Origin of the sequence: Pseudomonas sp. NPDC089554 (assembly GCF_050280645.1) — a bacterium.
Lineage (GTDB): Bacteria > Pseudomonadota > Gammaproteobacteria > Pseudomonadales > Pseudomonadaceae > Aquipseudomonas.
Genome location: NZ_JBNNVR010000007.1, coordinates 53,403 through 99,669 on the forward strand (window position 1 = coordinate 53,403; position 46,267 = coordinate 99,669).

The 46,267-nt window shown below is 64.3% G+C and carries 38 protein-coding genes, 3 pseudogenes and 1 riboswitch (1 of these 42 running past the window's edge); of the genes and pseudogenes, 25 read left to right on the forward strand and 16 right to left on the reverse strand.

Translation table 11 applies throughout. The annotated features are described in order from the left end of the window. Both ACQKPE_RS03980 and ACQKPE_RS03985 read right to left on the reverse strand, forming a co-directional pair. Positions 1 to 33: the 5' end (the start) of a methyl-accepting chemotaxis protein gene (locus tag ACQKPE_RS03980; RefSeq protein WP_427663506.1), read on the reverse strand. Its footprint begins 810 nt before the window's first position; only the first 33 of its 843 coding nucleotides appear in the window; its start codon is at positions 31 to 33; the stop codon falls past the left edge of the window. 15 nt (positions 34 to 48) lie between these two features. Continuing rightward, positions 49 to 1,359, reverse strand: a pseudogene (locus tag ACQKPE_RS03985) (HAMP domain-containing protein); the annotation flags it as partial. An 89-nt stretch (positions 1,360 to 1,448) separates the two neighbouring features. Between ACQKPE_RS03985 and ACQKPE_RS03990 the strand changes: the two are divergent. Continuing rightward, entirely contained in the window at positions 1,449 to 2,264 is an 816-nt protein-coding gene (locus ACQKPE_RS03990; RefSeq protein ID WP_427663468.1) for a M48 family metallopeptidase, read from the forward strand. A gap of 37 nt (positions 2,265 to 2,301) precedes the next feature. On the opposite strand, the gene ACQKPE_RS03995 is transcribed toward ACQKPE_RS03990, so the two are convergent. From ACQKPE_RS03995 to ACQKPE_RS04005, 3 genes are all read right to left on the reverse strand, one after another. Then, positions 2,302 to 2,889, reverse strand: a complete 588-nt coding sequence (locus tag ACQKPE_RS03995) for a TMEM165/GDT1 family protein (RefSeq protein ID WP_427663469.1) — start codon at positions 2,887 to 2,889, stop codon at positions 2,302 to 2,304. Between the two features lie 87 nt (positions 2,890 to 2,976). After that, positions 2,977 to 3,098: riboswitch (yybP-ykoY riboswitch) on the reverse strand. A gap of 41 nt (positions 3,099 to 3,139) precedes the next feature. Beyond that, positions 3,140 to 4,138, reverse strand: a complete 999-nt coding sequence (locus ACQKPE_RS04000; RefSeq protein WP_427663470.1) for a methyltransferase — start codon at positions 4,136 to 4,138, stop codon at positions 3,140 to 3,142. A gap of 51 nt (positions 4,139 to 4,189) precedes the next feature. After that, positions 4,190 to 5,149, reverse strand: coding sequence for a 2-hydroxyacid dehydrogenase (locus ACQKPE_RS04005; protein WP_427663471.1), 960 nt, complete (start codon positions 5,147 to 5,149; stop codon positions 4,190 to 4,192). 190 nt (positions 5,150 to 5,339) lie between these two features. On the opposite strand from ACQKPE_RS04005, the gene ACQKPE_RS04010 reads away from it, so the two are divergent. From ACQKPE_RS04010 to ACQKPE_RS04055, 10 genes are all read left to right on the forward strand, one after another. Further along, the gene (locus ACQKPE_RS04010; protein WP_427663472.1) at positions 5,340 to 7,022 is read left to right on the forward strand and encodes a fatty acid--CoA ligase; all 1,683 of its coding nucleotides are present in this window, start codon (positions 5,340 to 5,342) and stop codon (positions 7,020 to 7,022) included. A 323-nt stretch (positions 7,023 to 7,345) separates the two neighbouring features. Continuing rightward, positions 7,346 to 9,283, forward strand: coding sequence for a DUF1302 domain-containing protein (locus ACQKPE_RS04015; RefSeq protein ID WP_427663473.1), 1,938 nt, complete (start codon positions 7,346 to 7,348; stop codon positions 9,281 to 9,283). 24 nt (positions 9,284 to 9,307) lie between these two features. After that, positions 9,308 to 10,672, forward strand: a complete 1,365-nt coding sequence (locus ACQKPE_RS04020) for a DUF1329 domain-containing protein (protein ID WP_427663474.1) — start codon at positions 9,308 to 9,310, stop codon at positions 10,670 to 10,672. A gap of 234 nt (positions 10,673 to 10,906) precedes the next feature. Beyond that, entirely contained in the window at positions 10,907 to 13,624 is a 2,718-nt protein-coding gene (locus ACQKPE_RS04025; protein ID WP_427663475.1) for a LuxR C-terminal-related transcriptional regulator, read from the forward strand. Positions 13,625 to 13,779: 155 nt separating this feature from the next. Then, positions 13,780 to 15,387 carry a response regulator gene (locus ACQKPE_RS04030; protein ID WP_427663476.1) on the forward strand — a complete coding sequence of 536 codons (1,608 nt, stop codon included), beginning with the start codon at positions 13,780 to 13,782 and terminating at the stop codon, positions 15,385 to 15,387. Further along, entirely contained in the window at positions 15,384 to 16,076 is a 693-nt protein-coding gene (locus tag ACQKPE_RS04035) for a sensor histidine kinase (RefSeq protein WP_427663477.1), read from the forward strand. Before ACQKPE_RS04030 ends, ACQKPE_RS04035 begins: the two co-directional genes overlap by 4 nt. A 191-nt stretch (positions 16,077 to 16,267) precedes the next feature. Then, on the forward strand, positions 16,268 to 16,522 hold the full coding sequence (locus ACQKPE_RS04040; RefSeq protein ID WP_427663478.1) for an AbrB/MazE/SpoVT family DNA-binding domain-containing protein: 255 nt from the start codon (positions 16,268 to 16,270) through the stop codon (positions 16,520 to 16,522). Further along, positions 16,519 to 16,872 carry a type II toxin-antitoxin system ChpB family toxin gene (locus ACQKPE_RS04045; protein ID WP_427663479.1) on the forward strand — a complete coding sequence of 118 codons (354 nt, stop codon included), beginning with the start codon at positions 16,519 to 16,521 and terminating at the stop codon, positions 16,870 to 16,872. The genes ACQKPE_RS04040 and ACQKPE_RS04045 overlap by 4 nt, the downstream gene beginning before the upstream one ends. A gap of 20 nt (positions 16,873 to 16,892) precedes the next feature. Then, positions 16,893 to 17,537 (forward strand): MBL fold metallo-hydrolase, encoded by a 645-nt coding sequence (locus ACQKPE_RS04050; RefSeq protein ID WP_427663480.1) that lies wholly within the window; start codon positions 16,893 to 16,895, stop codon positions 17,535 to 17,537. A gap of 93 nt (positions 17,538 to 17,630) precedes the next feature. Continuing rightward, positions 17,631 to 18,353, forward strand: coding sequence for an OmpA family protein (locus tag ACQKPE_RS04055; RefSeq protein ID WP_427663481.1), 723 nt, complete (start codon positions 17,631 to 17,633; stop codon positions 18,351 to 18,353). Between the two features lie 47 nt (positions 18,354 to 18,400). Here ACQKPE_RS04055 and pta read toward each other — a convergent pair whose 3' ends face one another. Both pta and ACQKPE_RS04065 read right to left on the reverse strand, forming a co-directional pair. Then, entirely contained in the window at positions 18,401 to 20,491 is a 2,091-nt protein-coding gene (pta, locus tag ACQKPE_RS04060; protein ID WP_427663482.1) for a phosphate acetyltransferase, read from the reverse strand. Positions 20,492 to 20,522: 31 nt separating this feature from the next. Next, positions 20,523 to 20,825, reverse strand: coding sequence for a DUF3565 domain-containing protein (locus ACQKPE_RS04065; protein WP_427663483.1), 303 nt, complete (start codon positions 20,823 to 20,825; stop codon positions 20,523 to 20,525). Between ACQKPE_RS04065 and ACQKPE_RS04070 the strand changes: the two genes are divergently transcribed. From ACQKPE_RS04070 to ACQKPE_RS04080, 3 genes are all read left to right on the forward strand, one after another. Next, positions 20,824 to 21,309 (forward strand): FKBP-type peptidyl-prolyl cis-trans isomerase, encoded by a 486-nt coding sequence (locus ACQKPE_RS04070; RefSeq protein WP_427663484.1) that lies wholly within the window; start codon positions 20,824 to 20,826, stop codon positions 21,307 to 21,309. The two genes, ACQKPE_RS04065 and ACQKPE_RS04070, sit on opposite strands and share 2 nt — an antisense overlap. Before the next feature lie 141 nt (positions 21,310 to 21,450). After that, the gene (locus ACQKPE_RS04075; protein ID WP_427663485.1) at positions 21,451 to 21,933 is read left to right on the forward strand and encodes a glutathione peroxidase; all 483 of its coding nucleotides are present in this window, start codon (positions 21,451 to 21,453) and stop codon (positions 21,931 to 21,933) included. Positions 21,934 to 22,057: 124 nt separating this feature from the next. Next, complete coding sequence (locus ACQKPE_RS04080) at positions 22,058 to 23,161, forward strand: NADH:flavin oxidoreductase (RefSeq protein ID WP_427663486.1); 1,104 nt, start codon at positions 22,058 to 22,060, stop codon at positions 23,159 to 23,161. On the opposite strand, the gene ACQKPE_RS04085 is transcribed toward ACQKPE_RS04080, so the two are convergent. Further along, positions 23,130 to 24,344: a glycosyltransferase family 4 protein gene (locus tag ACQKPE_RS04085; protein WP_427663487.1), complete on the reverse strand. Its 1,215-nt coding sequence runs from the start codon at positions 24,342 to 24,344 to the stop codon at positions 23,130 to 23,132. The two genes, ACQKPE_RS04080 and ACQKPE_RS04085, sit on opposite strands and share 32 nt — an antisense overlap. Before the next feature lie 256 nt (positions 24,345 to 24,600). On the opposite strand from ACQKPE_RS04085, the pseudogene ACQKPE_RS04090 reads away from it, so the two are divergent. Both ACQKPE_RS04090 and ACQKPE_RS04095 read left to right on the forward strand, forming a co-directional pair. Then, positions 24,601 to 25,281: pseudogene (locus tag ACQKPE_RS04090) on the forward strand (PAS domain-containing protein); the annotation flags it as partial. A gap of 129 nt (positions 25,282 to 25,410) precedes the next feature. After that, a pseudogene (locus ACQKPE_RS04095) lies at positions 25,411 to 25,827 on the forward strand (methyl-accepting chemotaxis protein); the annotation flags it as partial. Positions 25,828 to 25,884: 57 nt separating this feature from the next. On the opposite strand, the gene ACQKPE_RS04100 reads toward ACQKPE_RS04095, so the two are convergent. Continuing rightward, positions 25,885 to 26,271, reverse strand: coding sequence for a hypothetical protein (locus tag ACQKPE_RS04100; protein WP_427663488.1), 387 nt, complete (start codon positions 26,269 to 26,271; stop codon positions 25,885 to 25,887). An 89-nt stretch (positions 26,272 to 26,360) separates the two neighbouring features. Then, a complete protein-coding gene (cysZ, locus tag ACQKPE_RS04105; protein ID WP_427663489.1) occupies positions 26,361 to 27,089 on the reverse strand; it encodes a sulfate transporter CysZ in 729 nt (242 codons plus the stop codon). 360 nt (positions 27,090 to 27,449) lie between these two features. Here cysZ and trxB point away from each other — a divergent pair, with 360 nt between their 5' ends. Then, complete coding sequence (trxB, locus tag ACQKPE_RS04110) at positions 27,450 to 28,412, forward strand: thioredoxin-disulfide reductase (protein ID WP_427663490.1); 963 nt, start codon at positions 27,450 to 27,452, stop codon at positions 28,410 to 28,412. Between the two features lie 49 nt (positions 28,413 to 28,461). On the opposite strand, the gene ACQKPE_RS04115 is transcribed toward trxB, so the two are convergent. Beyond that, positions 28,462 to 29,421: an AraC family transcriptional regulator gene (locus ACQKPE_RS04115; RefSeq protein WP_427663491.1), complete on the reverse strand. Its 960-nt coding sequence runs from the start codon at positions 29,419 to 29,421 to the stop codon at positions 28,462 to 28,464. 73 nt (positions 29,422 to 29,494) lie between these two features. Between ACQKPE_RS04115 and ACQKPE_RS04120 the strand changes: the two genes are divergently transcribed. Continuing rightward, positions 29,495 to 30,520, forward strand: coding sequence for an SDR family oxidoreductase (locus ACQKPE_RS04120; RefSeq protein ID WP_427663492.1), 1,026 nt, complete (start codon positions 29,495 to 29,497; stop codon positions 30,518 to 30,520). A gap of 233 nt (positions 30,521 to 30,753) precedes the next feature. Here the strand turns inward: ACQKPE_RS04120 and ACQKPE_RS04125 are convergent, their stop codons facing one another. Both ACQKPE_RS04125 and nadC read right to left on the reverse strand, forming a co-directional pair. Then, positions 30,754 to 31,170 carry a hypothetical protein gene (locus ACQKPE_RS04125; RefSeq protein ID WP_427663493.1) on the reverse strand — a complete coding sequence of 139 codons (417 nt, stop codon included), beginning with the start codon at positions 31,168 to 31,170 and terminating at the stop codon, positions 30,754 to 30,756. Positions 31,171 to 31,456: 286 nt separating this feature from the next. Beyond that, positions 31,457 to 32,305, reverse strand: coding sequence for a carboxylating nicotinate-nucleotide diphosphorylase (nadC, locus tag ACQKPE_RS04130; RefSeq protein WP_427663494.1), 849 nt, complete (start codon positions 32,303 to 32,305; stop codon positions 31,457 to 31,459). A 245-nt stretch (positions 32,306 to 32,550) separates the two neighbouring features. On the opposite strand from nadC, the gene ACQKPE_RS04135 reads away from it, so the two are divergent. From ACQKPE_RS04135 to ACQKPE_RS04150, 4 genes are all read left to right on the forward strand, one after another. Then, a complete protein-coding gene (locus ACQKPE_RS04135) occupies positions 32,551 to 34,722 on the forward strand; it encodes a DUF1631 domain-containing protein (RefSeq protein ID WP_427663495.1) in 2,172 nt (723 codons plus the stop codon). Positions 34,723 to 34,810: 88 nt separating this feature from the next. After that, the gene (ampD, locus tag ACQKPE_RS04140) at positions 34,811 to 35,374 is read left to right on the forward strand and encodes a 1,6-anhydro-N-acetylmuramyl-L-alanine amidase AmpD (RefSeq protein ID WP_427663496.1); all 564 of its coding nucleotides are present in this window, start codon (positions 34,811 to 34,813) and stop codon (positions 35,372 to 35,374) included. Then, entirely contained in the window at positions 35,371 to 36,204 is an 834-nt protein-coding gene (ampE, locus tag ACQKPE_RS04145) for a regulatory signaling modulator protein AmpE (RefSeq protein WP_427663497.1), read from the forward strand. The genes ampD and ampE overlap by 4 nt, the downstream gene beginning before the upstream one ends. Before the next feature lie 1,425 nt (positions 36,205 to 37,629). After that, on the forward strand, positions 37,630 to 38,334 hold the full coding sequence (locus ACQKPE_RS04150) for a methyl-accepting chemotaxis protein (protein WP_427663507.1): 705 nt from the start codon (positions 37,630 to 37,632) through the stop codon (positions 38,332 to 38,334). A 10-nt stretch (positions 38,335 to 38,344) separates the two neighbouring features. Here the strand turns inward: ACQKPE_RS04150 and ACQKPE_RS04155 are convergent, their stop codons facing one another. Together ACQKPE_RS04155 and cra are read right to left on the reverse strand one after the other, a co-directional pair. Beyond that, positions 38,345 to 39,121, reverse strand: coding sequence for a TatD family hydrolase (locus ACQKPE_RS04155; RefSeq protein WP_427663498.1), 777 nt, complete (start codon positions 39,119 to 39,121; stop codon positions 38,345 to 38,347). 2 nt (positions 39,122 to 39,123) lie between these two features. Further along, on the reverse strand, positions 39,124 to 40,116 hold the full coding sequence (cra, locus tag ACQKPE_RS04160; protein WP_427663499.1) for a catabolite repressor/activator: 993 nt from the start codon (positions 40,114 to 40,116) through the stop codon (positions 39,124 to 39,126). Positions 40,117 to 40,402: 286 nt separating this feature from the next. Between cra and ptsP the strand changes: the two genes are divergently transcribed. Genes ptsP through ACQKPE_RS04175 form a run of 3 tightly spaced genes read left to right on the forward strand, consistent with a single transcriptional unit; the run spans position 40,403 to position 45,931 of the window. Beyond that, the gene (gene ptsP / locus ACQKPE_RS04165; RefSeq protein ID WP_427663500.1) at positions 40,403 to 43,255 is read left to right on the forward strand and encodes a phosphoenolpyruvate--protein phosphotransferase; all 2,853 of its coding nucleotides are present in this window, start codon (positions 40,403 to 40,405) and stop codon (positions 43,253 to 43,255) included. Between the two features lies 1 nt (position 43,256). Continuing rightward, complete coding sequence (pfkB, locus tag ACQKPE_RS04170) at positions 43,257 to 44,207, forward strand: 1-phosphofructokinase (protein ID WP_427663501.1); 951 nt, start codon at positions 43,257 to 43,259, stop codon at positions 44,205 to 44,207. After that, the gene (locus ACQKPE_RS04175) at positions 44,204 to 45,931 is read left to right on the forward strand and encodes a PTS fructose-like transporter subunit IIB (RefSeq protein WP_427663502.1); all 1,728 of its coding nucleotides are present in this window, start codon (positions 44,204 to 44,206) and stop codon (positions 45,929 to 45,931) included. The genes pfkB and ACQKPE_RS04175 overlap by 4 nt, the downstream gene beginning before the upstream one ends. A gap of 4 nt (positions 45,932 to 45,935) precedes the next feature. Here ACQKPE_RS04175 and ACQKPE_RS04180 read toward each other — a convergent pair whose 3' ends face one another. Beyond that, on the reverse strand, positions 45,936 to 46,154 hold the full coding sequence (locus ACQKPE_RS04180; RefSeq protein ID WP_427663503.1) for a DUF3820 family protein: 219 nt from the start codon (positions 46,152 to 46,154) through the stop codon (positions 45,936 to 45,938). Positions 46,155 to 46,267 lie beyond the last annotated feature (113 nt).

The following is a 46,267-nucleotide window of genomic DNA, read 5'->3' on the forward strand; positions in this document are numbered from 1 at the left end:
CTTCTGCACCGAGGTCACGACCTGGCTGATCATGGTCTGCAATTTGGTCAGGAAGGTATTGAAGCCCTTGGCGATGGCGCCCAGCTCGTCGGCGCGGTCGCTTTGCAGACGGCGAGTAAGGTCGCCTTCGCCCTGGGCGATGTCATCGAGCATCGCCACCATCTGGCGCAGCGGACGGGCGATACCATGGGCCAGCAGCCAGATCACCAGCAGGCCCAGGGCAGCAATGGCCAGGCCTACCAGGGTCATGCCGGTGATGTCGGTGTTGCGCTGGTCGGCCAGCTCGCGCTGCAATTGCTTGGCGTCGGCCATGACCACGCTCAGCGGCATTTCCAGCAGCAGCGCCCAGCGGGCGTCGGTATTAGCGACCTTGAACGGCAGGAACAGCTCGATGCGGTCTTTGGCGCTGTCGACCTTGTAGGTCAGCTCCTCACCCTTGAGGCTGGCCAGGGTCGCGGCCTCGGAGGCGTCCAGCACGTCGCTGGCCTTCTCGCCGAATTTCGTGGCATCACGGGTGTAGGCCACCAGCCGACCATTGGTCGAAACCAGCGCCAGTTCGCCAGCACCGTTATAGAGCTGGCGGTCGGCGGCGTTGAGCAGGTCCTGGATGAAGTTGACCGACAGGTCGGCGCCAGCGATGCCCTGGAACTGGCCATTGACCAGGATCGGCTCGACGAACGAGGCGAGCATGACCATCTTGTCGCCCACTTTGTAAGGCGCCGGGTCGATCACGCAGGCCTTGAGCGTCTCCTTGGGGCACAGGTAGTACTCACTGGCCCGCACGCCGGTAGACAGCACGGTGTGGTCGTTGACGTCGATCAGGCGGTCGTAGCCCAGGCTGCCGTCGGCATTGCGGAACCACCAGGGCAGGAAGCGCTCGCTATTGCTGTCGGCCCGGTCCAGTGCGTTCGGCTCCCAGCCCAGGTAGGCGCCCAGCACGCTGGGGTTGATCTCCAGGGTGCGCTTGAGCAGGTTGGCCAGGTGCGTGCGGTCCACCTGCATCAGTGGGCTGCCGTCGCTGCCCTGCATGCCGATCAGGCCGCTGACGGTGGCCAGGCCGCGGCTGATCACCAAGGGCGCTTCCAGGCCGCGCTGGATCTCGCTGACCTGAGTGCGGGCCATTGACTCCAGGCGTTGCTGGATCATGCTTTCGAGCTGCTGCTGGGTGCGCTGCTGGACCAGCGCCTGGGTGCGCTCGCTGGAGAACACCGCATACAGCACCAAGGCTGCGACAATGCTGAGGACGATGGCGCCGGCCAGGGCCGCGACGGAAAACTGGATCGACTTGAACTTCATTGCAGGAGCCCCGCACTGTGGCGAACGGTTTTTCCTGTTATCGGCGAGGTAATACCAAAGCATGAGGCGGTGCGAAGAAATCTTCCCTGCGGCTATGGCGACTACGAACCGCAGGCCCTAGGATACGGCGCATGTAGAAAGGGAGTGTTTCCATGCGTAGATCATTTGTACTCGGCATGCTGGGCGCCGGCCTTCTGTTGGGCGGCTGCCAGGCGGTGAATACCACCAGCGGTGGGGCAGTGGGCGTTGAACGCAAGCAGTACATGTTCAGTGCGCTGTCGACCGCTGAGGTCAACCAGATGTACGCGCAGTCGTACCAGCAGACCCTCAGCGAAGCCTCGGGCAAAGGTGTGCTGGACAAGTCCAGCGCCACCGCCAAACGCGTGCAGCTCATTGCCGACCGGCTGATCGCCCAGGCGCCGCAATTCCGCCCGGACGCGGCGCAGTGGCAGTGGGAAGTCAACGTGATCAAGAGCGACGAGCTCAACGCCAACTGCGGCCCTGGCGGCAAGATCATCTTCTATACCGGGCTGATCGATAAGCTGCAGCTCACCGATGCCGAGATTGCGGCGGTGATGGGCCACGAGATCGCCCACGCCCTGCGTGAGCATGGCCGTGAAGCGATGTCCAAGGCCTATGGCATCGAGATGGCTCGCCAGGGCGCCGGTGCGTTGTTCGGCCTGGGTCAGGACAGCATGGCGCTGGCCGACACCGTGGTGAACTATTCCATGACCTTGCCCAATAGCCGTTCCAACGAGAACGAGGCGGACCTGATCGGCCTGGAGCTGTCGGCCCGCGCCGGCTACGACCCGAATGCCGCGATCACCCTGTGGAACAAGATGAGCAAGGCTTCCGAGGGTGCGCCGCCCGAGTTCATGAGCACTCACCCGGCCTCCAATACCCGTATCGCTTCGCTGCAGGCGGCTATTCCGAAAGTGATGCCGCTGTACCAGGCGGCGAAGAAGTAACGTTCGTTGCGTGGGGGCTGCAGGGCAGCCCTCACGTTCAGCCTATCCAGCCACTGGCCTGCATGGCCGTGTACACCGCCACGGCGGCCAGCACGAAGAACGCGGTGGCGGCCAGTCGGCGAATCAGCGTCAGCGGCAGTTTCTCTGCGGCGAAGTTACCGGCGAGCACCACGGGTACGTTGGCGATCAGCATGCCCACGGTGGTGCCAATGATGACCATGATCAGGTGAGGGTACTGGGCGGCCAGCATCACCGTGGCCACCTGGGTCTTGTCACCGATTTCCGCCAGGAAGAACGCGATCAGTGTCGTCAGGAACGGCCCGAAGCGCCGCGCATTGCTGGTTTCGTCGTCATCCATCTTGTCCGGTATCAGCGTCCATAGGGCGGTGGCGGCGAAGCTCGCGGCGAGGATCCAGTGCAGTGTGACCGCGCTGAAGAAACCGCTGACCCAGGCGCCCACTGCACCGGCTGCGGCGTGGTTGGCCAAGGTGGCCGCGACGATACCGGCAATGATTGGCCAGGGCTTGCGGAAACGGGCGGCGAGAATGAGCGCGAGCAGTTGCGTCTTGTCGCCGATTTCGGCGAGCGCAACGATGGCGGTGGGGACGAGTAGCGATTCCAGCATCAGGTTTCCTACGGGGGCGGGTCGACACGGCTATGACACGTACAGCCTTCCCGCCCCGGGTAAGGTGTGCGTGTCATAGGTCTTGTCAAACCCCGGGCCCATCTGTGTGGGCCGTAAGGTCGCACGCGCCATGGCCTGTGGGCCAAGTGTGTTGACGCGTACCGGGCGAGCAGGGCGCTCGCGGGAGACTACTCCCCTAGGACGGAGCGGATTCTGCCTAGCGAAATGGCTTTCGGCAAGCCCTAATTTTTTAACCCCGTGTTGCCTTGTAGATCCGGAAACCGTCGGCTTCGGCCAGGGTCTGGCAGTTGCCAAGCGCGCTCTCCAGCAGGGGTTGATAGCGTAGGAAGCTATTTGCAACAAGGCGTATTTCTCCGCCTTTTACCAGGTGTTTTCCCGATTTTTGCAGCAAGTTTTCCGACGCTTGATAGTCGGTATGTACGCCGGTATGGAACGGCGGATTGCTCAGGATCAGGGCCAGGCCCTCGGGGGCGGCATCGATACCGTCACCGCTGATGACGTCCCCTTCCAAGTCATTGGCCGCCAGCGTCAGTCGGCTGCTGGCAACGGCGAAGGCATCGACGTCGAGCAAGGTCACGCGGCTCTGTGGATAACGTCGCTTGACCGTCGCACCCAGCACGCCAGCGCCGCAGCCGAAGTCCAGCACATGGCCACTGGGCAAGCCATCGAGGTGTTTGAGCAGTAGTGCGCTGCCGCGGTCGAGTCGGCCATGGCTGAACACCCCCGGCAAGCTGACGACCTGCAGCGGGCCGTCCGCCAGTTCCAGCTCGAAGCGTTCGGCCAGGCTTTCCAGCGGCTTGGCCTGCGGCGCCTGGTCAATGCTTACCTGCCACAGCTGGCAGTGGCGGGCGCTGTCCAGCTTGCGTGGCTTGCCGAAGGCCTGCAATTGCTTGGCTGCACCCTCGATGCCGCCGCGCTTCTCGCCTACCAGGTACAGCGGGCGGCCCTCCAGGCGCGAGGCCAGGGCATTGAGCAGGTAGGCGGCCAGTTCGCGGGACTTGGGCAGGAACAGCACGGCGGCCTCGAAGTCGACCGCGGGCGCTTCGACGCCATAGTGGCTGCGGCCACTGAAACGCTCGCCAAGGCGGGCTTGGTCACCGGCGTGCCAGGTCCAGCCGTGGGCCTGTGGCAGACGGCCGAGCAGGTCGTCGGCTGGCAGCCCGGCGAGCAGCAGCGGGCCTTGGAACAGCTCGGCCTGGCGGAGCAACACTTCACTGCGCGGGTCCATGGGCGACCTCTCCTGAAAAAAGTGGCGCAGTGTACCAGAGCCGCCATCGCCTCAGCTGACCACGCGTACCGGCTGGCCAGCCAGGAATGCCTGGGCGTTCTCGGCCAGTTGGCCAACGATGCGCTGGCGCGACTCCACCGCGCCCCACGCGCTGTGCGGGGTGATGATCAGGCGCGGGATGTCGGGCGCCAGCAGCGGGTTGCCATTGACCGGCGGCTCGACGCTCAGCACGTCGGTGGCCGCCCCGCCCAGGTGGCCGCTGCGCAGGGCGTCGGCCAGGGCCTGTTCGTCGATCAGGCCGCCGCGTGCGGTGTTGACCACCAGCGCACTGGGCTTGAGCAAGGCCAGTTCGCGAGCACCGATCATGTGGCGGGTCTGGTCGTTGAGCGGGCAGTGCAGGGTCAGCGCATCGACCTGCGGCAGCAGTTCGTCCAGCGGCAGGCGATCGGCACGTGGCGGGCGGCCGGGAATCTGCCCGCTGAGCACGCGCATGCCGAAGGCTTCGGCCAGCCGCGCCACTGCGCCGCCCAGTTCGCCGTGACCGAGCAGGCCGAGGGTCTTGCCCTCGAGTTCGACGATCGGGAAGTCCAGCAGGCAGAACTGGCTGGCCTTGGCCCATTTCCCTTCCTTGACCGCTTGCTGGTAGTCGCACAACCGGGTAGCCAGCGCCAGCAGCAGCGCCAGGGTGTGCTGGGCCACCGAGGGCGTGCCATATCCCTGGCAGTTGCATACGGTGATGCCTTGGGCGCGGGCAGCGGCCAGGTCGACATTGTTGGTGCCGGTGGCCGACACCAGGATCAGTTTCAACTGCGGGTTGGCGGCCAGGGCCTTGGCGTCGAGCATCACTTTATTGCTGATGACCGCCGTGGCGCCGCGCAGGCGTTCGGCCACTTGCTCAGGTGCGGTGGTGGCGTAGGGCTGGAAACTGTCGAACTGCTGGACCAACGGCGACAGGTCAAGGTCGCCAAGGTCAAGGGAGTGATGGTCGAGGAAGACGGCGTGCTGCGGCATCAGGGGCTCCAGTCTCAATCGTGGGGTCTATCGCGGGGCATCAGATTGAAGTGCCGCAGCGCTTGCCGTCAACGGTGCCGCTCATACCTCGCCAGGCCAAATCATTCCTTCGGCTGATTTGACCGGCGCGTCACCGTTCTACAGTAAGTGCCTGAATTGTCCGGCAAGCTTTCCAGAATAAGGGATACCCATGTTGCAGACCCGCGTCATTCAGCCCGCAGAGGGCGCCTATACCTTCCCGCTGCTGATCAAGCGTCTGCTCATGTCCGGCAGCCGATACGAAAAGACCCGCGAAATCGTCTATCGCGACCAGTTGCGCCTGACCTACCCGCAGCTCAACGAGCGTATCGCCCGGCTGGCCAACGTGCTGACCGAGGCCGGGGTGAAGGCCGGTGACACCGTGGCGGTAATGGATTGGGACAGCCACCGCTACCTGGAATGCATGTTCGCCATCCCAATGATCGGCGCGGTGGTGCACACCATCAACGTGCGCCTGTCGCCGGACCAGATCCTCTACACCATGAACCACGCCGAGGACCGCTTCGTGCTGGTCAACAGCGACTTCGTCGGCCTTTACCAGGCCATCGCCGGCCAGTTGACCACGGTGGACAAGACCGTGCTGCTTACCGATGGCCCGGACAAGGCCGCCGAGCTGCCCGGCCTGGTCGGCGAGTACGAGCAACTGCTCGCCGCCGCCAGCCCGCATTACGATTTCCCCGACTTCGACGAGAGCTCGGTGGCCACCACCTTCTACACCACCGGCACCACCGGTAACCCCAAGGGCGTGTACTTCACCCATCGCCAGCTGGTGCTGCATACCCTGGCCGAAACTTCGGTGCTCGGCAGTCTCGACAGCGTCCGCCTGTTGAGCAGCGACGACGTGTACATGCCCATCACTCCCATGTTCCACGTGCATGCCTGGGGTATTCCATACGCAGCCACCATGATGGGTATCAAGCAGGTGTACCCGGGGCGCTATGAGCCGGACATGCTGATCAAGCTGTGGCGCGAGGAGAAGGTCACCTTCTCGCACTGCGTGCCGACGATCCTGCAGATGCTGCTCAATTGCCCGAGCGCCGCCGGCCAGGACTTTGGCGGCTGGAAGATCATCATCGGCGGCAGCGCGCTCAACCGCGCTTTGTACCAGGCAGCTCTGGCCCGCGGTATCCAGCTCACAGCGGCATACGGCATGTCCGAGACCTGCCCATTGATTTCCTGCGCGCACCTGAACGAGGAACTTAAGGCCGGCAGCGAGGACGAGCGTGTCACCTATCGAATCAAGGCCGGTGTGCCAGTGCCGCTGGTGGAGGCGGCCATCGTCGATGGCGAGGGTAATTTCCTGCCAGCCGACGGCGAGACCCAGGGCGAGCTGGTGTTGCGCGCGCCCTGGCTGACCATGGGCTACTTCAACGAGCCGCAGAAGAGCGCCGAACTGTGGGCCGGTGGCTGGCTGCACACCGGCGATGTCGCGACCCTGGACGGCATGGGCTACATCGACATCCGCGATCGCATCAAGGATGTGATCAAGACAGGCGGCGAGTGGATCTCCTCCCTCGACCTCGAAGACCTCATCAGCCGCCACCCGGCGGTGCGGGAAGTGGCGGTGGTCGGCGTGGCCGACCCGCAGTGGGGCGAGCGGCCTTTCGCGCTGCTGGTGCTGCGTGACGAGCAGGTGCTGGACGCCAAGCTGCTGAAGGAGCACCTCAAGCCGTTCGTCGAGCTCGGGCACATCAATAAATGGGCGATTCCCAGCCAGATCGCCGTTGTTACTGAAATTCCCAAGACCAGCGTCGGCAAGCTCGACAAGAAGCGTATCCGCACGGATGTCACCGCCTGGCAGGCCAGTAACAGTACTTTCCTCTCCACCCTGTAACACTGCCCCTGGCCGCGTCGTTTTCGACGCGGCCCGCGTGTTAGAGGGCTGGCGCCTTGTCAAACCGGGAAATTGAGCCATGCTTGAGCACTGCCAGCGCTCGGCATGGCGCTCTGAAGCGCGCAGTCGGTAGTAGACGCAAATCACACTTTAGAGGGATCAAGCACCTGCTGGTCGCTGGCTATAGTCGGGTCAGGGGATTTTCAGGAATGGGGGAGGGCGACACTGCGGTGTCGCCACAGGCAGGAGCCGGCCTAAGGGCGCTCGAGCCGTTTCTGAAAGGACTCACTGCCATAACAAAAAAAGTACATGGAGTAGCGTCGATGAAATCTGCAAACCAGTTCTGGCGCCGGGCCAAGTTGCCCCTGGCCGTCAGCCTCGCTTCCACGCTCGCAAGCCCCGCGTTCGGTGTGAGTTTCAACATCGGGGAAATCGAAGGCCAGTTCGACTCTTCGCTCTCCATTGGTGCCAGCTGGTCCACGGCCAACCCGAACAAGAACCTGATCGGCGTCAACAACGGTGGCCGGGGGCTTTCCCAGACATCCGACGACGGCCACCTGAACTTCAAGAAAGGCGAGACCTTCTCGAAGATCTTCAAGGGTATTCACGACCTCGAGCTCAAGTACGGTGACACTGGCATCTTCGTCCGTGGCAAGTACTGGTATGACTTCGAGCTCAAGGACGAGAATCGTCAGTTCAAAGACATCAGCGACTCCAACCGCAAACAGGGTGCCCAGGCCTCCGGTGCCGAGCTGCTCGATGCGTTCGTCTATCACAACTACAGCATCGCCGACCTGCCAGGCACCGTACGTCTGGGCAAGCAGGTGGTGAGCTGGGGTGAAAGTACCTTCATCGGCGGTGGCATCAACGCCGTCAACCCGATCGACGTGGCCTCGTTCCGTCGCCCGGGTGCCGAGATCAAGGAAGGCCTGATCCCGGTCAACATGTTCTACCTGTCGCAGAGCATCACCGACAACCTGACAGCGGAAGGCTTCTACCAGATCGAGTGGGACCAGACCGTCGTCGACAACTGCGGCACCTTCTTCTCCCAGCCCGACGTGATCGCCGATGGCTGCGACAACAACCTGGCTGTGCTGGCCACACGTTCGAACGTGGCGCGTAGCCTGGGGGCCTCTATTGGCCCGTTCGCCACTCCCGCGCTGAACGCGCTTGCGGGCCAGGGTGTGAACTGGGGGTCGCCTGACGAAGGTGTGATCGTGCGCCGTGGCCCTGACCGCGATGCCCGCGACAGCGGCCAGTTCGGCTTGGCCCTGCGTTACATGTACGAGCCACTGAACACCGAGTTTGGTGGCTACTTCATGAACTACCACAGCCGTGCGCCGATCTTCAGTGGTCGTGGCGCCGATGCTCGCTTCTACAACCCGGCCAACCTGGCTGCGGCACTGATCGGTGCCGGTATCCCGGGCGCCGTCGCGGGCAACGCGGCCCTGCTGCAGTCGCTCATGCCGTTGTATGTGGCGGGCAACTCCAGCTACTACGTGGAGTACCCTGAGGACATTCGCCTCTATGGCCTGAGCTTCTCCACCACCTTGCCAACCGGCACCGCCTGGAGTGGTGAAATCAGCTACCGGCCTAATGCGCCGGTGCAGTTGAACACCACCGACATCCTCTACTCGGGCCTGACACCACTGGACCCTAACGCTTCGGTACTGGTCGGACGGCCTAACACCGACCAGCAGGGCTATCGTCGCAAGGAGATCACCCAGCTGCAGACCACGTTCACCCACTTCTTCGACCAGGTGATGGGCGCAGAGCGTCTGACCACCGTGGGCGAGATCGGCTGGACCCACGTCGGTGGCCTGGAAAGCACGTCCAAGGCGCGCTACGGTCGTGACCCCGTTTACGGCCCTGGCCCGCTGCCCAGCGGTCGTTGCCAGAGCCTCAACGCCACGACCCTGGCCGGTGGCGCGCAGAACAACGTATCGCGTTATTGCGAGAACGAAGGCTTCACCACCTCCGACTCCTGGGGCTATCGCCTGCGCGCCATCTGGGACTACAACAACGTCTTCGCTGGCGTGAACCTGCGTCCGAGCGTGGCCTGGTCCCACGATGTCAAAGGTTACTCCCCTGGCCCTGGCGGCAACTTCGAAGAAGGCCGCAAGGCAGTCAGCCTGGGTGTGGATGCCGAATACCAGAACACCTACACGGCGAGCCTGTCGTACACCAACTTCTTCGATGGCAAGTACACCACCGTGGATGATCGCGACTTCGTCGCCCTCAGCTTCGGCGTGAACTTCTAAGAACACTGATCCAGGACGACAACGATGAAAATGACCACAAGTCTGCTGAAAGCCGGTGTGCTGGGCATGTCCCTGCTGGCAACCAGCGTCATGGCTGCGGTTTCCGCCGACGAGGCAGCCAAGCTTGGTTCTACCCTCACGCCCATGGGCGCCGAGAAGGCGGGTAACGCCGATGGATCGATCGGTCCGTGGGAGCCATTGGGCAAGACTGCCGGCAGCGTCGATGCCAAGGGTTTCCTGTCCGACCCATACGGCAGCGAGAAGCCGCTGTTCACTATCACGGCGCAGAACGTCGACCAGTACGCGAGCAAGCTTTCCCCGGGCCAGGTAGCGATGTTCAAACGCTACCCTGACACCTACAAGCTTCCGGTGTACAAGACCCATCGTGGCTCCACCGCGCCTGACGATGTGTTCGCCGCAATCAAGAAAAACGCCACCCAGACCACCCTGGTCGAAGGCGGCAACGGCCTGAACAACTTCGATACGGCGGTACCATTCCCGATCCCGAAAAGCGGCATCGAGGTGATCTGGAACCACATCACCCGCTACCGCGGTGGCAGCGTGACCCGTTTGGTAACCCAGGCTACGCCGCAGCAAAACGGTTCCTACAGCCTGGTGTATTTCAAGGACCAGTTCGTCTTCCGCGACAAGATGAAGGACTACGACCCGAGCAACCCGGGCAACGTACTGTTCTACTTCATGCAGGAAGTGACCGCGCCAGCGCGCCTGGCCGGTACCGTGCTGCTGGTGCACGAGACCCTCGACCAGGTCAAGGAGCCACGCAAGGCGTGGATCTACAACGCCGGCCAGCGCCGCGTACGCCAGGCACCGCAGGTTTCCTATGACGGCCCGGGTACTGCCGCCGACGGCCTGCGCACCTCCGACAACCTGGACATGTTCAACGGCGCGCCAGACCGCTACGACTGGAAGCTTGAAGGCAAGAAGGAGCTGTACATCGCTTCCAACGCCTACAAACTGGATGATCCGAAGCTCAAGTACAGCGACATCATCAAGGCTGGTCACATCAACCAGGACCTTGCTCGCTACGAGCTGCGCCGTGTGTGGCACGTGGTCGCGACCCTCAAGCCGGGCCAGCGCCACATCTACGCCAAGCGTGACTTCTACATCGACGAAGACACCTGGCAGGCTGCGGTGATCGACCAGTATGACGGTCGCAACCAGCTGTGGCGCGTCTCCGAGGCCCACGCCCAGCCGTACTACAACGTGCAGGTGCCGTGGTACACCCTGGAAGCCATCTACGACCTGCAATCGGGTCGCTACCTGGCACTGGGCATGAAGAACGAAGAGAAGAGCGCCTACAACTTCGGCTTCACGGCCAGCAAGGCCGACTTCCAGCCAGCCGCCCTGCGTCAGTCCGGGGTGCGTTGACCTGAAGTTGTACCCCCTGCGCGTGACCTCCCAGAACGCCCCGGCTTGCCGGGGCGTTTCTGTTACAGAAAGCAAATGGCGAGATATAAACGACACTGATGTCCATCAGGGTTGTTTCTTTTTGTCGTAGTCTTTTCTGCTAATTGCCCCCCGTCAGCTTCAAATGCCTGGGTTTAACCGCTAGTCTCGCAAGCATTCATATCGCCGCAATCTTCCAATCAGAACGAGCCGGCCATGACCGATCTGTCCCGTACGCATGGAGTCGCCAGCCAGGCCCTTGGTCTGCTGGACGGGCGTTTCTTCCGGCCGCCGCTGCCGGATGGCCATGTGCCGCGCGCACGTCTGTGCCAGCGCCTGGAGGCGGGGCTGTCGGGGCGGTTACTTCTGATCAGTGCGCCTGCCGGCTTTGGCAAGAGCTCCCTGGCCATCGAGTTCTGCCAGCAGCTGCCGCATCACTGGCGTAGCCTGTGGCTGGGGTTGAGCCAGCGCGATGCCGACCCTGGGCGTTTCCTCGAGCGCCTGCTCGAAGGGCTCCAGCAGTTCTGCCCGGCATTGGGCGGGCAGGCCATGGGTCTGCTGAAGATGCGCCAGCGCCACCAGCCGTTTGCCTTCGAGGAATGGATCGACGGCCTGCTCGACGAGCTTGCGCTCTACCTGCAAGGCGATACCCCACTGCTGCTGGTGCTGGACGACTACCACCTGGCACAAGGCCCGGTGCTTGACCGCTGCCTGCAATTCTTCCTCAACCACCTGCCGCCGGGCCTGCTGTTGCTGGTTACCAGCCGCCAGCGCCCCGACTGGCACCTGGCGCGCCTGCGCCTTTCCCGACAACTGGCCGAGCTCAGCGAGCAGGACCTGCGCCTTACCCCCGACGAAGCCCTGGCGGTCATCGGCCGCCAGCCCACCGGCTTGCGCGGGCAGGCACTGGACAACCTGATCCAGCGCAGCGATGGCTGGGTGGCCGGGCTGCGTTTCTGGCAGCTGGCGGCCAGCGAGTCGGGTGACGACAACGCCTTGCCCCAGGCCCTGCACGGCGGCGAAGGCATGATCCGTGACTACCTGCTCGAGGAAGTCATCGAGATGCTGCCCCCTGACGTGCAGGCGTTTCTCTATGACACCGCCTGCCAGGAGCGCTTCTGCGCCGAGCTGTGCGATGCCCTGCGCGAGCGCGACGACAGCGCGTCGATCCTGCGTTACCTGCAGGCCCACCAGGTGTTCCTGGTGCCACTGGACGAACATGGGCACTGGTTCCGTTACCATCACCTGTTCTCCGACCTGCTGCGCAGCCGTCAGGCCAGTGCACCGCTGGCGAGCCTGCACCTGCGTGCCTGCCGCTGGTTCCAGGCCCAGGGCCTGCTCGACGAAGCGGTCGAACAAGCCCTGCGTGCCGGGTGCCTGGATGTCGCGGCCGACTTGGTACAGAGCCTGTCGGAGGAGCAACTGCTGGCCGAGCAGAATGTCGGCATGCTGTTGCGTTGGAAAATGGACCTGCCCGACAGCCTGCTCATCAGTACCCCGCGGCTGATCGTGCTGTACAGCTGGGCACTGGGCCTGGCGTGCCAGCTGGATGCCGCCGAGGAACTGGCAGGCTACCTGAGTCGCTTCCTGCCGGCGCCGTCGGCTACCGCGCAGAAATCCATGCTGGCTCAATGGCTGGCGCTGAGCGGGGTGATCGCTCGGGGGCGAGGCGACCGGGTACATACACTGGCCTACTGCGAGCAAGCCCTGCAAAGCTTGCCGCACAAACGCTACGGCCAGCGCTTGGTGTGCCTGTCGACGCTGTCCAACCTAGCGATCGCCGATGCTGACTTCTGGCGCGCCAGGGGCTGGAACCGTGAAGCGCTGGAGCTGGCGCAACGGGTAGGCAATCCGCTGTTCGAGGCGCTGGCCCATTACGACCGGGCGCGGGTGCTGCACGCCCGTGGCGAGGTACTCCGTGGGCTCGATGAAGTACGCCAGGGGCTACAGCGGCTGCAGGGGCTTTCCGGGCAACGGCTGTACGCCATTCGTGCGCGCCTGACCCTGTACGAAGGCTACCTGATGGCTTCGCGCTTGCAGCCCGCCCAGGGGCGTGCCCGCTTGCGGGCCGGCCTTAGTGAGGCACGGGCCTGCCGCGATATGAGCGTGCTCATCGGCCACTGCGTGATCGCCACCCTGGATGGGCGTGAGGGGCGTTTCGCCGAGGCTTTCGCCGAGCTGGCCGAGGCCGAGCGCCTGATGCATATCTGGGATGTGCCGCCCATCTTCTACCTGGCGATGATTACCTTGGTGAAGTGCGAGCTGTGGCTGGCCCAGGGCCGTACTGACCTCGCCGAGTCCTGGCTGCTGCGCCTGGGGCAGACCTATGGCGGCGAACAGCCCGCTGCCGCGCCTGAGTTCCATCCGTGGCTGCCGCTGCACATCGAGCTTCAGCAGGCGCTGCTGGAGCGCACGCTGGAGCGTTCAGAGGATGTAGAACGTCGCCTGCGGGCGCTGATCGAGCGTGGCCAGGCCAGTGGCGGGTTGATGCTGGTGGTCTGCGCATCGTGTCAATTGATCGACCTGGCGCTTGCCCAGGGCCGTGAACAGGACGCTGCCAAGCTGTTGCCCAAGGCGTTGGACGCCGCCAATGGCGGCGTGCTGCAACCCTTCCAGCGGTTGCTCGATGAACACCCGGTTTGGCTACGCGAGCAACTGGCGGCAAGCCCCATCGGTGCGGCACAGGCCGACCTGCTGGCACGCCTGCCACAGGCGCCAGCGACAGGCTTGGTTGCCAGTGAAAGCCTCAGTGGGCGTGAGCTTGCAGTGCTCGAGCTGATCGCCCAGGGGTGCTCCAACCAACAGATCAGCGAACGCCTGTTCATCTCCCTGCACACGGTCAAGACCCACGCCAGCCACATCAACAGCAAGCTCGGTGTGGAGCGACGTACCCAGGCGGTAGCTCGGGCAAAGTCGCTAGGGTTGCTGGCCTGAGGGGCGTTTGCCCCAGTACAATGGTGGCTTATAGCTACTACCACTTGCGTGCCAGCGTTTCCAGCTCATCTTTCCCGACCTACTGCCGATAAACACCTCGGCGGGCTGCGTCGTCACGCACCAATTTCCAAACCTTTCCAATACAGGTCGTGTCGATGCTGCAGTATGGGCAAAAAAACTTTCTGATCGTCGACGACTTCACCGACTTCCGCACATCGACCCGCTCCATGTTGCGTGAGCTCGGTGTGCGTGAGGTGGACACCGCCGACAGCGGAGAGCAGGCCCTGCGCATGTGTGGGCAGAAACGCTACGACTTCATTCTCCAGGACTTCCACCTGGGCGATGGCAAGAAGAACGGCCAGCAAGTGCTCGAAGACCTGCTGCTGGACAAGCTGATCAGCCATGAATGCGTGTTCATCATGGTGACCGCCGAGAGCAGCCAGTCCATCGTCCTCAGCGCCCTTGAGCACGAGCCCGACGCTTACCTGACCAAGCCATTCAACCGTGTCGGCCTGGCCCAGCGCCTGGAAAAGCTGGTACAGCGCAAGACCTTGCTCAAGCCGATTCTTCAGGCCCTGGACCGAGGCCGCCCGGCCGAAGTGCTGGCCGCCTGCGCCGAGCTGTGCAAGCAAGACCCACGTTTCGCACCGCTGTGCCTGCGTTACCGCGCCGACGCCTTGCGCGAGCTGAACCGTTTCGACGAGTTGGAGAAATTCCTCAAGAACATCCTCGCCAGCCGTCCGCAGCCTTGGGCCTACGCGGCCCTTGGCAGCCTATTGCACAAGCGTGGCCAGCAAGACCAGGCCCAGGGCGTCTACGAGCAGGCGCTAAAGGCGTTTCCGATCATGCCGGGGCTGTATGACGGCATGGCCGAAGTCTTGGTGGCCAAAGGCGAAAGCCGGCGTGCTCAGCACATGCTCGAGGAGGCGGTGCGTCTTTCGCCCCTGGCGGTACGCCGCCAGGCCGCGCTGGGCAAGTTGGCGCTGGACAACGCCGATTACGACAGCGCCTCGAAGGCCTACCGGCATGCGGTGAACCAGGGCCAGAGCTCGCGTTACAAAAGTGCAGAAAGCAACCTTGGCCTGGTTCAAGCGCTGATGAACAAGAACGAAGGCAATGGCCTGGACGCGCGTACACGGGTCGAGATCAACACTGTGCTCAGCGAAGTGGCCAAGGAGAACGTCGAGGACCAGGGCTTGCAGGTGCGTGCCCGGCTGATGAAGGCCGCCAGCCTGCAGCAAGCCGGCGATGCGGAAACCGCAGGCAAGCTCACCGAGCAAGCCATGCAGCGGCTGGAGAAAATGGACCAGTTCTTCTCGGTAGAGGCGGCCCTGACCGTGGCCAAGCAGCTCAAGGCGCTGGGCCAGGACGCGGCGGGCACCTCGATTCTCAAGGGCTGCGTGGAAACCTACGGCGACGACCCCAAGGTCATGCAGAGCATCGCCAAGGTTACCGACGACCCAGCAGTGCTTGGGGCGGTCACCGAAGCGGTCGACCTCAACCGCCAGGGCGTGCGCGCCTACCAGGCTGGGCAGCTCGACGAGGCGCTGACGCTGTTCCGCCGAGCGCTGAAGTTGCAGCCGAAGAACATCAGTATCGCCTTGAACAGTGCCCAGGCGTTGATTCGTATCGGCGGCGAGCAGCCATCGCCCCAGATCATGCAGGAATGCCGTGACTGCCTGAACAGCGTGGCCGGCATCCCGGCCAGCGACAGCCGTTACGACCGTTATCGCAAGCTGCATGTGCGGGTGTTCGGCGCATGAATGACGAATGCGAAGGGCTGGATTTCTCCACGGTAATCGCCTCCACCGTGCACGACATGAAGAACTCCCTCTCGGCGCTGATCCAGGCCCATGACCAATGGCTGGCGCGTCTGCCCGAGGAGGCGCGCGAAGGTAGCGAGCAAGGGGTGATCGAACATGAGTTCCGTCACCTCAATGGCATGCTCGTGCAACTGCTGGGCTTGTACAAACTGGGCATCAACCAGCTGCCGATCTGCCCCGACTACCACGAGCTGGAGGACTTCGTCGAAGCCCAGCTGGCGGCCCAGCAGGAAGTGTTCCGCCAGCGCGACATCCTGGCCACCTGGCGTATCGAGACGCAGAGCCCGCTGGGCTTTTTCGATCGCGAACTGGTCGCTTCGGTGGTGGCCAACGTGCTGACTAACGCGGTGCGCTACGCTGGCCATGCGCTGTTGATCAGTGTCGAGGAAGAGGGCGAGCAACTGGTGATCAGCGTCAACGACGACGGCGCCGGCTACCCGCAACGCATGCTCGAGCGCCAGCAGGAGTATGTGCAAGGCATCGACCAGCAAAGCGGCAGCACCGGGCTGGGGCTGTACTTCGCCGCACGTATCGCGGCCCTGCATGAACGCAATGGCGTGCGGGGGCGGATCGAGATTGCCAATGGCGGGGCGCTTGGGGGAGGGTTGTTCAGGTTGTATTTGCCCTGAACGAACGGGGTGGATGTTGCAGCTGTTTTCACAGCGTGAGGCATTTCCCTGAGAGGCGTGAGAGGGTTCCCTATCAGGTACTGCGGGCTTCAAATAGTGCGCAACGGATGACAATGTAGATACGGTGTTTCTACATATCGCTTGCAATCATTTGGAGGGTTTCTACTATGTATCTACCTTTGGAGATACTTATGGAAGTCAAAATTCAGCAGTGGGGCAACAGTGCCGCCATCCGCCTTCCTGCCGCAGTGCTCAAGCAACTACGGCTGAGCGTGGGTTCTACGTTGAACCTGGATACGACAGGTGAGTCGATGGTGCTCAAGCCTGTCAGAGCCAAACCCAAGTACAAGCTCGAAGACCTGATGGCCCAGTGCGATGTCAACGCAGCTGAGCCTGAAGACCTGGCCGCGTGGAATGCCATGAGCCCTGTCGGGCGTGAGATATGAGGCGGGTCCGATTCGCCAGGGGCGATATCGTTAACGTCAATCTCGAGCCCACGGTAGGACGAGAGCAGCAGGGGCATTTTCGGCCAGCCATGGTCCTCACGCCCGTCGCGTACAACTCTGCCGGGCTGGCGATCATCGTGCCTATAACACAGGGTGGCAGTTACGCCAGGCACGCAGGGTTCGCTGTGACGCTCAGTGGTGCCGGCACTCAAACCCAGGGTGTTATTCTCTGCAACCAACTGCGTAGCGTCGATCTCGAAGCCCGAGGTGCCAAGCGTATTGAGACGGCGCCAGAAATGGTTATCGATGATGCGCTTGCTCGTGTGCAGGCTCTCTTTGAACAAACATGACTTGCCGTGAGTTCGCTTCCATGACATCTGCGTCTGCTGCACTAATTCGCGAAACCTTCCCCGTCGGCCCCCTGCAATGTAACTGCACGCTGATCGGCGACCCGCTCACCAAGAAAGCCATCGTCGTCGACCCCGGCGGTGACGAGCAGAAGATCCTCGCCCGCCTGCAACACCATGGCCTGACCCTGGTGAGCATCATCCACACCCACGCGCATTTCGATCACTTCCTCGCCTCGGGCCGGCTCAAGGCGTTGACCGGCGCGACCTTGCACCTGCACAAGGATGACCAGCCGCTATGGGACGCCCTGGAAATGCAGTGCCAGGTGTTCGGCGTGCCGTTCGCCCCGGTGCCTGCGCCCGACCGCTGGCTGAGCGACGATGAGGAGCTGGCCTGCGGCTGTGGCGTGGCCTTGCATACGCCGGGGCACACGCCCGGATCGATGAGTTTTTGGTTCGCCGATGCCAAGCTGTTGATCGCCGGTGACACCCTGTTCCGTCGCGGCGTGGGGCGCACCGATTTGTGGGGTGGCGATCAGCGGGCTATCGTTCGTTCGATCAAGGAGCGGCTGTATCGCCTGGACGAAGAGGCCATCGTGGTGACCGGCCACGGCCCGGACACCCGGCTCGGCGAGGAAATGCGCGAGAACCCCTTCGTGCGCGCCTGAGGTTCCATGGAATTTTTCCGCCTCGCTGCAATCCAAGGCTGGCAGAGATCCGAGTGATCCGCCGCACTTTCGAATTTCAGTAGGAGCTTGTCCATGTTCACCATGCGTCGTCTGATTATCGTCGCTACCGCCGCTGCCCTGATGTCTGGCTGCGCCAGCCAGAACCCCTACGACAACCAGGGCCAGGCGCAGCAGGGTTCCACCGGGATGAGCAAGACCGCCAAGTACGGTGGCCTGGGCGCGCTGGCCGGCGCCATCGCCGGTGCTGCCATCGACCACAACAACCGCGGCAAGGGCGCACTGATCGGTGCTGCAGCCGTGGGCGCCGCTGCCGCAGGTTATGGCTACTACGCCGACCGTCAGGAAGCAGCGCTGCGCGAGAGCATGGCCAATACCGGCGTGGAAGTGCAGCGCCAGGGTGACCAGATCAAGCTGATCATGCCGGGTAACATCACCTTCGCCACCGACTCGGCGAATATCTCCCCAAGCTTCTACTCGCCGCTGAACAACCTGGCAGGCTCGTTCAAGCAGTTCAACCAGAACACCATCGAAGTGATCGGCTTCACCGACAGCACCGGTAGCCGCCAGCACAACATGGACCTGTCCCAGCGCCGTGCCCAGGCGGTCAGCACCTACCTGACCTCCCAGGGTGTCGACCCGTCGCGGGTATCGGTCCGTGGCATGGGCCCTGACCAACCGATTGCCAGCAACGCCGACGCCAATGGCCGGGCGCAAAACCGTCGGGTAGAGGTGAACCTGAAGCCGATTCCGGGCCAGCAATATGACCAGCAGGGTAATGTTCAGCAGTACCCTTAAGCGTTAGGTTCGAGAATGCCGGGGCCGCTTAGCGGCCCCGTTTCATTTCAGCGTGCGTGACTGGCCTGGATCGCGGTCAACGCGATGGTGTGCACGATATCGTCCACCTGCGCCCCGCGCGGCAAATCGTTCACCGGCTTGCGCAACCCCTGAAGCATCGGCCCCAGGCTCACGCAATCGGCACTGCGCTGCACCGCCTTGTGGGTGGTGTTGCCGGTGTTCAGGTCAGGGAACACGAACACCGTGGCGCGCCCCGCTACCGGGCTGTGCGGTGCCAATTGGCGAGCGATGTCCGGGTTGGCGGCAGCATCGTACTGCAGTGGCCCGTCGATCAGCAGGTCGCGCTCTGCTTGTTGGGCCAGGCGCGTGGCCTCGCGTACCTTCTCCACTTCCTCGTCGCTGGCGGCTGAATCGCTGGAGTAACTGAGCATCGCCACCCGTGGCGCAATGCCGAAGGCCTGTGCCGACTCGGCGCTCTGCCGAGCGATCTCGGCCAGCTCCGCAGCGCTGGGATGCGGGTTCATGATGCAGTCGCCATACACCAGCACCTGCTCGGGGAACAGCATGAAGAACACCGACGACACCAGGCTGCTGCCCGGTGCGGTCTTGATCAGCTGCAAGGCCGGGCGAATGGTGTTGGCCGTGGAGTGCACCAGGCCCGAGACCATGCCGTCCACTTCATCCAGCGCCAGCATCATGGTGGCGATCACCACCGGGTCCTCCAGCTGCTGCTCGGCCATTGGTGCATTGAGGTTGCGGCTTTTGCGCAGGTCGACCATCGGCTCGATGTAGCGGCCGCGAATCAGCTCGGGGTCGAGCACTTCCAGGTCGGCCGGCAAGGTGATGCCCTGGGCACGGGCCACCGCTTCGACCTCCTCGGGCTTGGCCAGCAGCACGCAACGGGCGATGCCGCGCGCCTGGCAGATCGCGGCGGCTTGTACCAGCAGTGGCTCGGCACCCTCGGGCAGGACGATGCGCTTGTTGGCCTGCTGCGCCCGTTGGATCAACTGGTAGCGGAACACCGCCGGCGACAGGCGCAGTTCGCGTGGCGTGCCGCAGCGCTGGTGCAGCCACAGTGCATCGAGGTGGCTGGCGACGAAGTCGGTGATGAATTCGGCGCGCTCCCGGTCGTCCACCGGAATTTCGCGGTTCAGCGAGTTGAGCTGGTTGGCGGTGTCGTAGGAGCCGGTACTCACCGACAGGATCGGCAAGCCGGCCTGCAACGCGCCGCGGCACAGCTCGAGAATGCGCGGGTCGGGTTTGCTGTCGCTGGTCAGCAGCAGGCCGGCCAGGGGCACGCCGTTGATTGCCGCCAGGCTCACCGCGAGGATGATGTCGTCACGATCGCCTGGGGTCACCACCAGGGTGCCGGGCTTTAGCAGCGGTACGGTATTGGCCACGGTGCGCGCGCAGATGATGATCTTGTTCATGCGCCGCTGTTCGTAGTCGCCAGCGTTGAGCACCTGGGCGCCGAGCAGCTCGGCCACGTCACGGGTGCGCGGGGCGTTCAGGTCGGCTTGGTAGGGGATGCAGCCAAGCAGTCGGAAGTCATTGCCGCGCAGCAGCGGCGAGTGCTCGCGCAGGCGCGCCGCGAAGGTGGCCATGCTTTCCTCGGTGCGCACCTTGTTGAGGATCACCCCGAGCACCTTCGGGTCGCGTGGGCCGCCGAACAGCTGGGCTTGCAGCTCGACCCGCCCGGACAGCTCGCTGAGCACCTCGTTTTCCGGCGCCGACACCAGGATCACCTCGGCATCCAGGCTCTTGGCCAGGTGCAGGTTGACCCTCGCGGCGTAGCTGGCGTGGCGCGTGGGTACCATGCCTTCGACCACCACCACGTCGTTGCCTACGCAGGCCTGCTGGTAGAGGCGGATGATTTCTTCGAGCAGCTCGTCGAGCTGGCCATCGCCGAGCATGCGCTCGACCTGGGCCAGGCTCAGCGGGGTCGGGGGCTTGATGCCATGGGTGCGGGCGACCAGCTCGCTGGAGCGCTCGGGGCCGGTGTCACCGGGGTGGTGCTGGGCGATGGGCTTGAAGAAACCCACCTTCAGGCCGCCGCGCTCGAGGGTACGGACCAGCCCCAGGCTGATCGAAGTCAGGCCAACACCAAAGTCGGTCGGCGCGATGAAAAATGTCTGCATGCGTGCTTCTCGGAATAAGCGGTGCAAGGAATCAACGGCCAAGGGTATCGCTATCGACCCCTTGTGCGCACCAGCCACAGTCGAAAGGCATGCCCATGTGCTGCTGGCGCTGCTGCGGGTCGAGTACCCACGGACGTGATTGCCATGGCGGTTGGTGGCGCAGGTGCTGGGTGTGCCCGCACGACAGCTCGGCGACCCAGTGGCCTTCCTCGTCCAGGTGAAAGCCGGTGATCCGACTGATGGGCCGGTTGTCGCCCGAGCCGCGTTCGCAATCGGACGAACCCTTGGTTACACTTGTCCGCTCTATATTCTTTTGCAAAAGGTCTTGCCCCATGCTGATCGCCGCCAACAAGGCTGTGTCCATCGACTATACCCTGACCAACGACGCTGGCGAGGTCATCGACAGCTCCGCCGGTGGCGCGCCGCTGGTGTACCTGCACGGTGCCGGCAACATCATCCCGGGCCTGGAAAAAGCCCTGGAAGGCAAGCAGGCCGGTGATGAACTGACCGTTGCCATCGAGCCGGAAGATGCCTACGGCGAATACCTGGCCGAGCTGGTCAGCACGTTGAACCGCAGCCTGTTCGAAGGTGTCGACCAACTGGAAGTGGGCATGCAGTTCCACGCTTCGGCGCCGGACGGGCAGATGCAGGTCGTCACCATCCGCGACATCGACGGTGACGACGTGACCGTCGACGGCAACCACCCACTGGCCGGCCAGCGCCTGAACTTCAAGGTCAAAGTGGTCAATGTGCGTGACGCCAGCGACGAAGAAGTCGCTCACCGCCACATCCACGGCGAAGGTGGTCATCACCACTGAGTTTCTGCGCTAAGCTCAGAAAGTCGCCAGGCGCTCGGGCAAGCCGGACTCCCCTCGATGAGGGTGATCGGCTTGGTCGCGCGCCTTTTTGGTGGGCGCAATTTGCCCAGACGGCAACCGGAACCTGAGAGGGGAATCAACATGAGTGCATTTCACGACCTGACATTGCAGGCGCTGGACGGCAAGGACCTGCCCCTTGCTCCGTTCAAAGGGCAGGTGGTGCTGGTGGTCAATGTCGCCTCCAAGTGCGGTCTGACGCCTCAATACAAGGCGCTGGAGAACCTGTACCAGGACTACAAGGACCAAGGCTTCAACGTGCTTGGCCTGCCGTGCAACCAGTTTGCCGGCCAGGAACCGGGCAGCGAACAGGAAATTCAGCAGTTCTGCAGCCTCAACTATGGCGTGAGCTTCCCGCTGGGGGCAAAGCTCGAGGTCAACGGCCCACAGCGCCATTCGCTGTACCGGCTGCTGGCCGGGGAGGGGGCGGAGTTCCCGGGGGATATCACCTGGAATTTCGAGAAGTTTCTGGTGGGTAAGGACGGTCGCGTGCTGGCCCGCTTTGCCCCACGTACCGCGCCGGACGACCCCACCGTGGTACAGGCGATCGAAAAAGCCCTGGCATAGGCGGACGTTATCGCGGGGCGCCTCCCCCGCGATACCCGATAATCACCCCAATCAATAATGCTGTGCCATCCCTCTCGCTGCCCCTAATCTCAGGCGCATTCCTCATTCCAACCGGGAGCGCCGCATGTCCACCCACCCACTGTTCCAGCCTTTCACCCTGGGTTCGCTAGAGCTGCCGACCCGTGTGGTCATGGCGCCGATGACCCGTACCTTCTGCCCCGGCGGCGTGCCTCATGCCGGGGTGGTCGAGTACTACCGTCGCCGCGCTGCTGCGGGGGTCGGCCTGGTCATCACCGAAGGCACCACGGTCGGCCACCTGGCGGCCAACGGCTACCCGAACGTGCCACGTTTCCATGGCGAGGACGCCCTGGCCGGTTGGAAGCAGGTGGTCGATGCGGTGCACGCCGAGGGTGGGCGTATCGTGCCGCAGCTGTGGCACGTGGGCAGTGTGCGGCGCCTGGGCACCGAGCCGGATGGCAGCGTGCCGGGCTATGGCCCGAGCGGCAAACTCAAGGATGACAAGGTCGTGGTCCACGAGATGAGCAAGGACGACATTCGCCAGGTGATCGAGGCCTTCGCCCAGGCTGCCCGCGACGCCAAGGCCATTGGCATGGACGGCGTGGAGATCCACGGTGCCCACGGCTACCTGATCGACCAATTCTTCTGGGCCGCAAGCAACCAGCGCAGCGACGAATACGGCGGCGACTTGGCGCAACGTTCGCGCTTCGCCATCGAGCTGGTGCAGGCCGTGCGCGCAGCGGTCGGACCAGACTTCCCGATCATCTTCCGTTTTTCCCAGTGGAAGCAGCAGGACTACAGCGCGCGCCTGGTGGAAACGCCCGAGGCGCTCGCCGCATTCCTCGCGCCACTGGCCGAGGCCGGTGTGGATATCTTCCATTGCTCCACCCGACGCTTCTGGGAGCCGGAATTCGAAGGTTCGGAACTGAACTTGGCCGGCTGGACCCGCAAGCTCACCGGCAAGCCCACCATCACCGTTGGCAGCGTCGGCCTGGACGGCGAGTTCCTGCAATTCATGGTCGACACCGACAAGGTCGCCAAGCCTGCCAGCCTGGAAGGGCTGCTGCGGCGCCTGGGCGACCAGGAGTTCGACCTGGTGGCAGTGGGCCGCGCCCTGCTGGTGGATGCCCAGTGGGCACAGAAGGTGCGCGACGGGCGTGAGCAGGACATCCTGCCGTTCAGCCGCGAGGCGCTGACGAGCCTGGTTTGATCGCCAATGCCGCAGGCGGGCGCTTGCTCTGCACGTCCACCTGCCGGCAGGCGCTGTACAAGTACCCTTCGAACTGCTCGACGATCGCCAGCCAGCCTTGCCTGCTGGCGTGCTGACGCGCATTCAGGCGAACCCTGCGCAGGGTTTCGCTCTCTTCCAGCAGCCAGCAGGCGGCCTCGATGAACGCCGCCTGGTCACCCGGCATCGCCAACGCGCCACTGTGGCCGTGGCGGATGTGCTGGGCCGCTGCGGCCTCGTCATAGGCCACCACTGCCAGCCCAGAGGCCAAGGCCTCCAGCACCACGTTGCCGAAGGTCTCGGTGAGGCTTGGGAACAGGAACAGATCGCCACTGGCATAGTGTTCGGCCAGCACCTCGCCGCGCTGTGCGCCGCAGAAGAGAGCGTCGGGCAACTGCTGTTCGAGCTGAGCACGTTGCGGACCATCGCCGACCACGATCAAGCGCAGGCGCTGCTGTGGGTACGCCTTCTGCAGGGCTTCCATGCAGGGGCGCAGCAGGCTCAGGTTCTTTTCGGCAGCCAGGCGGCCAACATGCAGCACGGCAATGTCGTCGGCTTTCAGGCCCCATTGCTCGCGCAGCGCCTGGTTACGTCGCGCGGGGTTGAACAGGCAGGCATCGACGCCGCGCGCCATCAGCCCCAAACGCTCGAAACCGCGGCGCTCCAACTCCAGGCGCTGGCTGGCGCTGGGCACCAGGGTGATGGTGGTGCGGCGATGGAACCAGCGCAGGTAATGGGTGAGCATCCGGGCCAGCAGCCCCAGTCCGTACTGTCCGGAATACTGCGGGAAGTTGGTGTGGAAGCCGCTGACCACGGCGATGCCCAGGCGCCGGGCGGCGCGCAGGGCGCTGAGCCCTAGCGGGCCTTCGGTGGCGATGTACAGCACATCCGGGCGTTGTCGGCGCCAGCGCCGCCACAGTTTGTGCATCGATACTTCGCCCCATTGCAGCCCCGGGTAGCCGGGCAGCGGCCAGCCACGGCACAGCAGCAAGTCGTCGCCACGGGGGCCGGGCAGGTCGCCGGGTTGGCGTGGACGCACCACCTCCACGCGATGGCCGCGCTGGCGCAAACCCTCGCTGAGGCGGCCAAGGGTGTTGGCCACGCCGTTGATCTCGGGCGGGAAGGTTTCGCTGACCAGGGTGATGTGCAAGTGCGGTGTATTCATATCGAAAAGTCTCCACCTGCCGTATTGCCGTTCGGTGACGGCTGTGTGACTGGCGAGTGAAGTGCGCCGAGAGGGATATTTCCCTGAGCGGCGCTCAAGAATGTCCAGTCACCAGCCGATGCAAAGGCATTCGATGGTGGCGGCTTGGCGCTCGGGGATCGCGGTAATGTTCAACAGCAAACTGAAGAAAGAAATCCAGAAGCTGCGCGAGGAGCTGGCGTCCGTCGAGCAGGTCAAGAACAGCCTGGACAGCGAAATGCTGGTGCTACAGCTGGACCCCCAAGGACGGATCGAGTCGGTCAACAGCAACTTCGAGAAAGAGATGGGCTACCGCGCCGAACAGTTGGTCGGCCGCAACATCGACGAGATCGTCCCGGAGTACTTGAAGAAGCTGGACTGCTACAAGTGCATGAAGAACGCCATCACCCGCAGCGAGCACCTCAATGGCGCGTTTCGCCTGTTGCGTGGCAATGGTGAGGAAGCCTGGCTGCGCTCGATCCTGCAGCCGGTAAAGGACTCCAATGGCCGCACCCGTTACTTCACGATGCATTCCAGTGACCTGACCCGCACCATCGAGACCGCTCGCGAGCACGAAAGCCTGATCAAGGCCTTGATGCGCTCTACCGCCGTGATCGAGTTCAACCTCGACGGCCAGGTGCTGACCGCCAACGACCGCTTCCTGCAAACCATGGGCTATAGCCTGGAGCAAGTGCGCGGCAAGCACCACCGCATGTTCTGCGAACCCGAAGAAGCCAGCTCGGCGGGCTACCGTGCCTTCTGGGAGAAGCTGCGCCGTGGCGAGTACGTCGCCGAGCGCTTCAAGCGCGTCGATGCCCATGGCCGGGTGGTGTGGCTGGAGGCGTCCTACAACCCGATCATCGATTCCCACGATGTGCTCTACAAGGTCGTCAAGTTCGCCACGGTGATCACCGATCAGGTCAACCAGGAGATCGCGGTGGCCGAGGCCGCCGACATCGCCTACAGCACCTCGCTCGAGACCGACACCAGCGCCCGCAAGGCCACCGACGTGGTGACCCAGACCGTCGACGTGATGCGTGGCCTGGAAAGCTCCATGCAGCAGGCCGCCGAGGGCATTCAGGCGCTGGACAAGCAATCCAGGGTGATCGGCTCGATCATCAAGACCATCAGTGACATCGCCGGGCAGACCAACCTGCTGGCGCTCAACGCCGCCATCGAAGCGGCGCGGGCCGGCGAGCAAGGCCGAGGTTTTGCCGTGGTCGCCGACGAAGTGCGCCAGCTGGCCTCGCGTACCAGCAGCGCCACCGACGAAATCGCCAAGGTGGTGCAGCAGAACGAGCAGTTGGCGCAGGCCGCGGTGGATATCATCGACACCAGCAAGCGCCAGGCCGAGCAGGGGTTGAACCTGGCCGACGAGACGGGCCAGGTGATCGTCGAGATCCAGGATGGGGCGAAGAAGGTGGTCAGTGCTGTAGGGCAGTTTTCCAACCAGCTCAGCCATTGATGGGCGTTACTGACGGGTGAGAACGCCCAATGCTAGCCTGTGCGGCAAGCGCACCGCTCAGTCTCCCTGTTCGGTTTTCTTGATGTGGTCGTAGACGATCCCGACGGCATCACTGACCAGCATCAGGTCGGCACCCGCGTACTGGTCCTGTTCGGTGACACCGCGTTGCCTGAACAGGCCCCCGTGCGGGCCGATGGAAGGGCGTTCGCTGTTGATCACTGCCGTGGTTAGCAGCCCTACCAGCGACTCGCTGTAGTTGACTGCCCCGTCCTCACTCCAGGTGGTGTAGAACAGTTGATCGTACGGCTCGCTCACGTCTCGGGCCTCCAGGATTTCGCGCAGCCGCCACTTCACTCGGTGCTCGGCGATGATCGAGCCATGAAGGTGCTCAGGTGTGCCTGCCAGCTCGATGTAGTCTTTCGATGCGACGTCGTAGAATTCCATACTCAATCTCCAATGCGTACCAGGCCGCGACACTGCGGCCTGGCACGCATTGGAAACCGAACGGGCCTGGGCAAGGCCCTACATATGCATTACGTGCGCTCGCGCACCCAGAAGAGCGTGGCCCCTGCCACCGCCGCCGGCATCATCACCACGTTCACCCCCGGGATGAGCAACGCCAGGTAGGTGATGCCGCCAAAACTCAGGCTCTGCCAGCGCTTGCTGCGTAGCCAGGCGAGCATGTCCTGCCAGCTCATCTTGTTGTTATCCGCCGGCAGGTCGATGTACTGGATAGCCATCATCCAGACCCCGAACAGCAACCACAACGGCGCGGCGATCACGTTCACCACGGGGATGAACGAGAGGATGAACAGGCCCAGCGCCCGGGGCAGGAAGTAGCCGAGCTTGCGCATTTCGCGGCTGAAGGTGCGCGGCACCATGGCCACCAGCTCGCCCCAGCTGAAGGCCGGGAAGTTGTCTTCGCCACGTACCACCACCTCGACCTTCTCCGAGAGAAAACCATTGAATGGCGCGGCGATGATGTTGGCCACCAGGGTGAAGGTGAAGAACACCATCAAGATCACCAAGGCGACGAACAACGGCCAGAGAATATAGGTGAGAAAGCCCAGCCACTCGGGCAGAGTCGGCATCAGGGTGTCGACCCATAGGCTGAACTGGTGCCCGGCGAAATACACCAGGCCGCCGAACAGCAGCAGATTGACCGCCAGGGGCAGCAGCACGAACAGCCGCAGGTTCGGGCTCAGGACCAGTTTCAGGCCTTCGCGCAGGTACTGCGGGCCGGAAAGGACAGGGGCTTGCATCGGAAGGCTCCGCAAAAGGGGAAAACGCGCTGACCATACCGAGTTTGTCGAGTCGGCGAAAGGCGCGTGGCAGGTGGGAAACGGCGTGTAACAAAGCCGCTGGACAATGACTATCGGTCGTCTTGTTGGATAGAGCCTGCCTATAAGGTGGATTGTCTAAGGATATTTCCTTAATCTCTGCCACCTCGCTACAGTGCGTTCAAATTTCCACGCCGCGAGCCTTGCAAGGGAAGCGGCAACAGGTTTGCGGGCCTGTGCGTCGTAGCCTTCCCCAAGTGCTGCGCAGGCCCCTTTTAATGCCAGCCGGCGTCGCCGGCACAGTGGTGCCGGCCCTAGGCGCCGGCTCGACAGGAGTACGACATGTCCGAAGTACGTCATTCGCGGGTCATCATCCTCGGTTCCGGCCCTGCCGGTTACAGCGCTGCGGTCTATGCCGCGCGCGCCAACCTCAAGCCGCTGCTGATCACCGGCCTGCAGGCTGGCGGCCAGCTGACCACCACCACCGAAGTCGACAACTGGCCGGGCGACCCCCATGGCCTGACCGGCCCGGCGCTGATGCAACGTATGCAGGAACACGCCGAGCGCTTCGAGACCGAGATCGTCTTCGATCACATCAATGCTGTCGACCTGGCCAGCAAACCCTTCACCCTGACCGGTGACAGCGGCACCTACACCTGCGACGCGCTGATCATCGCCACCGGTGCCAGCGCCCGCTACCTGGGCCTGCCGTCGGAAGAAACCTTCATGGGCAAGGGCGTTTCGGCCTGCGCGACCTGCGACGGTTTCTTCTACCGCAACAAGCCGGTCGCCGTGGTCGGTGGCGGCAACACTGCCGTGGAAGAGGCCCTGTACCTGGCCAACATCGCCAGCAAGGTCACCCTGGTGCACCGCCGCGATACCTTCCGTGCCGAGAAGATCCTGATCGACAAGCTGCACGCCCGTGTCGCCGAAGGCAAGATCGAACTCAAGCTCAACGCCACCCTCGACGAAGTGCTGGGTGACAACATGGGCGTGACCGGTGCGCGCCTGAAGAACAACGACGGCAGCAGCGACGAGCTGAAGGTCGACGGCGTGTTCATTGCCATCGGCCACACTCCGAACACCTCGCTGTTCGAAGGCCAGCTGGCGCTCAAGGACGGCTACCTGGTGGTCCATGGCGGCCGTGAAGGCAATGCCACCGCCACTAACGTCGAAGGTGTGTTCGCTGCCGGCGACGTGGCCGACCATGTGTATCGCCAGGCGATCACCTCGGCCGGTGCTGGCTGCATGGCTGCATTGGACGTGGAGCGCTACCTGGACGGCCTGGCCAACGCCTCGTTCTAAGTCGCGTCCCCATTACGAAAGAACCGGCCCTGTGGCCGGTTCTTTCGTTTCAGCCTGCCGTCGCTGCGCTGCGAAACGCGGTAGGTGACAGCCCCGTCACGCGTTTGAAGGCATTGCTGAAGGCGCTTTCCGAGCCATAGCCCAGCGATCCGGCCAGCACCGCCACCGACGTGTTCTCTTCACGCAGGGCGCGTTCGGCCAGGCGCATGCGCCATTCGGTGAGGTACGTCAGTGGCGCCACGCCGGCCGCTGTTCTGAAGTGCAGGGCAAAGGTGGTGCGCGACATGGCGCAGGCCTGGGCCAGTTCCTCCAGGTGCCAGGCCCGCGCCGGGTCGCCATGCATCAGGCGCAGGGCCGGGGCCAGGCGTGGCGCGCCGAGGGCCCGCAGCCAACTGGCCGGCAGTGGCGTGGCGGTTTGCAGGTGGGCACGCAGGATCTGGATGAACAGCAACTGTGACAACTGCGCCGACGCCAGTTGCGCGCCCGGCTGCCCGGTGCTGCGCTCGGCCACCAGCTGGTCGAGCAGCCAGCGGAAGTTGCTCGCCTGCGTCGAGGCAGCCGGTACGTGGATCCACGCGGGCAGCACATCGGCCAGCAAGCGCCCGCTGCCAGGGTCGAGCAGCACGTGGCCGCCGATATGGGTGAAGTCGTTGGCATCGCCCAGCACCACCGGCGATGGCCCGGAGGCGCTGAACACGCTCATCGCATCGACTGGCTCGGTGTCCAGGTCGCTGGCCAGCACGAAGCTGCGCCGGGCGGTCAGCAGGCCGACATCACCGGTATCGAAGCGAACCGCCTGCGCCTCGCCGTCGATCTGCACCCAGCAGTGGCCTTTGACCACAGCGAAGAACTTGATCTTGTCGGGTGCTGGAAAGCGCAGCGCCCAATGGCCGCCCGCGCTGAAGCCGCCGGTGGTCAGGGAAGTGGCATTGGTGAGCCGGAGAATTTCGGAAAACGGGTCGATGTTCATCGCCGTACTCTCGCGCAACCAATGCGCACGTTCAAGCATTAACAGTACGAAGGGCGCGCCTTAACCTTTCTCCATCCGCGCTTTGCGCAACCCATCGAGAGAGGAAACCAACGTGAGCGAACCTTGGGTATTGGTCACCGGCGGTACCGGCTTCATCGCCCAACATTGCATCATTGCCCTGTTGAACCAGGGCTATCGGGTGCGCACGACGATCCGCTCGGCGGCGCGTGAGGCTGAGGTGCGCGACTACCTCAAGGTTGGCGGCGTGGAGCCGGGCGAGCGTTTGCAGGTCGTCGTCGCCGACCTTGGCGACGATGCTGGCTGGGCCCAGGCAGCCGCAGGTTGCAGCTACGTGTTGCACGGCGCCTCGCCGACCCCGTCGGGGGACCAGCAGCGCGAGGAGGACTGGATCAGGCCGGCAGTGGACGGCAACCTGCGTGTGCTGCGCGCCGCGCGCGATGCCAGGGTCAAACGCGTGGTGCTGACTTCGGCCTTCGGTGCAGTGGGTGTCGGGCACAGCCCTGAATATCGGCGCCCGTTCGATGAGACCGACTGGAGCGACCTGAACGGCAATGTCGCGCCTTACCAGAAATCCAAGACCCTGTCCGAGCGCGCCGCCTGGGACTTCATCCAGCGCGAAGGCGGCGGCCTGGAGCTGTCGGCAATCAACCCGGTGGCGGTACTCGGGCCTGCGCTGGGCGCCGACTATTCGCACTCCATCCGCATCATTGTCAGCCTGCTGCAAGGGCAGGCCGGTTGCCCACGGATCAACTCGGGCTTCGTCGATGTGCGCGACCTCGCCGACCTGCACCTGCTGGCCATGACCCACCCCGCCGCCAAGGGCGAGCGTTTCCTGGCGATTGCCGGTGAAAGCATGTGGATGACCGAGGTCGCCAAGGTGCTGCGCGCCAACCTGGGCGAGGCGGCCAGCAAGGTCTCGACCCGCGAGCTGCCCAGTTGGATGGTACGCCTGGCGGCGCGCAGCAACCCGAACATGAAGTCGATGGCGCCGCTGCTGGAGGTGAACATGAACTGCACCAGCGAGAAGGCCCGACGCCTGCTCGGTTGGTCGCCACGTTCACGGGAGGAGGCGATCGTCGCCACTGCCCGCAGCGTGGTCAGCCTAGGGTTGGTATGACAAGCCGCCGAGCGGCGATGAGGCGAGCGTAAACAGACACGGAGTATTCATTGATTACCAATATTGCTCTGTGTCTGTTTCAACGCAAGATCATCACCGCATAGGTATGATTCGAAAAAAGTCTGTGAGCCCATAATCTCGGCACGCTATTTAGTGCAGTACCGGTAACCTGTGCTTTTCGCTACAGCTTGAGATTGGGAACTAAGTTGTGCTGAGTGACGATGCTAAGTTGATCAAACCTCTACGTCAAACTCCCCCGTCGCGGTGAAGTTTTCACCCTCACGGGAAACGTAATGCAATTCGTAGTGCCCCTTCACTTTTTCGGCAGAGGCCTCTATGAAGTTGATGGTTCCCTGGTGGGCTTTTACATGGCCCATGCCCATGCCATGCGAGGCCATGTGAATTTCTGAGAAATAATCGTCGACGCCGATGATTTTTTCACCCGCCTCCAATGGCTGCTGCTCCTCCCTGGTAATAGTTATCCAATTAAAACCGTTTTCTACGGCATTGACTGTAAACGGAAGCAGGCGGATCAGGTTGAAATCACTATTTTCATGAACAATTTGATCGTTTTTCTTTAGGACTAATATAAACGTGCCGGTGGAGGCTACGTTTTGAGTGGAGTCGAGGGTAAGTTCTTCATTTTTCATGGTGCCACCTATTGGCTGAGGGATTTAGCCAAGCTTACGTAAGCGCGAGCACCATCTGCTACTGGTAGGATTGTCAGGCTAAGTACGAAGGCAGAGAATACTTCAGGTTATAAGTTGAGGTTTTTAGTGCGGGTCTTGGCAGGCGCCATTGCGGTGTGTTTTTGCAAAGCCGTTAATAAAACCTAATCATTCAGGCAAACTAACAAAAACGAAAATGCAGCATGTTATACGGCCAAGCTTTCCAGCGCTGAGGCAACGCCGAAAAGCCCGAACGCAATCAGCGCAACTACAGGCTCAGTCGCATCGACAGGTCGACCGCCTTCACATCCTTGGTCATGGCGCCGATGGAGATGTAGTCCACGCCGGTCTCTGCGATCACTCGCAAGGTCGTTTCGTTGACCCCACCGCTGGCCTCCAGCTTGGCCTTGCCCGCGTTGATACGCACCGCTTCGCGCATTTCGTCCAGGTTCAGCTCGTCGAGCATGACGATATCGGCCCCAGCCGCCAGGGCCTGGCGCAGTTCGTCCAGGCTTTCCACTTCGATTTCCACCGGCTTGCCCGGGGCGATGCGGTGCGCCGCAGCCACGGCCTCGGCCACGCCACCGCTGGCGGCGATGTGGTTTTCCTTGATCAGGAAGGCGTCGTACAGGCCGATGCGGTGGTTATGGCAACCGCCGCAGGTCACGGCGTACTTCTGCGCCAGGCGCAGGCCCGGCAGGGTCTTGCGGGTATCGAGCAGGCGCACCTGGGTGCCCTCGACCAGGTCGGCGAGAAAGCGTGCGCGGGTGGCGACGCCCGACAGCATCTGCAGGAAGTTCAAGGCCGAGCGTTCGCCGCTGAGCAGCGAGCGCGCCGGGCCTTCGAGGTGGAACAGCACCTGGTTGGCCATGGCCCGTTCGCCATCGGCTACCTGCCAGTGCACCGCCACCCGTGGGTCGAGCTGGCGGAACACCGCGTCGACCCAGGCGGTACCGGCGATCACGCAGTCATCGCGGGTGATGATGGTCGCCTTGGCCAGGCGCTCGGCCGGGATCAACTGGGCAGTGATGTCGCCGCTGCCGATGTCTTCCAGCAGCGCGCGGCGCACGTTGGATTCGATTTCGGCGGTGAGGTCGGCGAGGCGTAGGTTCGGCATGTTCGGCTCCACAAGCTAGATGCCGGCGATTATAGGGCAGGGGCCTGTGCTGTACAGCCGCAAGACAAATGACCTTTGGTCGGGTCGCGGGGAGCATTTGGCGAAATTCGTGGTCCTTGAAGTCCGGATGAATGTGCGCTGGCAGCTGTAGGAATTTTCCCTGATAATGGGCGTCTAGTTATTGGCGTCATAGCTTTGACGAATTTTTGCGACGCAATCCAATCACACCCATCAAGGAGTTCGGGATGCACGAAGAAGGCAAGGTGGTGCCCATGGCGGCGGCCATCGACCGAGCGGGGCGCATGCCTCTGCCTGGCCTTCCCGTATTGCTCCTGCAAGTGCGCGACAAGGCGGCGCTGCAATTGCGCCTGGGCTTGCAGGCGCTGTTCGACAATGCCGACGACGCGTTGTTCGAGATGGCCGACAAGACCGGCGCCAACCCCCGCCAGCACCTGTACTTCGAGGCCATGCGCGACCTGCGCCTGAAGCGCAAAAGCATCGAACGTGGCTTCCTCGACATCTTCTACGAACATTTCGCCCGCATCGGCCTGCCCGAGCCGCAGGTTCTGCTGGCGATGGCCGAGCCCGCCCGCGGCATGGCGCATGTCGAACGTGACAAGGCCGTCGCCGGTATGGTCGACCGCGTGTTGTCGCGTGACGGCTTTGCCCTGGGGCAATTGCAACAACGTTTCGAGGCACTGCTGGAACTGCCGCTCGATGAGCAGCACAACCCCCTGGCGCCCGGGCGCCTCTGCGAGTTCTTCCTGGAAGCAGGGCGTAACCTCGGGGTAGGGCTGCAGGTCAAGTTGATCCTGCTCAAGCTGTTCGAACGCTATGTACTGCGCGATGCCGACCTGCTGTATGGCGATGCCAACCAAGCGCTGGCCGCCGCTGGCGTGCTGCCCGAGCTGGCCCCTGCGCCACGTCGGCGTGCCGAAGACCGTCGGCACGCGGCGCAGCGTGCCCCGGGCAGGCTGGACAGCAGCCTGGATATTGGTGCTGACAGCGCAGGCCTGGCTTTCCTGGCCTCGCTCGAGGCATTACTGGCCCCCGCGCGCGGACGTTTCGCCCCCCGCTTGCAAAGCGTCGCCTCAGCGCAAACGATTGGCAGTTCCGACCTGCTGCGCCTGCTCACGCACCTGCAACACTATGTACCCGGCCCTTCCGAAGCCGACGATTTCGACCTGGGCCAGCAACTTGAGCAACTGTTGCTGCGGGTGAGTGTGCGCAGCGGTAGCCGGCGACGTATCGCCAACACCGACGAAGACATCATCAACCTGGTCGGCCTGGTGTTCGGCTACATACAGGCTGACGACAACCTGCCCGAGCCACTGCGCGGCCTGATCGGTCGTTTGCACATCCCGCTGCTCAAGGTGGCGCTGCTGGACAAATCGCTGTTCAGCCGCGCCAGCCACCCTGCGCGGCGCCTGCTCAATGAAATCGCCACCATCGCCATCGGCTGGGAAAACTGTGGCGAGGGGCTGCGCGACAGCTTGCAGTTGCGTGTGGCGCGTATCGTCCAGCGGCTGCTCAACGATTTCACCGACGACTCGCAACTGTTCGGCGAGCTGCTTGAGGAGTTCCTGAACTTCAGCACCGAAGAGCGGCGCCGCAATGACCTGCTCGAACAGCGTACCCGCGACGCCGAGGAGGGCCGGGCCAAGGCCATGCAGGCGCGGCGACAGGTCGAGCGGGTGCTCAGCGAGCGCCTGCGCGGCCATATCTTGCCGCACGTGGTGGTGCAGGTGCTGGTACAAGGCTGGAGCCAAGTGTTGCTGCTGGCGTGGCTCAAGCACGGCGAAGACTCGCCGGCCTGGGGCGAGGCGCTGGCGACGCTGGATGCGCTGCTCGCCAGCATTGCCCCGCACCCCCATGCCGAGGCGCGCCAGCGCCTGCTGGCACAGGTACCGGGCTTGCTCAAGGCGCTGCGGGGCGGCCTGGCGGGGGTCGCGCTGGATTCGGCGATGCTGCGTGACTTCTTCTTGCGCCTGGAACAACTGCACCTGCGTGCCTGCGCCGAGCCGGGCAGCCTGGATGTCCTGGCCGCGCAGCTCGATGAAGTACGGGTGGAGCAGGACATCGTCCTGGCGATTGCCGAGGAACCGGCCTTCGAAACGCTGCCCATGCAGGATGGCCAAGGCCCTGAGCTCAAGCAGGTGCAAAGGTTGCGAGTCGGTACCTGGATCGAGGTGTCCGACGAGGACGAGCCACTGCGCTGCAAACTGGTAGCGCGTATCGACAGCCGCGACCGTCTGGTGTTCGCCAACCGCACCGGCATGAAAGTGCGCGAGTGGAACAGCCACGGCCTGGCGCATGCGCTGCGCCGGGGCGAGGCGCGGGTGCTGGACGATGGCTTGTTGTTCGAGCGGGCGCTGGAGTCCGTGCTCGAAGACCTGCGGCGCCAGCAGGCGCGCTGAGCGCGCGGCGGCACAATCATTTACATGCAAGCCGCCCCACCCCACGGCATACTGGCCGCTCGTACCCGGCGCTTTTCAGGACCTTTTCATGCAACTGGACCGCTCCACTGGCTGGTTCTCCGGTGTCACCCACTGCCCTTCGCCGAATTTCAACGCCCGCCCCGATGGCGAAGCGATCTCCCTGCTGGTGATCCATAACATCAGCCTGCCGCCAGCCTGTTTCGGCACCGGCAAGGTCCAGCAGTTCTTCCAGAACCAGCTCGACCCGGCCGAACATCCCTACTTCGCGAGCATCTGCCACCTCACCGTGTCGGCGCACCTGTTCATCGAGCGCGACGGGGCGGTGACCCAGTTCGTTTCGCTGCTCGACCGTGCCTGGCATGCCGGGGTATCAAGCTTCGATGGCCGCGAAGGCTGCAATGACTTTTCCATCGGCATCGAGCTGGAAGGCACCGACGAGCTGCCCTACACCGATGCCCAGTACCTTGCCTTGCAGCAGCTGACCGGGCAGATTCGCAACGCCTGGCCGGTGATTGGCCTTGAGCGCATCCAGGGCCACAACGACATTGCCCCGCAACGCAAGACCGACCCGGGGCCGGCATTCGACTGGCAGCGCTACCGAGCCGCGCTGAACGAAGAGGGCAATACATGAGTTTCCTGGTGTTGGTGCTGGTGCTGTGGATCGAGAAATTCTCGGCCTTGCGCCCGCGGGTACAACGCGACGGTTTCTTCCTGGGCGAACTGGTGCGCCTGGAGCGCAGTGGCAAGGTGCACCCCTGGTGGAGCCTGGCGATCGTGGTGCTGGCCCCGGTGGCGTTGCTGAGCCTGCTGCTGTATGTGCTGGAGCCGGTGGCCTATGGGCTGTTGGCATTGTCGGTACATGTGCTGGTGTTGCTCTACAGCCTTGGGCGTGGCGACGCCAAGGCGGCGCTTGGCGCGTTCCGCGATGCCTGGCGCCGCGGCGACCAGCAGGCCGCGCTGCATGTCGCCGAGCGTGACCTGGGCTTGGCCGCGGACGACCCGCGCGACCTGCTGGCGCGGGTGCAGGGCAACCTGCTGTGGCAGGCCTACCAGAGCTTTTTCGCGGTGATCTTCTGGTATTTCCTGCTCGGCCCGGCGGCGGCGCTGGCCTATCGCCTGCTGGCCCTGAGTGCCGCCAACAGCCACCAGCCCGCGCTCAAGGAGCGTGCCGCGCAGCTGCGTCATGCCTTCGACTGGCTGCCGGTGCGGGTGCTGGCCATGAGCTTTGCGCTGGTCGGCAATTTCGTCTCGGTCACCCGGGTAATGCTGCACGAAGTGCTCAATTGGCATATCAGTGCCGGTCAGTTGGTGGCGCGCGTCGGCCGGGTGGCCGACGACATTCCCGAGGAAGAAGAGGACGCCCAGCGCGGCCTGGGGCGTCTGGATAGCCTGTGGGAGCTGCTGCTGCGCTGCGCGGTGCTGTGGTATGCGGCGTTCGCCCTGTGGACAGTGCTGGGTTGAGCAGCGCCGCTTAACTTTAAGTTACAAACCTTGGGTTCATTCTGCGCTATACAAAGCATTGGCCGTTAATGGCCTAGTGCTACACCGTAGAACAACAAGAATCCAAGGAGGTGATCCATGAAGCTGCTGCTCCATCCGGCCATCGCACTGATGAACCGGCTGAGCTTCGGCATGAAGTTCAGCCTGGTCAGTGTTCTGTTCTTCCTGCCCATGCTGGTCACCAGCTTCTACCTCGTGCGTGATGCCTACCGCCAGTTCGACGCCACCAGCATGGAGTTGCACGGCCTTGGCCCGTTGGCCGGCAGCTTGGCCTTGCGCAACGACCTCGAAAGCCTGGGCAGCCTGTTGCAGATCAATGCCGTGCTAGGCCAGTCGGGCCAGGCCGGTGATGTCGAGACGCGGATCGGCGCACTGCAAGACAAGGTGCAGGCGCAACTCCAGGCCTTGCAAGGCAACGACGAACACCTCGAAGCCAAGCGCGTCGAGCTGGCCGAGGCCTTCGCCCAGGCCCGTGGCGAGTCGTCGTTGCAGAACAAGACGGCGCTGTTCGACAAGCTGCTGGCCCAGGCCCAGGTGTTCAACAAGCAGGTGGCCAGCCAGGCTGGCCTGACCCAGGACAGCCAGGCGTCGGTACGCCAATTGAGCGAGCTGCTGGGCAGCGCCACCGGCCAGGTCACCCAGGTGCTTGGGGAAGGTCGGGCGATGGGGGCCGTGGCCTTGGGGCGCGGCTTTATCGACTCCTCCGGCAGTGCCCGCTTCGAAGACCTGTTGCAGCGTCTTGAGCGGCTGTCGGCCGACTATGCCTTGCGCCTGGACGATGCCTTGTCCGCAGATGCCGCAGTGCGTGCTGCGCTGGGCAGCGCTGCCGAGGCCAGCCAGGCCACCGTGAAGCAGGCTGCGACGCTGTTCGAGGACCAGGTGATCGTGGCCGAGAGCCTGGATGCCCCGTGGCCCGCTTTCCATGAGCAGGTCAGCGGCTTGATGGCCCAGACCTACCAGCTCAACGACGCCGTCATCGCCCACTTGCAGCAGCAGTTGCAGGAGCGCCTCGGCGAGCACCGTTGGCGCATGGTTGCCCTGGTCGCGGCGCTGGCGACGGTGTTGCTGCTGATCCTTTACCTGTACGGCGGCTTCTATGTGTCGACCCGTGAAACCCTGGGCAAGCTCGGCGCGGCCATGGACAAAGTGGCCGACGGCGACATGACCGTGAGCTTCCAGGCCAACAGCCAGGACGAGTTGGGCGAGCTGGGGCGTGGCTTCAGCGAGACGGTGCGACGCATTCGTGGGCTGATCGAGCAGGTCGGGCGCACGGTGGCCAGCGTCGAGGAACAGGCCGGCCAGGTGCTGGCGGTGTCGACGCGCAGCAACCAGGCAGTCAGCGGCCAACGCGAACAGATCGAGCAGGTGGCCACGGCAATGAACCAGATGAGCGCCACCGCCCAGGAGGTGGCGCGCAGCGCAGCGCTGGCGGCCGATGGTGCGCAGCAGGTCAACCGCGAGAGCGCCAACGGGCGCGGCCTGGTGGAGCACCAGCAGGACAGCATTGCCCGCCTGGCCGGTGAGATCGACCAGAGCGTCTCGACGATCGACCAGTTGGCCAACGACAGCCAGTCCATTGGGCGGGTGCTGGAGGTGATCCGCAGCATCGCCGAGCAGACCAACCTGCTGGCCCTCAACGCGGCCATCGAGGCGGCCCGTGCCGGTGAGCAGGGTCGGGGCTTCGCGGTGGTGGCCGACGAGGTGCGCACCTTGGCGCGACGCACCCAGGACTCTACCGAGGAAATCGCGCAGATGATCCAGCGTTTGCAGGAGGGCGTGGGCGCTGCGGTGCGGGCCATGGGCAGCAGCCACCAGATGGCGGCGGGTACGGTGGATGAGGCGCGCCAGGTGCAGCAGGCGCTGGGCAATATCCTCGCGGCGGTGGGGGGCATCGTCGAGCAGAACCAGCAGATCGCGGCGGCGGTGGAGCAGCAGACGGCGGTGGCTCACGATATCGACCAGAACATCGTGGCGATCAACCGGGCGGCCCAGGACACCACCGAAGGCGCTTGCCAGACCGAGGATGCCAGCCGGGCGTTGTCGGCGCAGGTGGTGGAGTTGAAGCGGCTGATCGGGGCGTTCAGGGTCTAGCTGCGCCGCCCTACCAGCCAAACAGCTCACAGGCATTGCGGGTGCTCGCCTCGGCCAGCTCCCGCATTTGAACCCCCATCACCTCGGCCAGCGCCTCGGCAATCGCCGGCAGGTGCTCCGGGCTGTTGCGCACACCCGGGAACATCACCGGCGCCATATCCGGCGCATCGGTCTCCAGCACCACGCTGTCCAGCGGCAGGCGCGGCAGGGTCTTGCGCAGGCGCAGGGCCTGGGGCCAGGTGGCGGCGCCGCCCAGGCCCAGGAAGAAACCGAGCTTGATGTACTCGCGCGCCTCCTCATAACTGCCCGCAAACGCATGGATGATGCCGCCCCGCGCCGGCTTGTAGCGCTTGAGCGTAGCGATTACCTGCGCATGGCTGCGGCGCACGTGCAGCAGCGAGGGTAGGGCGAAGTCGCAGGCCAGTTGCAGCTGCGCTTCGAACAGGTCCTGTTGGCGCTGCTTGTCCAGTTCCGGCAGGTAGTAGTCCAGGCCGAACTCACCCACCGCGCACAAACGCGGGTCGCCGTGCAGGCGCTCCAGCCACGCGCGCAGCTGCACCAGGTGCTCGGGCCGGTGCTGCTCGAGGTAGACCGGGTGCAGGCCCAGCGCTGCTGGCAGGCGTGCATCGCTACAGGCCAGGTCCCACACTCGCTGCCAGTTGTCCTGATACACCCCCAGCACCACCATGCGCTCCACACCGCTGGCTTGGGCATTGGCCAGCAGGCCCTCGCGGTCGCCGTCGAAGTCGGGGAAGTCCAGGTGGGTGTGGGTGTCGATCAGGCGCATGGTCAGCCTGTGATACGGCGTTTGAAGGTGCGCGGCACGGCGTGCACGCCGGGTGCGTAGTGCTTGTCTTCGATTGCGGCCAGCGCCAGTTCCAGGGCGGTGGCGGCGATCTGCCCGTGTTGCTGGGCCATGGCGTTGACCGGCAGGGGCAGGAAGTCCAGCAGTTGGTTGTCGCCGAAGGTGCCCAGTTGTAGCTGGCGCGAATCGGCTGGGCGCGCCTGCAAGGTGTCGAACACGCCTTGCAGCAGCACGTAGGAAGTGGTGACCAGCGCATCGGGCAGGCCGCCCAGTTCGTCGACCAGCTGCGCCATCAGCTGCTGGCCGCAGGCGCGGCTGAAGGCCTCGCCCTGGTAGCGACGTACTTCGCCGTCGAAGCGCTGCATGGCTTCGTCGAAGCCCCCCGCACGGGCCTGGCTGACCGACAGCTCGGGCCGGGCGCCGATCAAGGCGATGCTGCGCGGGCGGGTGGCCAGTAGGCTCTCGGCGAGCTGGCGGCTGGCCTCGCGGTCGTCGCTGATCACCGAGCAGAAGTGTGCAGGGTCCAGGCGCCGGTCGATGGCGATCACCGGCAGGCCCTTGGCTTGCAGCTCGCGGTAGCTGTCGTCTTCGGCGGGCAGGCAACTGGCGACGAACAGCGCGTCGCAGCGTCGGGCGCGGAACAGCGCCTGCAACTGGCGCTCGCTGTCGGGTTGGTCGTCGCTGCTGGCGATCAGCAATTGGTAGCCGCGCGCCCGCGCGCCTTGTTCGAGCTGCTTGGCGATGCGCGCGTAGCTGGGGTTTTCCAGGTCGGGGAGAATGAAGCCGAGGGTGCGCGTGTGGCGGCTACGCAAACCTGCGGCCTGCGGGTTGGGCGTAAAGCCGTGGGCATCGACCACTGCGCGTACGCGTTCGACGGTAGCGCTGCTGATGCGCTGCTGTTCGGCCTTGCCATTGATGACGTAGCTGGCGGTGGTCACGGACACACCGGCCAGACGCGCGATATCGCTGAGTTTCACCGAGTTTTCCTTGTTATTGCCGGGTGGGCTGCGAAGCCTGACGGGTAGTGTCGCGCAAAACTGTGTGCAATAGCAGCCGACTATTGTCGCAATTGTCCGACAAAATGGGGCTTTTTCCCTGGCAGATTATCGAGTAACGTGGCCGCCTGGTCAGATTAAACGTTTCAGCTTGCAATTTGACATCGATTTTGGCGGGGCAGGCCTGTTTGCCTCGCGATGCAAAAGAACGCTGAATTGCACAACAATAACCTCAGTCCCAACCCTGGAGACTGCAAAGGAGAAGGTCATGCTCGAGCTCGCCAAGGAGCAGATAGCCATGGGCCAGGCGGCCGCCGACAAAGCCGAGGCCCTGCGCCTGCTGGCTGGCCAGTTGGTTGCCGACGGGCTGGTTGCCGAGGGTTACCTGGAGGGCTTGCAGGCCCGAGAGGCGCAAGGCTCCACCTTCCTTGGCCAGGGCATCGCCATTCCCCATGGCACACCGCAGACCCGCGACCTGGTGTTCACCACCGGCGTACGCCTGTTGCAGTTTCCCGAGGGCGTGGACTGGGGCGATGGTCAGGTGGTGTACCTGGCCATCGGCATTGCCGCGCGCTCCGACGAGCACCTGCGCCTGCTGCAACTGCTGACCCGCGCCCTGGGCGAGACCGACCTGGCTGAAGCCTTGCGCCGGGCAAGCTCCGCCGAGGCGTTGCTCAAGCTGCTGCAAGGCGCGCCGCGCGAACTCGAACTGGATGCGCAACTGATCGGCCTGAACCTGCCTGCTGACGATTTCGAAGAACTGGCCTGGCGCGGTGCGCGCTTGCTCCAGCGCGCCGGGGCGGTTGAAAGCGGCTTTGCCACGCAGTTGCAACAGGCCGAGCCGCTGCCGCTGGGCGAGGGCCTGTGGTGGTTGCACAGCGAACGTGGGGTACGCCAGCCGGGCCTGGCCTTCGTCACCCCGCAGCAGCCGCTGCGCCATGCCGGGCAGCCGCTCAATGGCCTGTTCTGCCTGGCCAGCCTGGGGGCTGCGCACCAGGCATTGCTCGAACGCCTGTGCCAGGTGTTGATCGAGGGGCGCGGGCAGACCCTGTACCAGGCCGCCAGCAGCCGCGATGTGCTCCAGGTACTGGGCGGCGAGGCGCCGGCCGACTGGCCTGGTGCGCGGGTGGTGCTGGCCAACCCCCATGGCCTGCATGCGCGCCCGGCCAAGGTGCTGGCGCAGTTGGCCAAGGGCTTTGAAGGTGAGATTCGCGTGCGCCTGGCCGATAGCGGCCAGGCGGCGGTGTCGGCGAAGAGCCTGAGCAAGTTGCTGGGCCTGGGCGCTCGGCGTGGCCAGGTGCTGGAGCTGGTCGCCGAACCGACTATCGCCAACGACGTACTGCCGCTGCTGCTGGCCGCCATCGAGCAAGGCCTGGGCGAGGAAGTGGAGCCTGTGCCTAAGGTGACCCCGCAGACCATCGAACTGGCCCCGACGGCATTGCAGGCTCCATCAGCCGGCAGCTCTGTCCAGGGTGTCGGTGCTGCCCCTGGCATCGCCAGCGGCCCGGCCCATGTCTGCGTGGAGCGCGTTATCGACTACCCGCTGCGTGGCGAGTCGCCCAGCCACGAACGCCAGCGCCTGCAGCAGGCCCTGGCGGCGGTGCAGGCCGAGCTTCAGACGCTGGTGCAACGCAGCGACAAGGCCATCGCCGAGATCTTCGTCACCCACCAGGAAATGCTCGCTGACCCCGCGTTGGGCGACGAAGTTGCCCTGCGCCTGGCCCAAGGCGAAAGCGCTGCCGCCGCGTGGATGGCGGTGATCGATGCCGCTGCCCGTCAGCAGGAAGCCTTGCACGATGCCCTGCTCGCCGAGCGCGCAGCCGACCTGCGTGATGTGGGCCGCCGGGTGCTGGCGCAGTTGTGTGGCGTAAGCGAGCAGGCCGAGCCCGAGCAGCCTTATGTGCTGGTGATGGCCGAGGTCGGTCCCTCCGACGTGGCCCGCCTGGACCCCGCGCGGGTCGCGGGCATCGTCACGGCCTATGGTGGCGCCACGGCCCACAGCGCCATCGTTGCCCGCGCCCTGGGTATTCCCGCCGTGGTCGGACTGGGCGAGGCGATCCTGTTGTTGGAAAACGGCACGCCACTGCTGCTCGACGGCCAGCGCGGCAAGCTCAGCGTGGCCCCGCCGGAGCACGAATTGCAACGTGCCCTGGCCGAACGCGACCTGCGCGAACAACGCTTGCAAGCCGCCTGGGCCAATCGTCACGCACCTGCGGTGACCCGCGACGGCCATACGGTCGAGGTGTTCGCCAACATCGGTGACAGCAGCGGTATCGACCAGGTGGTGGAGCAGGGCGCCGAAGGGGTTGGCCTGCTGCGCACCGAACTGATCTTCATGGCCCACCGGCAAGCACCGGACGTGGCCACCCAGGAAGCCGAATACCGCCGCGTGCTCGAGGGCCTTGCTGGACGACCGCTGGTGGTGCGCACCCTGGATGTTGGCGGCGACAAACCCTTGCCTTACTGGCCGATCGCCGCCGAGGACAATCCGTTTCTCGGCGTACGCGGCGTGCGCCTGACCTTGCAGCAGCCGCACATCATGGAAGACCAGTTGCGTGCGCTGCTGCGGGCCGCAGACGACCGGCCCCTGCGCATCATGTTCCCAATGGTTGGCCAAGCGCAGGAATGGCGCGCGGCCAAGGCCATGGTCGAGCGCCTGCGTGCAGAGATTCCGGTAGCCGACCTGCAGGTCGGCATCATGGTCGAGGTGCCCTCGGCCGCCTTGCTGGCGCCGCAATTGGCGCGCGAAGTGGACTTTTTCAGCATCGGCACCAACGACCTCACCCAGTACACCCTGGCCATCGACCGCGGCCACCCGAGCCTGTCGGCCCAGGCCGATGGCCTGCACCCGGCAGTGTTGGCGCTGGTCGACATGACTGTGCGCGCGGCCCATGCCCACGGCAAGTGGGTGGGGGTGTGCGGCGAACTGGCCGCCGACCCGCAGGCGGTGCCGGTGTTGCTGGGGCTGGACGTCGACGAACTGAGCGTCGCCGCCCGTAGCGTCGCCGAAGTCAAGGCACTGGTGCGCCAGGCCGATCAACAGAAAGCTCGCGCCCTGGCGTGCGAGGCCTTGCAACAGGACAGCGCCGAGGCAGTACGGGCGCTGGTGGAGCGTTACTGACATGGCCAAGATCCTCACCCTTACCCTCAACCCGGCGCTGGACATCACCGTTGGCGTGGACCACTTGCGCGCCGGCCAGGTCAACCGCGCCCAGTCCCAGCACAGCCACGCGGCGGGCAAGGGCCTGAACGTCGCCCAGGTGCTCGCCGACCTGGGTCACAGCATCACCGTGGCCGGCTTTCTCGGCCGCGACAACCTGCCGCCGTTCGAAGCGCTGATCGCCCGGCGCGGCTTTGCCGATGGCTTCGTCCGTGTGGCCGGGGAAACCCGCAGCAACATCAAGCTGGTGGAGGGCAATGGCCGGGTCACGGATATCAATGGCCAGGGGCCAATGATCGATGATCAGGCCCAGTTGACCTTGCTGGCGCGTCTGGAGCAGCTCGTCGAGGGCCACGAAGTGGCGGTGGTGGCCGGTAGCCTGCCGCCCGGCATCAGCCCCAGCTGGTTGCGCAAACTGCTGCTGCAACTGCGCGCCCATGGCCTGAAAGTGGCCCTGGATACCAGCGGCGAGGCGTTGCGTGCGGGGCTGGAAAGCTTGCCTTGGCTGGTGAAGCCGAACACCGATGAACTCAGTGAGGTGCTTGGGGTGCCCGTGCACAGCCAGGCCGAGCAGCGCGCCGCTGCGGCACGCTTGCTGGCCTCTGGCGTTGAGCATGTGGTGGTGTCCCAGGGCGAGCAGGGCGTGAGCTGGTTCGCTCGCGACCTGGCGCTGCATGCCCGGCCACCGCTCGTTGAAGTGGCCAGCACGGTCGGCGCGGGCGACTCGCTGCTGGCGGGCATGGTGCACGGCCTGCTGCAAGTCGAACCCGCCGCACACACCTTGGGCCGCGCCACGGCCATCGCGGCCCAGGCGGTGTCGCAGGTGGGCTTCGGTATTCGCGACCATGCACAACTGGCGCAGCTTGAAGCCGGCGTGCAACTCACAGAACAAGACCCAGAGGGCTGCCGATGAACATCGCCATTGTCACCGCCTGCCCCAACGGCCAGGTCTCCAGCGTGCTGAGCGCACGCCTGCTGGCCGCCGCTGCGCAGCGGCGGGGCTGGGCTACCAGTGTCGAGGTATGGGATGCCGAGCACCCCGAGCGGCGCCTGAGTGCGGCGCAGATCGCCGAGGCCGACTGGGTGCTGGTGGTCAGCACAGGGCCTGTGGACCTTGCTCGCTTCGTCGGCAAGCGGCTCTACCAGAGCACCCCGGCCCAGGCCCTGGCCGACCGCGAGAGTTTCCTCGACGAAGCCCAGGCGAATGCCCAGTTGTTGCCAGATGGGTTGGCCGAGGCGGCGACCGAGCGCGTGAAGGTCGTCGCAGTCACCGCTTGCCCTACCGGCGTGGCGCACACCTTCATGGCCGCCGAGGCCTTGCAGCAGGCGGCTGCGGCGCTGGGCTACCAGCTCACGGTGGAAACCCAGGGCTCGGTCGGTGCACGTAACCCCCTGTCGGCCCAGGCCATCGCCGAGGCCGACGTGGTGCTGCTGGCCGCCGATATCGAAGTGCCGACCGCGCGCTTCTCGGGCAAGCGCATCTATCGCTGTGGTACTGGCATCGCCCTCAAGCAGGCCCGCGCGACCCTCGACAAGGCCCTGGCCGAGGGCAAGGTGGAAACATCGCAGAGCGCTGGCGACGCCGCACCGCACAAGGCCGAGAAAACCGGGGTGTACAAGCACCTGCTGACCGGCGTGTCGTTCATGCTGCCGATGGTGGTGGCGGGCGGTTTGCTGATCGCCTTGTCGTTCGTCTTCGGCATCGAGGCGTTCAAGGAACCCGGCACCTTGCCTGCGGCGCTGATGCAGATTGGCGGCGAGGCGGCGTTCAAGCTGATGGTGCCGCTGCTGGCCGGCTACATCGCCTGGTCCATCGCCGATCGCCCCGGCCTGGCCCCTGGCATGATCGGCGGGTTGTTGGCCAGTACCCTGGGCGCAGGCTTCATTGGCGGCATCGTCGCAGGCTTCCTGGCCGGCTACAGCGCCAAGGCCATCGCCCGCTACGTGCGCCTGCCTAGCAGCCTGGAGGCGCTCAAGCCGATTCTCATCATTCCGCTGCTGGCCAGCCTGTTCACGGGGCTTGTGATGATCTACGTGGTGGGCCAGCCGGTGGCGGCCATGCTGGACGGGCTCACGCGCTTTCTCGACAGCATGGGCACCACCAACGCGATTCTGCTTGGCGTGCTGCTGGGCGGCATGATGTGCGTCGACCTCGGCGGGCCGATCAACAAGGCGGCCTATGCCTTCTCGGTGGGGCTGCTGGCGTCGTCGAGCTATGCACCGATGGCTGCGACCATGGCGGCGGGCATGGTGCCGCCGATCGGCCTGGGCATCGCCACCTTCTTGGCCCGACGCAAGTTCGCCCAGAGCGAGCGGCAGGCCGGCAAGGCGGCGCTGGTGCTGGGCCTGTGCTTTATCTCGGAGGGTGCGATCCCGTTTGCCGCCAAGGACCCCTTGCGGGTGATTCCGGCGAGCATCGCCGGGGGCGCGCTGGCTGGCGCGTTGTCGATGTACTTCGGCTGCAAGCTGATGGCGCCGCATGGCGGCTTGTTCGTGCTGCTGATCCCCAATGCCATCAACCATGCATTGCCTTACCTGTTGGCGATCCTGGCGGGCAGCCTGGTGACGGCGGTGGTGTATGCGCTGCTCAAGAAAGAGGAGCGGGTGGAACTGGCGGTGGCGCCGGTGAAAAGCTGAGTTTTCAGCGGCGTTTCTGGCGCAGTGGTGTCAGTAGGTCGCCCAGGCCGTTGTGGTCGATCTCGTGCATCAGCGCCAGCAAGCCGCCCAGCTCGCCGGGTGGGAAGCCCTTGCGGGCGAACCAGGCCAGGTAGTCGCCGGGCAGGTCGGCGATCAGGCGGCCCTGGTACTTGCCGAAAGGCATGGTGCGGGTAACCAGCAGTTGCAAGGTTTCGGGGTTCATGGCGGGGCCTCGGATAGCGGGCGTTGACCATACCGAATTTGTCGTGCCAGTGTCGGCCCTTTCGCGGGCAAGCCCGCTCCTACAGCGACAATGGTGAACCTGTAGGAGCGGGC

Bases quoted from the DNA above. Each gene is read 5' to 3' on its own strand.
- ACQKPE_RS04000 (WP_427663470.1), bottom strand. From the start codon at position 4,138: ATGGACCCGCGCAGTGAAGTGTTGCTCCGCCAGGCCGAGCTGTTCCAA.
- ACQKPE_RS04065 (WP_427663483.1), bottom strand. From the start codon at position 20,825: ATGGGGCAAGACCTTTTGCAAAAGAATATAGAGCGGACAAGTGTAACC.
- ACQKPE_RS04150 (WP_427663507.1), top strand. From the start codon at position 37,630: ATGAGCGCCACCGCCCAGGAGGTGGCGCGCAGCGCAGCGCTGGCGGCC.
- ACQKPE_RS04040 (WP_427663478.1), top strand. From the start codon at position 16,268: ATGGAAGTCAAAATTCAGCAGTGGGGCAACAGTGCCGCCATCCGCCTT.
- ACQKPE_RS04030 (WP_427663476.1), top strand. From the start codon at position 13,780: ATGCTGCAGTATGGGCAAAAAAACTTTCTGATCGTCGACGACTTCACC.
- pfkB (WP_427663501.1), top strand. From the start codon at position 43,257: ATGGCCAAGATCCTCACCCTTACCCTCAACCCGGCGCTGGACATCACC.
- ACQKPE_RS04135 (WP_427663495.1), top strand. From the start codon at position 32,551: ATGCACGAAGAAGGCAAGGTGGTGCCCATGGCGGCGGCCATCGACCGA.
- ptsP (WP_427663500.1), top strand. From the start codon at position 40,403: ATGCTCGAGCTCGCCAAGGAGCAGATAGCCATGGGCCAGGCGGCCGCC.
- ACQKPE_RS04085 (WP_427663487.1), bottom strand. From the start codon at position 24,344: ATGAATACACCGCACTTGCACATCACCCTGGTCAGCGAAACCTTCCCG.
- ACQKPE_RS04075 (WP_427663485.1), top strand. From the start codon at position 21,451: ATGAGTGCATTTCACGACCTGACATTGCAGGCGCTGGACGGCAAGGAC.
- ACQKPE_RS04015 (WP_427663473.1), top strand. From the start codon at position 7,346: ATGAAATCTGCAAACCAGTTCTGGCGCCGGGCCAAGTTGCCCCTGGCC.
- ACQKPE_RS04005 (WP_427663471.1), bottom strand. From the start codon at position 5,149: ATGCCGCAGCACGCCGTCTTCCTCGACCATCACTCCCTTGACCTTGGC.
- ACQKPE_RS04180 (WP_427663503.1), bottom strand. From the start codon at position 46,154: ATGAACCCCGAAACCTTGCAACTGCTGGTTACCCGCACCATGCCTTTC.
- ampE (WP_427663497.1), top strand. From the start codon at position 35,371: ATGAGTTTCCTGGTGTTGGTGCTGGTGCTGTGGATCGAGAAATTCTCG.
- ACQKPE_RS04125 (WP_427663493.1), bottom strand. From the start codon at position 31,170: ATGAAAAATGAAGAACTTACCCTCGACTCCACTCAAAACGTAGCCTCC.
- ACQKPE_RS04055 (WP_427663481.1), top strand. From the start codon at position 17,631: ATGTTCACCATGCGTCGTCTGATTATCGTCGCTACCGCCGCTGCCCTG.
- ACQKPE_RS04115 (WP_427663491.1), bottom strand. From the start codon at position 29,421: ATGCTTGAACGTGCGCATTGGTTGCGCGAGAGTACGGCGATGAACATC.
- ACQKPE_RS04025 (WP_427663475.1), top strand. From the start codon at position 10,907: ATGACCGATCTGTCCCGTACGCATGGAGTCGCCAGCCAGGCCCTTGGT.
- ACQKPE_RS04010 (WP_427663472.1), top strand. From the start codon at position 5,340: ATGTTGCAGACCCGCGTCATTCAGCCCGCAGAGGGCGCCTATACCTTC.
- ACQKPE_RS04050 (WP_427663480.1), top strand. From the start codon at position 16,893: ATGACATCTGCGTCTGCTGCACTAATTCGCGAAACCTTCCCCGTCGGC.
- ACQKPE_RS04155 (WP_427663498.1), bottom strand. From the start codon at position 39,121: ATGCGCCTGATCGACACCCACACCCACCTGGACTTCCCCGACTTCGAC.
- ACQKPE_RS04175 (WP_427663502.1), top strand. From the start codon at position 44,204: ATGAACATCGCCATTGTCACCGCCTGCCCCAACGGCCAGGTCTCCAGC.
- ampD (WP_427663496.1), top strand. From the start codon at position 34,811: ATGCAACTGGACCGCTCCACTGGCTGGTTCTCCGGTGTCACCCACTGC.
- ACQKPE_RS04080 (WP_427663486.1), top strand. From the start codon at position 22,058: ATGTCCACCCACCCACTGTTCCAGCCTTTCACCCTGGGTTCGCTAGAG.
- ACQKPE_RS04035 (WP_427663477.1), top strand. From the start codon at position 15,384: ATGAATGACGAATGCGAAGGGCTGGATTTCTCCACGGTAATCGCCTCC.
- ACQKPE_RS04045 (WP_427663479.1), top strand. From the start codon at position 16,519: ATGAGGCGGGTCCGATTCGCCAGGGGCGATATCGTTAACGTCAATCTC.
- trxB (WP_427663490.1), top strand. From the start codon at position 27,450: ATGTCCGAAGTACGTCATTCGCGGGTCATCATCCTCGGTTCCGGCCCT.
- ACQKPE_RS04100 (WP_427663488.1), bottom strand. From the start codon at position 26,271: ATGGAATTCTACGACGTCGCATCGAAAGACTACATCGAGCTGGCAGGC.
- pta (WP_427663482.1), bottom strand. From the start codon at position 20,491: ATGCAGACATTTTTCATCGCGCCGACCGACTTTGGTGTTGGCCTGACT.
- ACQKPE_RS04020 (WP_427663474.1), top strand. From the start codon at position 9,308: ATGAAAATGACCACAAGTCTGCTGAAAGCCGGTGTGCTGGGCATGTCC.
- nadC (WP_427663494.1), bottom strand. From the start codon at position 32,305: ATGCCGAACCTACGCCTCGCCGACCTCACCGCCGAAATCGAATCCAAC.
- ACQKPE_RS04070 (WP_427663484.1), top strand. From the start codon at position 20,824: ATGCTGATCGCCGCCAACAAGGCTGTGTCCATCGACTATACCCTGACC.
- cysZ (WP_427663489.1), bottom strand. From the start codon at position 27,089: ATGCAAGCCCCTGTCCTTTCCGGCCCGCAGTACCTGCGCGAAGGCCTG.
- ACQKPE_RS03995 (WP_427663469.1), bottom strand. From the start codon at position 2,889: ATGCTGGAATCGCTACTCGTCCCCACCGCCATCGTTGCGCTCGCCGAA.
- ACQKPE_RS03990 (WP_427663468.1), top strand. From the start codon at position 1,449: ATGCGTAGATCATTTGTACTCGGCATGCTGGGCGCCGGCCTTCTGTTG.